We start from the raw sequence: 57,671 nt of genomic DNA, 5'->3' as shown, positions 1-57,671 counted from the left end.
CCATTTTGGGGACAGAACGCCATGAAAGCCGACGTATTGATAATCAATTACGCGGACGTGCTGGTCGTCAAGGGGATCCTGGTTCTTCTCAATTCTTCTTATCATTAGAAGATGACTTAATGCGTATCTTTGGTGCTGACAATATTACAGGTATCATGGATAAACTTGGTATGGAAGAGGATGAACCTATCGAGCATTCTTTGATTACTAAATCTATTGAACGTGCTCAAAAGAAAGTAGAGGATCATAACTATAATATTCGTAAATATGTACTTGAGTATGATGATGTTATGAATCAACAACGTGAAGTATTATACGAACAACGACGCCGTATTTTACGTAACGAATCCTTGCGTGAAACAATTAATGAAATGATTGACAAGCTTGTTACCGAATCTGTAGATGCTTATGCTGATGAAAAGCTCTATCCAGAAGAATGGGATTATGAAGGTCTCTATAAACATTTAAGTCAATATTTCTTAACAGAAGAGATTATGTCTTCTCAAGATATGGAAGAATATAGTCGTCAAGACTTATTAGAACGCTTATTAGAAATTGCTCATGAAGAGTATCAAGATCGCGTTGATATGCTTGGAGAGGCTATGTTTAGTCAACTTGAAAAGGCGATTATGTTGCGCGTTGTTGATAATAAATGGATGGAACATTTGGATAATATGGATATGTTACGAGAAGGTATTGGCCTTCGTGCATATGGTCAAAAGAATCCGTTGGTAGAATATAAGTTTGAAGCTTTTGATATGTTCCAAAACATGATTGCAGCTATTCAAGATGAGACAATCATGGCATTATACAAAATTCGTGCACAATTGATTCAAGAAATCGAAGAACCAGTTGATCACTTAGAAGGTGCACAATCCCATCATGAAGATGTGTTGGAGCCACAAAACATAGATTAAGATTTGTGAATGGCACGTTGCTCAAAGGGATTTCCACTGGGCAACGGCCATTTTTCTATTTTGTTAAGGTAATAGTTTATTGATGTAATAGACTAATTAACTAAAGGTGGTGAACATAAATTGTTAGAAGATCTAAAACCGATTATTTCTAATTTAGAAGAACGTATTTATGGGATGAGGGATTCACTTTAACATCGCTCAAAAGGAAGACCGAATATTTACACTTGATGTACAGATGAGTGATCCTACATTTTGGGATAATCCAGATAAAGCTCGTGAGATTTCTCAAGAGGCCACACAATTAAAAAATGCTGTAGAAAGCTATAAGCAACTTGTTAGTGATATTGAAGATGCTAATGTGATGCTTGAAATGGCTATAGATGAAGATGATCTCTCCATGGAGAGTGAAATCAAGGAATATGTTAAGCAAATAGAAGAAACCTTGGAAAAGCAAGAAGTACTTTTATTGTTAAGTGGTGAATATGATGCAAATAATGCTATTTTAACATTTCATGCCGGTGCTGGTGGGACTGAGGCACAAGATTGGTGTTCTATGTTAATTCGCATGTACTTGCGCTGGGCTGAAAAATCTGGCTTTTCCATCGAGTTAATGGATGAACAACCTGGTGATGAAGCAGGAATAAAATCTGCTACATTCCTTGTTAAAGGTGAAAATGCCTTTGGTTACTTGAAGTCTGAGAAAGGTGTACATCGTCTCGTTCGTATTTCACCATTTGATGCTGCGGCTCGACGTCACACATCATTTGCTGCTGTCGATGTAATGCCTGAAATCGATGATACTGTGGAAATTAATATCGATATGAAAGACGTTCAAGTTGATACATATCGTGCTAGTGGCGCTGGTGGTCAGCATATTAATAAAACCGATTCTGCTGTTCGCATGACACATAAGCCGACAGGTATTGTAGTACAATGCCAAACACAACGTTCTCAAATGCAGAATAGAGAACAAGCTTTACGTTTGTTACGGGCGAAACTATTTGAGTTAGAGCTCGAAAAGCAAGCTGAACTTAAAGAACAGATTGGAGGTACCTACCAAGCAATTGAGTGGGGAAGTCAAATTCGTTCCTATGTATTCCATCCATATAATCTTGTTAAGGATCATCGTACTAGTGTAGAAACTGGTAATGTTCAAGCTGTTATGGATGGCAACTTAGACCCATTTATCGAAGGTTTCTTAAAAAAAGAGGCTAACTTAACAATTTAGGAGATACTATGAAAAAGTTTTTACTATTCCTATTAGTGCTAATTATTGCTCTTGTAGTGGCATCCCAATTTTTATTACCATCTTTTATTGGCTCTCGTATTGAAAGTCAATTAAATGAAACATTGAAACCAACGGCTCAAACAGTAAATGTTGAGGCTCAACCTGCTTTCAAAATTTTATATGGTGAGGTGGATCGTGTTTATGGCACTTTGGAGAATATTAAACTGGGTAAATTGAATTTTGCTAGCTTCCGATATGATGCTAAACAAATTCTTGTTAATCCAATTTCTTTATTAGCTAGTCAACAAATTGATATCGTTAGTGTTGGGACTGCTAGTATTGATGGGACTATTAATAAAGCTGATTTAGCGACTTTCTTAAGTAATGAAGCAGGTAGTGATATTCAAGACGTACAAGTTGACATTAGTAAAGATAATATCAGCCTAATCGGTAAAATGAATGTAGGCATGGTGTTTAAAGGAGATGTTAAATTAGATGGGAATTTAGAATTAAAGGGCAATACATTATTGTTTTCACCTAAAAAGTTCACCATAAATGGTGCTACAATTCCTGGTATGACATCTAATGTGTTAGAAAGTACTCAAATTTATGACTTCAACAATTTTCCAATTCCTGTAAAAGCGGAAAGTTTGACTGTTGATAATGGTGAAATTCTCATTAAAGTTAAACCTGTACTCAACTAGAAAGGATTTGTCGTGAATCATCGGAACACACAAAAAAGTAAGTACTCATGGATTCTTATACTTTGTATTATTATAGGTCTTTTATCTTCCTTATACTTAGTATTTGAACGCCATCAGATTGAGAAATCTCAAAATCATATTGAAAATATTGTAGACTATGATGCAGTTTTACGAGCCAGCGCCTTTGAAAAGCGTAGTCAACAAGAAGCTTTTGATGCATTACGTAATGCTGGTGTGACTGCTTTTGCTATTTATGATCGCACGTTAGAAAAAGCAAAAGATGCGGGCCAAGTTAAAGTATTAAGCTCTGAAGAGATGGACTCTGTTCGTGTTAATGGCGCTGCGATTAAACCTGGGGCGACTTATGTGGCATTAATTTCAGGTAAAGAAGGTTATTATAAAGAAATTCGAGAGGATTTATACCACCGTATTGGCAAGGACAAGGTGAAAGAGCTTAATACAAGTATTGGTCCTGTTCTTGAATTGTATGGTGCAACAGCAGATAGCTATGCAAAGATGAATCTTGGTATTTCAAAGTTGCAAGCACAAGAGGTTGCAGATCGTGGTTTCAATGTTATCGTTCGTCCAACAAACTATAGAAACGTAACATCTGAAGATATTCAATATGTATTTAAACGACTTGAAGGCATTCCTCATGTAACAGGGATGATTTTTGCTGGTAAAGAAGCTCTAGGTGCACCTAATTTAACGGATGAAACATTAGCATTACTAAATAAAAACCATATTCCACTAGTTGGTATCGAAGCTGTAAATCAGTTGCAGTATGAGCCACAACAAGGTTTCTTGGAAATGGCGGCCAAAAATAATTATAGTGTAGGTCGTGTGTATACTATCGCTAAAGAGGAGTTAAAGAAAATTACCCCTGAAGAAGCGGCACAACGCTTTTACATTAGTGATATAGAACGAAATATTCGTTTTAACTTGTTTCCGATGTATGAAACAGGTATAAATAATGAAACTGTTTTACAGACTACAATCAACTATATTAATATAGCTACAGAGAAATTGGCTGTAAAAGGTTATGAATTTGGTCCAGCGGATATTTATCCTGCTTATACACCAAATCCATTATTAGTAGTTATTACAATGATCGGGGCTATCGCACTTTTTGTATATGTTCTACAAATGATGTTACCAATGTCTAAGCATACGCAACTTGTGGCCTTTTTTGGCATTTCTTTGGCATCCATTGTTGTATTTATTCTTACAAGTGGTACCTTAATTACTCAAATATGGGCTCTATCTAGTGCTATTATGGCTCCTGTAGGTGCTATGATACGCTTGATGGAAGAGTGGCGCCGTTATGATGGTGCACGTCCATTAGGTACCATTAAGTCTACTATTCTTGCCTTATTATACCTTGTAATTGCTGCATTATTTGCTGCTATTGGCGGTATGTATATCGCATCTTTATTGGGCAATACGAAATTCTTTATGGAGTTTGCTCTCTTTAGAGGTGTTAAGTTGACCTTTGTTCTGCCAATTATTTTAGTTATTATTGCGTACCTTCAACGATTCCCATTGTGGAACGGCCGCATGATTAATTCCAAAGAAGAAGCGAAAACATTTGTAGTGGAATTCTTAACTATGGATGTTAAATTATATGTATTCTTTATAATAGCAGCACTTGGTGGCGCAGTATGGGTATTTGTTGGCCGTAGTGGACACACTGCAGGTGTTCCTGTACCAGGCTTTGAACTTATGCTACGTCGTTTTCTTGAAAATGCAATGTATGCGAGACCGCGTGAAAAAGAGTTCATTATTGGTCATCCTGCTTTAATGCTAGCTACCTTTGCGTTCATGCGTAAGTGGCCTACAGTAATTCATTTCTTATTAACTCTAGCTGGTGTTATTGGCATTGCTTCAATGGTTGAAACCTTCTGTCATCTTAGAACGCCAGTGTTCATGTCCATCATGCGTGGTTATGATGGTTTGTTAATTGGCGCCCTTTTTGGAGTGCTTCTTATCATCGCAGTACGGTTTATGATGTACGTAACACAATGGTTCCAAGCTAGGGAGGTTGACCATGAGTAATATTGTTATCTCTGGTTATTATGGCTTTGGTAATGCTGGTGATGAGGCCATGCTTTGTGCTATTATCGATGCTATTCGTAAAGAAGAGGCTGATGCACATATTACTGTAATTTCTGGTAATCCTAAAGAGACTAGTAAAAAGCATAATATTAATGCTGTAGGTACATTCTCTGCATTGGGTATCTTAAAAGCAATTGCTCATTCGGATCTTGTTATTAGTGGTGGTGGTAGTTTATTACAAGATGCTACTAGTATTCGCAATACTTACTATTACTTAAGTATTATGGCACTAGCAAAGTTGCTTGGGAAAAAAGTAATGCTATACTCCCAAGGTATTGGTCCTTTAAATCGTTCATCAACACGTCGTGCCGTTGGATTTGTATTGCGTTTTGTAGATACTATTACAGTTAGAGATTCTATTTCAAAGGATGAACTAGTTTCTTTGGGAATTGAAGATGTAGAAGTTACTGCAGATGCGGTATTGGCCATGCAACCAGCAGATCTTTCAATTGGCTCTCATATTCTGAAAGGGTATATATCTAAAATATTTGAAGCAGATGAACAACGTAAACGAATTGGTGTGGCGGTTCGTAGTTGGAAAGAGGATACAGAGTATAGAGAATCCTTAGCTAATGTATTGAGCAGATTGCAAGAACAAGATAATGTGGAAATTATCTTTATTCCTATGTCACATCCTGAGGATACAAAAGAGGCTAAGATCATTGCCAGCTATATGCCGAATGGCGCTATTGTGCTAGAAGGTCCGTTCTCTACAGAGCAACAAGTGTCATTATCTGGAAATGTGGACCTCATGATTGGTATACGTCTTCACGCTTTAGTTTTTAGTTCTTTAATGGGAAAACCAGTTATTGGTATTTCCTATGATCCTAAAATTACAAGCTTTTTACATATGATTGGTCAAGAGCCTATTGGCACAATGACTCATTTGCGTGAAGAAGCCTTATATCAATGGTGTCATAAATTGTTGAATTCTCGTGAGGAGTATCAAGCATCTTATGACCGCATTGAATCATTGCGTGTAGATTCCCAACGCAATGCAGAAATTGCTATTTCATTACTTAAAGATTATTAATATATTGGATTTTATCCAGAAAGTGAGGTCTCTATGGCTACATTAACACAAGATGTTAAACAATTAGTTCAAGAGAAGGCAAAAGCTATTCGCGTTGGTATTGTACAGTCTGTAACGGCAGCGAAATCCGGTCACCCAGGTGGTTCATTATCCATCGCCGATGTGATGGCCTTGTTGTACTATGTTGAGATGAATGTAGATCCAGCAAATCCAAAAGCTCCTAATAGAGATCGTTTTGTCCTTTCTAAAGGTCATGCAGCGCCTGCACTATACGCTACATTGGCTGAAAAAGGTTATTTCCCTAAAGAAGAACTCTTGAACTTACGTAAAATTAATCATATGTTACAAGGCCATCCTGATATGAAACACACATTAGGTGTAGATATGTCTACAGGTTCTTTAGGACAAGGCATTTCTGCGGCTTGTGGTATGGCATTGGCAGGCAAAATTGATAATGCAGATTACCGTGTATACTCTATTCTTGGTGATGGTGAGCTTGAAGAAGGTCAAGTGTGGGAAGCTGCAATGTTTGCTGGCTTTTATAAACTGAATAATTTGACAGCTTTTGTCGATTTTAACGGTCTTCAAATTGATGGTGATATTACTAAAGTTCTTTCTCCATTACCAATTCCAGAAAAGTTCAAAGCTTTCAATTGGAATGTTATTGAAGTTAATGGTCATGACCTTGATGAGCTTCATAATGCTATTGAAACTGCGAAAGCTTTCACAGAAGGCCCAACATGTATTATCATGCATACTGTAAAGGGTAAAGGCGTTGAAGAGATGGAAGGTCAAGCAGGCTGGCATGGTAAAGCACCAAGTGAAGAGCAAGGTGTAGCCTTTGTTAATGAAATTATGGGGGTGCAATAATGGGTAAAGCAACACGTGAAGCATATGGTAATGCGCTAGCTCGCATTGGTAAAGAGAATACTAATATTATCGTACTAGATGCGGATTTATCCAAATCTACTAAAACAGACACATTTAAAGCTGTGTGCCCAGAACGTTTCTTTAACGTAGGTATTGCAGAGCAAAACTTGATTTCTGTTGGTGCTGGACTTGCAGCGGCAGGTAAGATACCATTTGTATCATCTTTCTCCATGTTTGCTACAGGACGTGCATTTGAACAAATTCGCAATGCTGTATGCTATCCTAAATTAAACGTGAAAGTATGTGCTACACATGCGGGCATTACTGTTGGTGAGGATGGTGCAACGCACCAAAGTTTAGAAGATATTTCCTGTATGCGTACATTGCCAAATATGACTGTAGTGGTACCTGCTGATGAGCGTGAAACAGAGGCTGTTATCGAATGGGCTGCATCTTATAACGGCCCAGTATACGTTCGTTTGGGGCGTGCTGGTGTAGATGATGTAACAACAGAAGGCTACTCATTTGTGCCAGGTAAATCTACTATTTTGGTAGATGGTTCTGATGCTACAATTATTGCTTGTGGTGCATTAGTTGGACCTGCTGTAGAGGCATCTAAAACTTTATCTGAATCTAATATATCTGCACGTGTTATTAATATGGCATCTATTAAACCTATTGATGCTGAAGCAATTATAAAAGCCGCTGCAGAAACTGGTGCTATCGTTACAGCTGAAGAACATAATATTATTGGTGGCCTTGGTTCTGCTGTATCTGAAGTAGTAGTATCTAATAAGCCTGTACCTATGGAATTCGTTGGTGTCCAAGATACATTTGGGGAGAGTGGAACACCAAAAGAACTAATGGCAAAGTATGGCTTAACTGCCAATGATATTGTAGAAGCCGTAAAACGTGTAATCGCTCGTAAATAATCAAAGGGGATCCCATGATTGAATTTAAGAATGTTAGTAAAGTCTATGATAATGGTTCTGTTGCATTAGACGATGTGTGTTTAACCATTAACGATGGTGAATTTGTTCTCGTTTGTGGTCACAGTGGTGCAGGGAAATCAACATTATTTAAGTTATTAACGCATGAGGTAGTGCCAGATGCTGGTACTGTCATTGTTGATGACTTTGATGTTACGCGTATGAAGCGCAGTAAAATTCCTAAATTGCGGAGAAAGCTTGGCGTTGTATTCCAAGACTTCCGATTATTGCCTAATAAAACGGTAGCAGAGAATATTGCTTTTGCTCTTGAAGTTATTGAAGAAAAACCAAAAATCATTAAAGAAAAGGTGAGTCATGTATTAGACCTTGTTGGTTTATCTGAGAAGGCTAATGACTTACCAGAGGATCTTTCTGGCGGGGAACAACAACGTGTTGCTATTGCGCGTGCAATTGTTAATCGCCCAACAGTATTAATTGCTGATGAACCTACTGGTAACCTTGATCCTGATACTAGTAAGGATATTGTTGAATTGTTTAAGCATATTAACAATTTCGGCACTACCGTTATTATGGTTACCCATAATATGGATCTTGTTTCATACTTGAATAAACGCGTTATTCGTTTAAAAGACGGCCGTGTTCAAAGTGATAATATGAGAGGTGCAGAAATTAATGAAGCCTAGAACGATAAAATACTATTTTAAAGAAGCACTGAAGTCTATGAAACGTAATGGACTTATGACATTAGCGTCCATTTCTACAGTGGCTTTATCCTTATTTATGCTCGGTGTATTCCTTTGTGGTGTCATTAATTTGAATAACATGGCATCCAGTCTAGAAAATCAAGTACAGTTAAGTATTTACTTAAAGGATGGTTTAACAACTGATCAAATTATGGCAGTAGGAAAGCAAATTAAGGCTATACCTAACTTAAAGCATTTAGAATTTGTTAATAAAGAGCAAGCTATGAAGGAGTTCAAAGAACGCCTTGGTGATCAGCAACAATTGGTGAATGCTTTAGGTGATGTAAATCCGTTGCCTAACTCGTATGTGTTAACCTTTGATAATCCTAGCGATGTAAAAGCAACTGCAAAATTAGCTACGACATTCCAAGGCGTAGAAAGTACACATTATGGTCAAGATATTGTAGAAGAGCTTTTCCGCATTACGCAAGTAATTCGTATTGGTGGGATTGTATTGATTGCTTTCCTAGCAGCTGCAACACTATTCATCATTTCAAATACAATTCGGTTGACTGTATTCGCACGTCGTAAAGAAATTGCAATCATGAAATATGTAGGTGCTACTAATGGATTTATTCGTTGGCCATTTTTGATTGAAGGCATGTTGTTAGGCTTAATTGGTGCTATCATTGCCGTTCTTTGCGTTGGTGAATTTTATCACTTCATCACATTGGAAGTTTCTGAATCATTAGCATTCTTCCCTTTAGTACCAATGTTCCCATTCTTCTATGATGTAGCCCTTTATATCTTAGGTGGCGGCATAGTAGTAGGTGCTATTGGTAGTACTATTTCTTTGAAACAATACATGAAGGTGTAATGTTTATGAATAATAGTATATTTAAATCTCGCTTCGTAGTGGCAATTTTGACTGGTATAGTGGTATTGGGAACACCATTATACATCGTTGCAGAGGACGAAGATTTAACAAATCAACTTGATTCAATTCAACAACAAGTTAATCAACAAAATGCTAAAAAGGCAGATGCTGAAACTGTAATAGTAAGTGTATCCGAACAGTTACGTCAAATCGAAGAACAATTACGTCAGGCTCAGCAACAATTGGATTCTATTCAACAACAACGTATATCTGTTGAAAATGATATTACAGTGAATGAAAAATTACTTGCTGAAGCACAAAAGCGACTAGAAGGGCGAGAAGCCGTATTTTATAAGCGTGTACGTGATATTTATATTAACGGTCGTTTAAGTTACTTAGATGTAGTTATTGGATCTAAAGATTTTACAGACTTTGCTAATCGTTTAGAAATTTTAAAACGAATTATTGATTCTGATATTAAATTAATTGAGGAAATCAAAAAAGAGCGCGCTGAAATAGCGGCTCGAAAGCAAGCACTAGAACAGTCTCGTGCAAAACTAGTTGAGATTGAAAAAGCAGCTGCGGCAAAACGAGCTGAAATAGAGCAAAAGAAGAAAGAACGTGAGGTAGTTCTTCAAAAGGCTCAAAATGATCGTGCTACAGCAATGCAAGCAGTAGAAGAATTAAATGCATCTTCTGCACAGATTACAGCGTTATTGAAAGCACGTCAAGCAGAGCGTGCCGCTGCTCGTGCAGCGGCAGCGGCTCAACAATCTTCACCAACTTACTCTTGGGTACAAGGGTCTGGTCAACTTGGGTGGCCTGTAAGTGGTGAAATTACCTCTCCATATGGCTATCGTACACATCCGATTTGGGGCACTACAATTTATCATTCTGGCATTGATATTGGTGTTGATGAAGGTACACCTGTTCATGCTGCAGATGGTGGTACTGTTGCTTGGTCGGGTTGGATGGGTGGCTATGGTTATGCCGTAGTTATCGATCATGGTAATGGCATGTCTACTCTTTATGGACATAATTCTGAACTTGCTGTCTCTGAAGGGCAAGATGTGGGTAAGGGTCAAGTTATTGCCTATGCTGGTAGCACAGGCAATAGTACAGGGCCACATGTACATTTTGAAGTTCGTATAAGTGGGGATCCTGTGGATCCTATGGGATATTTATAATATGAAATTTGATACACGTACGGTGTTATGGAGTCTATTGAAATATATAGGCTCTGGCATCGTTATTATGTGGCTTACATTTTGGTACCTTTCTGGTTCATTCTGGGGTCTGCCAAGATTATTTATAGCCTATTATACTGCGAGTCAAGTTTTTATGACACCTATGGCTAAAAGTACCCTTTATGATGGTATGCTAAAGGGGTTAATTGACTCTTTGGGAGAACCGCATAGTGTTTATTTAAATGCAGAAGAATATAAGTCCATGAAAATGCAAACATCTGCAACATATGCTGGTGTCGGTATGGTCCTTGGTACTGATGATAAAGGTCTATATGCTGTTAGCGTTATGGAAGACCAACCAGCTTTCAAAGCTGGAATTAAACCTGGAGACCACATTATTGCTATCGATGGACAAGCCACTACTGAAATTCCGGTAGAGGAAGCATCTTCTCGTATTCGTGGCGAAGCAGGTACTACTGTAGCTCTTGATATTGAGCGTAATGGTGAAAAGTTGCATTTTGATATCACTCGTGAATCCATTGTTTTGCCTACTGTTAAAAGTAAAATGCTAACTAGCACAGTTGGGTATATTCGTATTAGTCAGTTTGCAGAAAATACCGCAGAAGATTTTGCCACTCAATATAAAGAGCTTCAATCTCAAGGTATGAAGGCCCTTGTCTTGGACTTACGAGATAATCCAGGCGGTTTATTATCTACTACTGAAAAGATATCTAACTATATTATGCCTCTAGGTACACTCGTAACAGTACAAAATCGATCAGGTAAAAAGGATACATATAAGTCAGATGGACCTGATGTAGCTATGCCATTGGTTGTTTTAGTTAATAAGGGCTCTGCTAGTGCATCTGAAATCATAGCAGGCGCTGTTCAAGATCGTAAATTAGGCACTATCGTAGGTACTAATACATATGGTAAAGGTACCGTTCAGACTATTTTCCCTAGTTTAGATGATGAAGGAATTAAAGTAACTATTGCTAAGTACCACACACCAAGTGATCGTGTTATTGATGGAACAGGTATTAAACCTGATGTAGAAATCGATTTACCAAAAGGTGTACATCCATCTAGTACATTAGATGATATTCAAATTAAAAAAGCATTAGAGCTATTACAGCAATAATGCATAGGAGTTAAATTATGTTTATAGATAGAGCGCGCGTCTTTGTTAAAGCTGGTGACGGTGGGGATGGTATGTCCAGTTTTCGTCGAGAGAAATACGTGCCAAATGGCGGCCCTAGTGGTGGTGATGGTGGTAAAGGTGCGGATGTTGTTTTTAAAGCTGACAAGAATATTAATACGCTTGTAGATTTTAGATATAAACGTCAGTTTAAGGCACCAGCTGGCGGTAATGGTGAAAGCTCTAATAAGCACGGTCGAGGTTCCAATCCTCTTATCATTCCAGTTCCATTGGGGACAGTAATTAAAGATGAGGAAACAGGAAAAATCTTTTGCGACCTTGTCAACGATGGCGATACCTTTGTTATTGCCAAAGGTGGTCGTGGCGGACGTGGCAATGCTCGATTCCAAACTAGTGCTAACCGTGCACCAACCTTTGCAGAAAAGGGTGAACCTGGTGAAGAATTCTGGTTACAATTAGAGCTTAAAGTATTAGCTGATGTAGGTTTATTAGGTTATCCATCTGTTGGTAAATCTAGTATTTTGCGAAAAGTATCTAAAGCTCAATCAGAGGTGGCAGCATATCACTTTACTACACTAACACCAGTACTCGGGGTAGTTACAATTTCTGGAGATCGTAGCTTTGTTTTGGCCGATATTCCAGGCCTTATTGAAGGGGCTAGTGAAGGTGTAGGTTTAGGTCACAATTTTCTACGTCATGTTGAACGTACAAATATTTTAATTCATGTTTTAGATGTATCTGGTATGGAAGGCCGAGACCCTAAGGTCGACTTTGATGCGATTAATGAAGAGTTACGTAAATACTCTGAAAAATTGGCTAATAAGAAACAAATTGTAGCTCTCAATAAGATCGATATGGTCTTTGATGACACGACGATTACCGAAACAAAAAAATATTTTGAAGACAAAGGCTATGAGGTATTTCTCATTAACGCCTTAAGTGGTGAAGGTTTGTCAGAGCTTATGGAACGAGCTTATTACTATGTAGAAAACTACGAACCAGAGCCTGAAGCAAATGATGATACAGTTGTATACGAAGCAAAACAAGATGTAGAATTTGTCATTACTCGCGGTGATGATGCTGCTTTCTACATTACTGGTAAACGTATTGAACGATTAGTAGCTATGACAAATCTTGACGATGATCAATCTCTTCGTAGATTCCAACGCATTTGGCGCTTTATGGAGCTTGATGCAAAATTGAAGGAAAAAGGCTGTAAAGACGGTGATGAAGTTGTAATCGGCGATCAGCGCTTTACTTTCCAAGAGTAGGAGTAATAATGACAGGAAAACAAAAACGGTATTTACGTTCATTGGCGGCTACAATACCACCAGTTGTCCAAATTGGTAAAAATGGTTTAGAGGATAGTGTTATAGATAGTGCTCGTGCAGCGATTACAGCACGTGAACTTATTAAGGTTAAATTACATAATAATAGTCCTGAAGATAAGACAATTTTTCAAGACTTAGCAGATATGCTTGGCGCTGAATTAGTTCAAGTGATTGGCTTTAATGGTGTTTTATATAAAGCTAAAAAAGAACCTAAAATCATTTTGCCAAAATAATTTTATAATCTAGTAAATCATAAAAATTTGTATACATCGTAGTTAAGAATTTCAACCTTAGGAGGTTAGTCTATGCGCAGCGCTATCGTTAATGCAAAACGAATTGTAGTCAAAGTTGGTAGCAGTACGCTTTGTTACACTAACGGACATTTAAATTTGGAGCGTATTGAAAGATTAGTGCGCCAATTATCAGATTTGGCTAACCAAGGTAAAGAGATTATTCTTGTTTCCTCTGGTGCTACTGGTGCAGGTCTTGCCCCTTTAGGCTTTAAAGAAAAGCCTAGAGATCTCGTATTAAAACAAGCAGCTGCTGCAGTAGGTCAAGGTATTCTCATTCATATGTACGAGCGCATGTTCCGAGAATATGGTCGCACCGTAGGGCAAATTCTTTTAACGAAAGAGGATAGTACTGGACGACATAGTTATCTTAACTTGCGTAATACATTACATACTTTATTGCAACTTAACGTTATTCCTATTATTAATGAAAATGACGTGGTTGCTATCGAAGAATTTAAAATCGGTGATAACGATACATTATCTGCTACTGTTGCAGGTATTGTAGATGCAGATTTACTTATCATTTTGTCAGATATTGAAGGCTTATATACAGCTAACCCAGCCACCAATCCAGATGCTACTTTGATAGAAACTGTTTCTGAAATTAACGATGAAACCTATGCTATTGCAGGTGGTGCTGGTTCTAATATGGGAACGGGGGGTATGTATACAAAAATTAAAGCTGCTCATATGGCAACAAATTCTGGTGTACCAATGGTTATCACCTCAGGTGAAGTAGAGGATTCTGTTCGTCGTGTATGTAAGGGTGAACAAATTGGGACACTCTTTGAAGCCCATGATGCAAGTTTATCTGGTAAACATCATTGGTTGGCTTTTGGTAAACGATTAAAAGGATCCATTACGATTGATGACGGGTGTGCTCGGGCTGTTTTAGATAAGGGTGCTAGCATTCTGCCCGCTGGTATTATTGAAGTAGAGGGGACTTTTGGACCTGGTGATACAATTTCCATTTATCATGATCATAAGGAAATTGGTCGTGGACTTATTAATTATAGTATTGATGATATGAAGGCGATTAAAGGTCACAATACAAATGATATAGCCGAGATTCTGGGTATTAATACGACCTATGATGAGGCTGTACATCGTAATAATCTAGTTTTATTACACTGAGGAAATCCTATGAACCAGTATGAAAAAATTTGTAAAGATATGGGCCAGAGAGCTAAAACGGCATCTTTTGAATTAGCCCAACTCGACCAAGAAACTTTAGATTCTGCATTGTTAGCAATTGCTGATGCTGTAGAAGCACAAACAGATGAAATTATGGCGGCTAATGAGTTAGACCTAGAAAAATCTGTTGATTATAATTTACCTCGAACTATGATAGATCGATTGACTTTGACACCTAGTCGCATTGCTCAAATGGCAGAAGGGGTGCGTCAAGTGGCTGCTCTTGAAAGTCCTGTAGGTTCCATTATAGAAACAATCACTCGGCCTAATGGTTTGATTATTGAAAAGCGATCAGTACCTTTTGGTGTTATTGGTATCATCTTTGAAGCCCGTCCAAATGTAACCATAGATGCAGGTGTTCTTTGTTTAAAGACAGCAAATGCTACAATTTTACGAGGTGGTAAGGAGGCATTTCACACGAATCAAATCATCGTGTCTATCATGCGGGATACCTTAGAGTCGTTAGGTATTAATGGTGACTCTATTCAACTCGTTGAGGTGCTTGATCGAGATCTGGTTGGAGTACTTTTACAACAACGGGAATATATTGATGTAATCATTCCACGTGGGGGTGCTGGACTTATTCGTCGTGTTGTAGAAGATAGTAGCATTCCTGTTATTGAAACTGGCAGCGGTGTATGTCATACCTTTGTTGATGAATTTGCTGATTTAGAGATGGCTTTAGAAATTGCAGTCAATGCTAAAGTTCAACGTCCATCTGTATGTAACTCTATGGAAACCTTACTAGTTCATCATGCTGTGGCTTCTGATTTTTTACCACGTCTTGATACAGCACTACAAGAATACGGTGTTCGCATTCACGGAGATGAAGCTGTAGCTCAATATATGGAAAACACAATTCCTCTAGAAGAGGATTCTTTCAACACAGAATACAATGATATGGACTTAAATGTGCGTATCGTTGAAAATCTTGAAGAAGCTATTGAACATGTGAATCGGTATACTACACATCACTCTGAGGCTATTATCACAGATGAGCCTATGCGAGCCAAGATATTTATGAATTTAGTAGATTGTTCTACGGTGTATCATAATGCATCTACCCGCTTTACAGATGGCTTTGAATTTGGTTTTGGTGCTGAAATCGGTATTAGTACACAAAAGCTTCATGCTCGAGGTCCTATGGGTTTACAAGCTTTAACATCTTATAAATATTTTGTATTTGGGGAAGGCCAAGTACGGACGTGAAGAAACTATATTATTTTATAAGGGCATACTTCAGATATCTTCAAACACCTAAGGGCCGATATGAATGGATATCCTATGGAAAGGCATTGCTCTTATTCATCATTATTTGTGTCATTGTCATTAAGGGAGTGACCGTATTATGGTAGATAAACGTCGCATAGGTATAATTGGTGGAACATTTAATCCCATTCATTTAGGTCATCTCATGATTGCAGAAGTGGCTTGTGAGAGCTTTAATTTAGAAAAGGTTATCTTTGTACCTGCTCGTATTCCACCACATAAGCAACATGATGTGATTGATAGTCATCATCGCTATGCTATGACAGCGGCCGCAGTTTTGGATAATCCCAATTTTGAAATTTCTGATGTAGAGATGCGTCGAGAGGGCCCTTCGTATACCGTTGATACGATTCAATATTTTAAAAAACTATATGGTCCTACTGTTGAATTTTACTTTATTGCAGGGACTGATACTATTCGTGCATTACCGACTTGGAAATTTATAGATGAACTGATAGATGAGGTTCATTTTATTGGAGCTACTAGACCAGATGGATCGAGTGCTATTGATTCTACTTTGGATGAATTAGGAGCTAAAGCACGGGAAAAAATACATGTTATGGAAGTGCCTGAAATGAAATTGTCTGCTACGTATTTACGAGAGCGCTTACGGTCTGGAAAGACAGTTCGTTATATGTTGCCTAAATGTGTAGTGGATTATATAGAAGAAAACCATATATATGGGAAGGAATAAATGATGTTATCGTTTGATGAAATACAACAAAGGGTAAGTCAATGGATGGGAAAAAAACGTTTTAAGCATACCCTGGGTGTTGTTGAATCTGCAACTCAGTTGGCTAAACTTTATAATGTTGATGTAGAAAAAGCACGATTAGCGGCATTACTGCATGATTGTGCTAAAGAAATGCCTTTGAAAGAGATGCAAGATTTGGTGAAGGAGAATAATTACAAAGCTGATGAAGAATTATTAGCCAATGGTAATCTTTTACATGGATTAGCAGGTATGATTCGAGCTAAACTTGAGTTTTCTATAACCGATTCAGAAATTTTAGAAGCTATTCGTGTTCATACAACTGGTAAGGTGGGAATGTCTACATTAGATAAAGTTATATTCTTAGCAGATTATATTGAACCCAATCGTGATTTCCCAGGTGTTGATGAACTTCGAACGGTAGCTAAAAAAGATCTAAATAAGGCTGTATTGCTTGGTTTTGACAATACTATTAATCACCTTATTGAGCAACATCTTTCTATTTATCCTTTGACCATTCTTGGTCGTAATGATGTATTAAAATCTTGTAAATAATGGAGTTTTATATGGACGAACGTGAACGAGCAAGAGCTCGCCGACGTAGAAAAAGACGTCAACAAAAGTCATCTGTGAAGTGGCCCAGAGTTATTCTGGCTATTGTTGTAGTTTTTACTTTGCTCGGTGGGATAGGGTATGGCATATATAGTGGTGTATCTTATGCATATAGAGCAATTGTCGGAACTACTGAAGCTACTGAAGCCGTGATAGATAGTGAAAATAAACAGGACGCAAATACTGTATCAGTAGAGCAAAAAGGCTTAGATAAACCTTTATATATTTTGGTTATCGGCACTGATGACAATAATCCTAGTCAAGGTGATAGTCTATTCCTATTATCTGTAAACCTTGATCAAAAAACGATGGACGTTATCGGCATTCCAAGTAATAGTAAAATCGATAATCGTGATCAAACCGATGCGACTATGTTAAATAGTATTTATGAAAAAGGAGGCATTGAACTTACTAAAGCTGTTATTGAGGATATGTTCCATATTTCAATACCATACTACGTGGTAGTTAATCAAGATGCTTTCAAGAAAACTAATGATGTGTTAGGGAATCAACAAATTTATGTAGAGCAACCGATGGAACATGTTGATGCAGAAGGCAATAAGGATATTGATTTACGACGTGGTTATCAAACATTAGATAGTAATAATGCCTTAGCATATTTACGATATTCTGATCCTAAACACGATACCTTTACTCGTGTGCAACGACAAGAGCGATTCTTAAAGTTGTGGGTGGAACAAGAGCATAATGCATTTTTCTTAACAAATGCATGGCATATTTGGCGTATTTGGGAGCATTTTGATAGTAATATCTCCACTTTAGATGCTATTAAACTGGTATATAATGCGAGCAAAATTAATAAGGAAGAGATCCACTTCTATATTCTTCCTGGTGAAAAAGAGCTTATAGGTGAAACGACTTATTGGAAGGTAAACCCTACGGAAGCTCAGCGTTTAGTGGGTATTACAATGGGTAATTTACCAGCTAATGAAATGACGCAATTTATATCTGCACCAACAAATAGTATGTCGAAAGTTGCACCTGAATCGGAACATAATGGGGGCACTATTACAAAGCCCACAGAACCAGGTGAGGAGAGCGGTAGTAAGCGATAAGATAAGAGGCAATATAATGAAAAAGAAAGAAGATATTAAACAAATCGTATTAGAACTTGCACAAGCTGCATTTGATAAAAAGGGCAGAGATATTGAAATTCTTGATTTAGAAGGTATTTCAATGTTAGGTGATTATTTTTTGATTGCCAGTGCAAATAATAGTAAGCAATCTCAAAGCATTGCTGATGAAATGGAAGATAAAGCAGCCGAATTAGGTATAACCGTACAGCATAGAGAAGGTTATCGTGAAGGTGAATGGATCTTATTGGATTTTGGCGATATAATTTGTCATGTCTTTGGTGGTGATGAATTGCGTGAATTCTACGGTTTAGAAGAATTGTGGAATGACGCTGGTCGAGTTCCATTTGAAGGAGTATAATATGGCTACAGAATTGTTGGAAAATACAATTGCCACATTGAAAGTATTGCGTACTAGTGACCAAGGTGCTTTTCTAGATGGTCAAACAGGCAATACAAATGATGATATTTTGCTTCATAAAGATCAACAAACTTCACCAGTTACTATAGGAGATGCGGTAGAAGTATTTTTATATCGCGATCCAAAGGGGCGTTTAACTGCTTCTATGCGTTTACCAGCTATGAAGGTTGGCCAAATTGGTTATGTTGAGGTCATCAATACGACAAATTTTGGTTGCTTCGTTGAGGTTGGCACAGAACGTGGTATCTTTATGCCTCATGCGGAGATGCGTGGTCGCCCTCAGGTAGGGGAAAAGGTGTGGGTTCGTCTTTATACAGATAAATCTGGCCGTTTTGCGGTCTCCATGGATGTAGATGATGAAATGCGTCGTGCCTCTAAAGCTGCTACTGAAGCTACGGTTGGTCAACTTGTAAAAGGTGCTATCTATAACTTAACGAGTGAGGGGGCATTTTTTATCACTCCTGAGCGTTGGATTGCCTTTTTACATCGTTCTGAAATGACGAGAAAGTTAAAAGTAGGGGAAATGATTGAAGGTCGTATTACTTTCAAACGCGATGATGGTCGTGTCAATGTATCTATGCGCCCTACAAAGGAAAAAGCTCTTGTTTCAGATGGTGATATTATTATGGAATATCTTTTAAATCGCGGTGGAAAGATGCCATATAGTGATGAGTCTTCAGCGATGTTGATTAAAGATAAGTTCAATATTAGTAAGGCTGCGTTCAAACGTGCCTTAGGGCATTTAATGAAAGAGAAAAAAATTGTTCAGGAGGATGGTTGGACATTGCTTACCGACATAGGTCGCCAATGGACACCTCTTGTTAGTGATGAGTCCCAAGATGAGGAATAAAGACGATGAAAATTGTCATTGTAGGCGCTGGTAAGGTTGGTTATTCATTAGCACAACGTCTTATTCAAGACGATCATGATGTATATGTTATCGATCGCTCACCAGAACGCATTCATAATCTTGAAAATACATTAGATGTTAGCCTAGTTTTAGGAAATGGCAGTGATGTTCAATTATTGAATGAAATCGATATGTCTGATGTTGGTATGTTTATTGCTGTTACTGATTCAGATGAGGTTAATATGCTATCCTGTTCGGTAGCTAAAATAAAAGGTGTGCCTACAACTATTGCACGCGTTCGTGATAATAGTGTGGCGGAACATATGGATGAGGAGATACGAGCTCAATTAGGTGTTGATCTTTTCATCAATCCTGAAATGGTTACAGCTCAAGAGTTACTACAAATTTTAGAAACACCATCAGCTATAGATGTTGAGGAGTTCGGTCAGGGTGCTGTGCGCCTTATGGAATTCAAATTGAATAATGAATTTCCTCTATTAGAACAGCCACTAAAAGAAATTCGCTTTCCTGAAGGTGTTCTATTAGTTGGTATTTTGCGCTATGGTGAAATGATTATTCCGCATGGTGAAAGTCGCTTACAGGCTGATGATAGTGTATTTTTTCTAGGTTTGAAAGAGTCCGTTTCTGAAGTGGAGAAACTTTGGTTCCATAATTATAATACATTCTATAAACGGGCTGTAATCATTGGGGCAGGTCTCTTAGGTCGTAACTTAACTGTATTACTAGAAAAAGCTGGTTTTTCTGTGAAGGTTATTGAAAAAGACTTTGACCGTTGTGAGAAACTGGCAAATCAAGTGGATAAAGCCATGGTTATCAATGGGGATGGTACTGATTTTGATTTGCTCGAAGCTGAGGAAATTGCTGATAGCGATGTAATTATTGCTCTAACAGATGATGATAAACTTAACTTACTTGTAGCACTTGTAGGGAAGCATATGGGTATCCAAAAGACCGTTGTTCGTGTGGGTCGGCCGGAATATATTATGCTGATGGAGCAAGTAGGTATTGATGTTGTATTTTCTCCACGTTTATTAACAGCAAGTCAAATTTTGCGCTTTGTACGAAGTGGAGAAGGGGTTGTATCTATTTCCACCTTTGAAGGTGGTAAAGCCGAATCTATCGAGATTGAAATTACCAATGAATCACCTGTGGCAGGTAAACAATTAAAAGATATTCGTTTACCTGGGAAGGCCTTGGTAGGTGTAATTTTACGGGAAAATGAAGCTATCGTACCTCGTGGTAATACTCAAATTTTAGATGGTGATCATATCGTTCTCTTTACATTACCTGAATCGGTAAGCAAATTGCTTAAATATCTTACTTAGTAAGGAGGGGTTATGCGAATTCAAATCGTTATGTCCTTAGTGGGTCGACTACTCTATATATTTGGGGTTTTTACTTTAATCCCTTTTATATACAGTGTTGTATTTGAAACTGCATATTGGTCATTCCTTATAACCACAAGCCTTTCTTTAGTTTTGGGGACGCTTTTATCTTATTACGGTTGTGAAAGTCAAAGCTTTAGTATTCGTGATGGGTTCTTAGTTGTATCCTCTACTTGGATATTCACGGTTATTTTGGGGGCTTTACCTTTTTTGGGGAGTGGCATATTGACTAATGTTTTTGATGCTTTATTTGAAGCCACTTCGGGTATTACTGCAACTGGGGCCACTATTATTTATAGTGTTGATACGTTACCAAACACATTTGTATTGTGGCGTGGTCTTATGCACTGGGTTGGAGGAATGGGGATCATCGTCCTTATCTTATCATTTTTAAAGAATTTAGGAGCAGATGCAGCACATTTCTTTAATGCAGAGGCATCTGTACCAAAGCCTGGTGTTGTAATGCCGCGTATTCAATCAATGGCTACAAAGCTTTGGCAGTTGTATATTGCCTTTACTGCTCTTTGCTTTCTTATGCTGTGGGCTGGAGGCATTGAACCTTTTGATGCGTTAAACTATGCCTTTTCTATTATTGCCACGGGTGGATTTGCACCGACATCAGCAGGGGCTTTTATTTATGAACAAAGTAATTATATTTGTTTCGTATTTATATTCTTTATGTTTCTTGCTGGTGGCAATTTCTCTGTGTATTACAATGCACTTCAAAAAGGAATTCGCGTTTTAATTAATGATTTTGAAACACGTATGTACTGGCTTGTAGTGTTTATTGGTATTGCCATTGTATCAATATCTCTAGCATTACAATCTAGCTATTCTAGTCCTTTAGAGATTGTTAGAAATGCTGCCTTTAATTTAGTTTCGCTTCAAACTGGTAGTGGTTTTGCTATTAGTGATTATGATTTGTGGCCTGCTGCAGCACAGATGATGTTATTTATTTGTACATTTTTTGGTGGTTGTAGTGGTTCTACAACGGGCGGTGTAAAAATTATACGACTTATTATTTTGATTAAGAGTTCTATAATTTATCTGCGAAAATCAATTCATCCTGATATGGTTCAAGTAGTACGTATTAATGGTAAACCGATGCCTACTAAATGGATCCAGATGACACATCAATTTTTATTTTTATATTTAATGATTTATGTGGTATCTGTTTTTCTAATGACTTGTACTGGTCTTAATACATATGATTCTATGCAAGTGGTTACGGCCTTTCTTAGCAATGTAGGACTAGGGTTTGGTGGCTTTGGTCCTACTGATTCCTTTAATGTTATGCCGGATACTGCTAAATGTATTGCTATTGTAGACATGTTACTAGGTCGTTTGGAGTTATTTACGATTTTAGTTATGCTTCACCCTCAGTTTTGGGAAGGGTATTTTATTAAAAAAGAGGTTCCTAAACGATATCGTATTCTATAGGAGGGCGGGAACTATATGGAAGTTATAAAACGTCCTCTAGGGCTTTATAAAGCAAATTGTTATGTGCTTATCAAAGAGGGAAAATCTATAATTATTGATCCGGGCTTTCATTGTAACCACATTATTGATATGGTTGCAGATTCTGAACCCATAGCAGTTTTATTGACACATGGTCATTGTGATCATGTGTCAGCCTTGGATGAAGTGTGTACACATTATAATATTCCCGCTTATTTACATCCTTTAGATCAAGAGTTGTTACAGTTAATTCGACGGAGACCAAGTGTATATAAGAAAAAAATGTATACACATTGTAATGATTTAGTAGAGGGGCAATTAAATTTAGATCCTTTTGATATATTAGTTCATCATACACCTGGGCATAGTGCGGGATCGGTTTGTTTAGAAATTGAAGGGTATCTATTTACTGGTGATACCTTATTTAAGCAAAATGTGGGAAATACAGATACTTATAAAAGTGATCCAGCTGATTTGATTAAGAGTTTGAAATATCTTTTAACTTTGTCCAAGGATTTGATTGTTGAGCCAGGACATAGGGAATCTACCATATTAAAAAATGAGGAAGAATTTATTAAAAATATTGTAGTATAGTGTTGACAAAAGTCCTGATAACCGATATACTAAGCAAGTACTTTGGTTACGGCCCCGTGGTGTAGCGGTTAACATGTCGCCCTGTCACGGCGAAGATCGTCAGTTCAAATCTGATCGGGGTCGCCATTTATGCCTCGGTAGCTCAGTTGGTAGAGCAACGGACTGAAAATCCGTGTGTCGACAGTTCGATTCTGTCCTGAGGCACCATTTATATGCGGGAATAGCTCAGCGGTAGAGCACCGCCTTGCCAAGGCGGGGGTCGCGAGTTCGAATCTCGTTTCCCGCTCCAATTTTATATGGCGGCATAGCCAAGCGGTAAGGCAGAGGTCTGCAAAACCTTTATTCCCCAGTTCGATTCTGGGTGCCGCCTCCACAATCGTTACCCATGCCGGGGTGGCGGAACAGGCAGACGCAACGGACTTAAAATCCGTCGGTTGGAAACAACCGTACCGGTTCGATTCCGGTCCTCGGCACCAATTAAGACTAACTTAGGGTTAGTCTTTTTTCTTATATACAATTAAAACGATTTGTGAAAATTATTACTATAAGTTACGTATAAATATATAAGAGATAGATAAATCTATGAATAAGAAACCTAAGTTATTAATTAGTGAATGCCTATTTGGTGTACATTGTCGATATGATGGCAAAGACAATTATATAGAAACGATAGAGGCTCTAAAGGAATATTATGAATTAGTACCTGTATGTCCGGAAGTGTTAGGGGGACTTAGTACGCCTCGTGATCCTGCTGAGCGGCAGGGTGAACGTATATGTACTGTTAATGGAGCTGATGTTACCGATGAGTTTGTAAGAGGTGCTCAACTAACAGTTGATATTGCACAAAAATATGGTTGCAAGCAAGCTTTGATGAAGGCGAAAAGTCCTAGCTGTGGATATAAGCGCATTTATGATGGAACTTTTACTAGAACACTGAAAAATGGCCATGGATGTACTGTAGAGGCTCTACTTGAAAAGAATATAACAATTTATACTGAAAATGATATAGAGCTTTTACTTGCAGAAAAAAAGAGATGAGTTTAACTCATCTCTTTTTGATTATATCAAGTTATTTTACTAGTAAAATAACTCAATATAATAGAAAAATAATGGCTACAATATTAATTAAAGACTACTTGTTTGCATTAACAGGATCATTTGCTAATGGTTGTTCACCAAGTAATGTAGTTAAGTTATGTAGATTAAATCGATATTGAGCATTACTAAAATCTCGTGTTGCATCATATCGTTGACTTGAAGCATGCATGAGACCAACTAATGTATCGTATAGCAAATCATTAGTAAAGAATTGATGCTCGTGTTTTGCAAGTACCTCAGCAGTCTGTGGATAGGTTGAGCGATATTGTGGAGATAGGTATACCCAGAATGGAATATGTGTCATAACAAAATCAAATGTATCAGGGTTATGCGATTTGTCTAAACTTTCACCGTGATCGGAGAAATACACCATGGCTTGTAAGTTTAATTTGTCTTTGCCATAATTGTAAATTTGTTGTAATAACCAGTCTGTGTATAATTGGCTGTTAGCATATGCTTCTTGACCATCAGGATACGGACCTTGTTTCCACTTGCTAAATTCATGAGGGTAACGGTCATTGTAATAAATATGACTACCCATAATATGTATAACGATAAAGTTGTTTTTGGTAGGATCTACAGTTTCTAATAATGGCAATAGAGCTTCATCATATCGATCTGAGAATGCATAAGATTCATGGGCCCATTTTGTTGTGTCTGCAGTTTTAGCCATTAATGAAATAGCTGTATCATATTCACCGAATACACCTTGATTGCTAAACCAAGAAGTCGTGTATCCCGCTTTTTTAGCAATATCTAAGATATTGGCTGAATCAAGAAATGGTTTATCATCATATTGATTTCGTTCAGATAGTGCACGCTCCAAGGTTGGTACTGTTTGTACGTACGATGAATAGGCATTATCAAAGAAGACAAAGTCTTTATTGTCCGAACGCATATTGCCTTGCCATGGAGTATCGTCATATGGGAAGTTTGGATTATATACTTTCATATAATCTCGAGAACTAGATTCTCCAATGACTAGAATAATAGTACCAGGTGTTTTGTTCACCGCTGTTTCCTTTGTGTCTAAATTAAAGGAATCAAATACTAAGTGGTGATTATCATTATATTGTTGCATTTGTTTTACATAATCGCCTGCAGCAATCCAGTTCGCCACAATACAGGTTTGTGGGAACAAGAAGAATGGTACATATACTAAAAAAGCTACAAGGGATGCGATAAGCATAGCTGAGCGCATAGGGCGTGTAGTATTTAAGTTTACTACTGCTTTCATCCCTAAGTTAGACCAGTACAATAAATAAGTCCATAAGATAAGACCAATACTTATTGCTATAAGACCAGGTATTCCAGCTGCATTCTTTAAAAAACCAAATGCTTCTTCTGGATTGGTCATATATACGGCTAGCAGACTGGCTGGCGTTAAGCAATGCCAAGTAGTCATGTAATAGCCAATTTGTAAGAATGGTATTAAGCTCAGAATCATGGAAATGATAGCCATGATTAAGGATGTTGTTTTATGGAAGCGATTTGTTTGGTTCAGTAAAAACTGAATGCCTGATAATCCCATGAAAATTAATAAGCCAAATAAAAAATCATTAGCAAATTCATAGAAGTATAATGGCTTCACATAGGACCAATGGAATAAAAGAGGAAAGGTAAGTGCCCATAAGATTCCGACTAGGCCATACCCTAAAAAAGGCCTGTGGAAAACGGTACACCCCATAAAATATTGAAATAAAAAGGTACCTACAATTGTTGGTACAGCTAAAATCGTAATATCCTCTACATCAAGCCCTAAGGTTATGGGCTCATAAATTAAAAATAAGATGATATATAAAACAATACCTATAATACCAAAGCGAAAAATTGGATTTCGCCCAATTTGCCTCACACTCGATGACATAATAAATCCTCTCTAAAAGGAATACACAATAACGTATCTTTTTTTAATATAAAATAATTACAATAATAAAGATAGCAGATGAGTGTAAAAAAAACAATTATTTGAAAGTACTACTATAAATGCTTTATAATTATATAGTTAAAAACATTTTTTCTGAGGATTGGGTTTTATGGGAGATTATAACTACAAGTTGGACGTTTTTGAAGGTCCCCTTGATCTGCTCTTGCATCTCATTGAAAAACATAAAATAGAAATTACCGATATTCCTATCGTTGAAATAACGAGTCAATACTTGGCATATCTAGACAATTGGAACCATTTTGATATTCATTATAGTAGTGAATTTCTTGTTATGGCATCTACCTTATTACAGATTAAATCACGCATGTTATTACCTAAGGCTGAACCTGAGCCTGATGAAGCAGAGGATCCACGTGACGAGTTGGTAGCAAAATTAGTAGAATTTAAGAAAATTAAGGATATTACATCTCTATTAATGGAGCGTACCGCTGTATCTGCGAATATATTTAGTCGTCCTGAAGAAACGAGTGTGATTGGATTAGATAGTGTATATAATTTGGAACTTTCACAGTTATATCAAATTTTTTATCAAACTATAAAACGGGCTAAAGAGTTACCAGAAGAAGAGACGATTCGTGAGGTAAAGGTTGAAAAGGATACGTATAGTTTAGAGGACATGATTATATCCTTGTCTAGTCGTATACATCGTGGCGAATGTTTATATTTTAGGGAATTATTAGTAGCAATTGAAACGAAAAGTGGTATGGTAACCATCTTTATGGCTGTTTTAGAATTATTAAAACAACAAGTTATGGAAATGCGCTATGAAGATGATGATATTATATTCACTGCTACCTTAGAGAGGGCCGTGTAGAAAGGGGGCTATATGAGCTTACCAACGATGCATTTAGAAGCCGTTTTGTTTTCATCGGCAAAGCCTATATCGATAGATATGTTAGCAGAAGTGTTTGGGCTTTCCACAGAGGAGACACAAAAATATATAGAAGAATTACAACGAGAACTAGAAGAACAGAATCGAGGTATTCGAATACGTATATCTGGAGCCGGTGTTGAATTAGTCAGCGCTGTTGAATGTGCTGATTATGTTGGTCATATTCGTAAAAGAGAAGATAAATTATCTAATGCGGCCATGGAAACATTAGCTGTTATCGCTTATAAGCAGCCTATTACAAAGGCTGAAATCGAAGAGGTTCGCGGTGTAAATAGCGATAAAATTATAAAACAATTATTGACTCGATCTCTTATAGCTGAATTAGGTCATAAGGATACTGTAGGTAGACCGATTCTATATGGCACGACTGATGAATTTTTGAGAAGTGCTGGTGTAGAATCGATAGAAGCCTTACATCAAGAAGTTTCGGAAACAGAAGGATAGCATGGAACGATTACAAAAATATATTGCCAGTTGTGGTATTGCATCACGGCGTAAGGCAGAAGAACTAATTACAGAAGGTAAAGTACAGGTCAATGGTCGCAAGGTAACCGAATTAGGGGTCAAAATTAATCCACAAAAAGATAAGGTTAAGGTTAATGGCCAATTATTGGCCCAAGAGAAACCAGTATATTATTTGTTAAATAAGCCAAAGGGGGTCATTACATCTGTGTCTGACCCTCAAGGTCGAGAAACGGTTTTAGATTATATAAAAAATGAAACGAAACGAATTTACCCTATTGGTCGTCTCGATTTATATACAGAAGGTTTGTTACTGCTTACGAATGATGGAGAGTTGGCACAAAATCTAACGCACCCATCTAAAGGCGTGGAAAAGACTTATGAAGTTCGTATCAAAGGTCGTGTTCGCGATGATGATTTACAAATTATTGCAAATGGTGTAGAGCTTGAAGATGGTATAACTGCACCTGCAACAATTGTAGATTTAGGTTTTGATGATCATAATGGTGTACATGAAGTAGAAATTACAATTCATGAAGGTCGTAATCGTCAAGTTCGTCGTATGTTTGAACACTTTGGCTACCGTATTCATAATTTAAAACGTATTGCGTATGCTGGTCTTACTTTAGGTGGTGTGAAACGAGGCGCTTCTCGTCAACTAACAATTCGTGAAGTAAAAGCGCTAAAAGCATTGGGGACAGATAAGGCATGAAGCAAATCATAGTCATTGGCGGTGGTGCGGCAGGTCTAATGGCAGCTGTTATAGCAGGCCGTGAAGGAGCACGCGTCATCTTATTGGAAAAAATGAATATGGTTGGTAAGAAAATGGGCATTACCGGTAAAGGTCGCTGTAATATTACGAATAGTGCAGATATGGCCGAATTTATAAAAAATACGCCTGGTAATGGTAAGTTCTTGTACGGTGCTTATGAACGCTTTAGTAATGAAGATCTTCTGGACCTATTGCATAGCTGGGGGTTAAAAACTAAAGTAGAACGTGGGGGACGAGTGTTTCCTGAATCCGATTCTGCATTAGAAGTACGCAATATCTTTATGAAAATCCTAAAAAAGTATAATGTTCAAGTTCATTTAAATGAACCTGTTACATCGATTTCTGTACAGGAAAATCGTGTAGTTGGTGTTACAACGGATAAGGAACAATATGCTTGTGATGCTGCTATTATTTGTACTGGTGGTGCATCTTATCCATTGACAGGCTCTACTGGTGATGGTTACGTTTTAGCCGAAAAAGTGGGACATACTATTACTGATATTCGTCCATCCTTGGTTCCTATCGTTACAAACGAAACGTGGGTAAAGGAAATTATGGGGCTTAGTCTTCGTAATGTTGAGGTTTCCGTAATTTCTAAAAGTAAGGTACAAGCTAAACAATTTGGGGAAATGATGTTTACTCATTTTGGCCTTACGGGGCCTACAATTTTATCATTAAGTCACACGGTAGGTAAGTTGCTTCGTAAGAAAAATCCTCAAATTACTATTGAAATTAATCTTAAGCCTGCCTTGACTGCAGAAGTATTGGATAAGCGCTTGCAAAAGGATTTTGATTTATATTCTAAAAAACAATTGGCTAATGGGATGAAGGATTTACTACCTGTAAATCTTATTCCCATTGTTATAAAGCTTGCTGAGTTAAATCCGGCTAAACCAATTAATCAAATTACAAAGGAAGAGCGTTTGCGCTTATGCCATGTATTGCAACATATGACAGTAACTGTTAAGGAATTACGACCTGTAGCGGAAGCTATTGTTACAGCAGGTGGTATTTCATTAAAAGAATTTAATCCTAAAACTATGGAGTCTAAATTGATTGGTGGTTTATATGGTGCTGGTGAAGTACTAGACATAGATGCTTTTACAGGAGGCTATAATTTACAAGCTGCCTTTTCCACAGGCTATGTGGCGGCCATGCATGCCGTACACGGTGATGAAGAATAGAGGTTATTATGAACACTAAAAAAATTGCCATTGCTATTGATGGTCCTGCTGGGGCTGGTAAAAGTAGCATTTCTAAAGTAGTGGCCAATGAATTAGGGTATTTATATATCGATACAGGTTCCATGTATCGCGGTGTTACATGGGCAGTTCTTGATAGTCAAATTGATGTTAAGGATCAAGCTGCTGTAGAAGCTTTATTACCTTCTTTAAATTTGACTTTAGAGCCTACTGCAACAGCATGCAAGGTCTATATTAAAGGAAAAGATGTTACATCATTAATTCGCCAGCAGCAAATTAATGATAATGTATCGACTATAGCTTCTTATAAAGGGGTTCGACAATATTTGGTAGAACGCCAACAAGAGATGGCCGCCGTTGGGGGAGTTATATTAGATGGACGTGATATCGGTTCTGTCGTATTACCTAATGCAGAGCTAAAAATTTATTTAACCGCTTCTGTAGATGCGCGGGCAAAACGTAGATGGTTAGAAGTACAAGGTACATCAAACGAGCAAACACTAGACGAAATTAAAAAGAATGTTGTTAGTCGTGATGAAATGGATAAAAATCGTGAAGAGTCTCCACTTGTATGTGTTGAAGATGCAGTAGTTGTAGACTCTAGTAATATGAATTTTGATGAAACTGTGGCATATATATTGAATTTAGTACAGGAGACAATCAATCATGAATAAATTTTCTACCTGGTTATGGCGTACCGCTTTTTGGCTTCGCTATAAAGTAGGGTATGGATTGAAAGTATATGGTCGCGATAATTTTCCAATGGAAGGGCCTGTTATCGTGGTGCCTAATCATTTAAGTAATAACGATCCCCCTATCTGCGGCTATGCTTTGCCTAGACATGTACACTTTATGGCTAAACAAGAATTATTTGTGAATCCCATTTCACGTTTTTTTTGTACATGGCTTGGTGCATTTCCGTTAAATCGCGGTGCTATTGATAAAGTTGCTATTCGTCATGCCATGGGACTACTTAAAGATAATAAGGTTTTAGGCATATTTGCAGAAGGTAACCGTCAAAAAAGTGGTAAGCTTGGTAAATTTCATGATGGTGCAGCATCAATTGCTCTTAGAACAGCGGTTAGCATAGTGCCTGTTGCTATCATTGGCTCTCACAATATGGAACGTAATAAAGTGGCTTGTATTATTGGTAAACCGATTCCAGTTGAAAAAGCTAAAGCGACTCCAGAAGCGATTCAAAAAGTAAATGATAGTGTTAAAAGTGAAATCCAACGAATGATAGATTCTTATCATAACAATTGTATAGAGGAGACTTTATGGAAATAATTTTGGCTAAAAACCATGGTTTTTGCTATGGTGTAAAACGGGCTGTTGAAATGGCAAATGAAGCTGCAAATAACGATGGTAAAAGCTATACATTAGGTCCTATTATTCATAATCCTCAAGTTGTAGGTCGTCTTGAAGACAAAGGGGTAAGCCCTGTTCAAGAAGTGTCTGATATCGCTGAAGGCACAATGATTATTCGCTCTCATGGTGTAGGACCTGCTATTTACGAAGAGGCAGAAGAAAAAGGATTACATGTTGTGGATGCCACATGTCCACATGTAAAAAAAGCACAGCAAGATGCAAAGTCTGTTATAGATGAAGGTATGACTTTGGTGATTTTGGGAGAAAAAAACCATCCTGAGGTCAAAAGCATTAATTTATGGGCAAATAACGAAGGAATAATCATCGAAGATGAAGAATCCGCCCAAAAACTACAAATTGTGGAAAAAATGGGCGTTGTTGTACAAACAACCTTTTCACAATTCAAATTTAACAGTATAATAGACATATTAGAGAAAAAATCTAAGAATCTTAAGGTTTTCAAAACGATATGCAATGCAACGCAAGAACGACAGAATTCTGCCGTTGATTTAGCACGTAATGTAGATCTTATGATAGTGATAGGCGGTAAGAACAGCGGCAACACAAACCGATTGGCAGAGGTTTGTCGTGACGTTGGATGTACAACATATCACATTGAAACTTCTACTGAATTACAACTGGAATGGTTTGACCGAGTACAGACGGTAGGAGTAACAGCAGGAGCATCGACTCCCGACTGGATTATTAAGGAGGTCATTGAGACAATGAAAGATTTTGCAGAATTATTAGCAGCCGAAGGTCAAGAAGAATTTAAGAAAGGGAATGTTGTAGAAGGTACAGTAGTTCAAGTCGAAGATGAACGAGCTTATGTATCTTTTGGCTACAAAACTGAAGCCATTTTGAACAGAACTGAAATTTCTTATCCAGCACCAGAATCTGCCAAAGATGTGTTAAAAAATGGTGATGAAATTAAAGCAGTTATCATGAATCACATCAAAGAAGATAATCCTATTTATCTTTCCATGACTCGCTTGGCTAAAGATGAAGATTGGCAATATGTTATCGAAGCACAAGAAAAAGATGAAGCTATCGTATGTAAAGGTATTGATGCTATCCCAGCAGGTTTAGTAGTAACAGTTAAATCCCTTCGTGGTTTCATTCCATTGTCCCAAGGTGATGTTCATTTCGTGAAATCCTTGGACAACTTGGTTGGTACAGAATTTGAAGCTAAAGTACTTGAAATCGATGAAAAGAAAAACCGTTTGGTTCTTTCTCGTCGTGCAGTATTGGAAGTGGAACGTCAAGCTAAATTAGCTGAAGCATTGAAAAATATCAACGTTGGCGAAAACTATAAAGGTATCGTTCGTAAAATCATGCCTTATGGTGCATTCGTAGATATCGGCGGTATTGAAGGTTTACTTCACATTTCCGATATTTCTTGGCAAAAAATCAAAAAAGTGGAAGATGTTCTTTCTGTTGGCCAAGAAATCGAAGTTAAATTACAATCCTTCGACGCTGAAAGCAATAAATTATCCTTGTCCTTAAAAGCTTTATCTAAGAGCCCATGGGACGTTGCTGAAGAAACATTGCATGTTGGCGATGTTATTAACGGCAAAGTTGTTCGTTTAGTAGCTTACGGTGCATTCGTAGCTGTTAATGACGACATCCAAGGTTTACTTCACATTTCTCAAATTACAAAACAACGTAATGCGAAAGTTGAAGATTACTTGAATCGTGGTCAAGAAGTTGAAGTTAAAATCATTTCTCTTAACAAAGATGAAAAGAAATTGGGTTTGGCTTTGACTGAATTGATGGAATCAAAAGAAACTGCAGAAGACGCTGAATAATTCATTGTCTAATAAAAGGCTAGCCAAGGTTTCCTTGGTTAGCCTTTTTGCGTACTTTACTTAGAATATGATAAAATATAGTAATGTATTAGATTAGATAATGAGGTGAAACTATGGCAAAACCATTAGTGGCTGTTGTAGGCCGTCCAAATGTAGGTAAATCTACACTTTTTAATGCCATTGTTAATAAACGTATCTCTATCGTTGAAGATATTCCGGGGGTAACAAGGGACCGTATTTACTTCGATGCAGAGTGGTTAAATCGTGAGTTTACAATGATCGATACTGGTGGTATCGAGTTCATTACTGAAAATAGTCATGTTATTCCTAAGATGATGCGATTACAAGCTGAATTAGCTATTGAAGAAGCGGATGTAATTTTATTTGTCGTCGATGGTAAACAAGGTATTGTACCTGCTGATGAAGAAGTTGCAAATATTCTTAGAGCTAGTGGAAAACCTGTTGTACTCGTAGTTAATAAGATTGATAGTGTAAATCAAGAGCCGAATATTTATGAATTCTACAATCTTGGTTTGGGGGACCCCATTGGCATTTCCGCTAAAAATCTTATGAATTTAGGTGATTTGCTGGATGATACTGTTAAACATTTTCCACCAGTTGGCACTAATGTAGATGATGAAGATACTATTCATGTTGCCGTTATTGGTCGTCCAAATGTAGGTAAATCTTCTTTGACTAATGCATTATTAGGACAAGATCGTGTAATAGTATCTGATGTAGCAGGTACTACTCGAGACTCCATTGATACGTATTGGACTCATGGGGGCCAAAAATTTGTACTTATTGATACGGCGGGAATGCGTCGTAAGTCTAAAATCGAAGAAGCCGTTGAACGATATAGTATTGTCCGCTCTTTGCGATCAGTAGATCGTGCTGATATTGTAGTTCTTGTACTAGATGCTCAAGATGGTGTTACAGAACAAGATAAAAAAATTGCAGGTTATGCTTACGAAGCGGGTAAAGGTGTAGTCATTGTTGTGAATAAATGGGATCTTGTTGAAAAAGATGACAAAACAACATTGCGATTTACTGAAGATATTTATGATGAATTAGGTTTTTTACAGTTTGCACCTATCCTGTTTGCTTCTGCTTTAACTAAGCAACGTATTCACCGTTTAGCTGATATGTTGAAGTTTGTATCTGAACAACAATACCGCCGTGTATCTACTGGGACGTTAAATCAATTATTACAAGATGCACAAACCGTAAATCCTGTACCATCTCGCAATGGTAGAATTCCAAAAATCTATTATATGACGCAAGCTAGTGTTAAGCCGCCTACATTTATTTTATTTGTAAATGAACCAGAGCTAATTCACTTCTCTTATATGCGTTTCTTAGAGAATCGATTGCGTGAGTCCTTTGGTTTTGAAGGAACTCCGATTCGTTTAGTATTACGTGGCAAGAAACGGGATGATGAAGACTAATGGATATTATGATTATTGTATATGCTGTATTATCATATCTTATCGGATCAATTCCTAGTGGATTAATTATAGGTAAGCTTTTCTTTAATACAGACGTACGACAATATGGCTCTAAAAATATTGGCGCTACTAATACATATCGAGTTATCGGACTTAAAGCAGCCTTACCTGTATTTCTATGTGATGCTTTAAAAGGGGCCGCAGGAGTAGTGCTACTCTCACCCTATGGGCCTATGTTTATGATCTTAGGTGGTATTCTTGGGATGATGGGGCACAACTGGTCTGTTTTTCTGGGCTTTAAAGGTGGTCGTGGCGTTGCTACGGGTTTAGGTGTACTTATTGCTCTTTCACCAATAGTAGCATTGATTTGCTTTTTGGTATGGGGTGTTATCGTATATTTCACTAAACTTGTATCTTTAGGCTCTATCATTGCCGCTGCATTAGTACCAGTACTGATGTATTTCACTGGAGAATCCTTCTGGTTTGTTGGCTTTGGCGGATTAGCAGCTTTGTTTGTCATTGTACGTCACTGGGATAATATTAAGCGTCTACTTGCTGGAAACGAGTTAAAAGTAGAGCGCATTAAAAAGGATTAAAGAATGAATGTTGTTGTTATCGGCTCTGGTAGTTGGGGGACGGCCCTTGCTATTAAATCCGTTTTAGCTGGAAATACTACAACTATATATTGTCGTCGTCCAGAATTTGCAGATAAACTTGCAAAAGACTTAGAGAATAAAGACTATTTACCAGGTGTAAAACTTCCAGAAGAATTACAATATAGTTCTGATTTAGAGGCATGTATTAGTAATGCCGAAGTGGTATTAATGGTTACTCCTTCTGTACATGTACGTACCAGTTTAGAGGCTATTAAACCGTATGCTCATAAAAATCAAGCCTATATTCTATGTTCAAAAGGTGTAGAACGAACCAGTGGCAAACTTTTGACGACTGTGATGAAAGAGGTTCTTGCTACCATAGGGTGTCATTTAGCGGTTTTGTCTGGACCTAATCATGCAGAAGAGGTTGGTCGCAACTTACCTGCTGCATCTGTGCTGAGTACTGAAAGCCTAGAGGTAGCTACAACATTGCAAAAGGCATTATGTAGTCAAAATTTTAGAATTTATGCAAATACTGATATGATTGGTGTTGAACTAGCAGGAGCCACGAAAAACATCATTGCCCTTGCAGCTGGTATTGCAGATGGTTTAGCTTTAGGGGATAATTGTAAGGCTTTACTATTAACACGTGGCCTTCATGAGATGACTCGCTTTGGGGTGGCCTTAGGGGCCCAAAAAGAAACCTATGCTGGTCTTGCTGGTATGGGGGATTTGATTGCTACTTGTATGAGCCCACATGGTCGTAACCGTGCGGCTGGTCAAAAACTAGCCGAGGGTAAGACGATGGATTTTATTGTTAATCATACTAATATGGTTGTAGAAGGATTTTTCGCAACAGAAATTATTTATAAAATGGCTTGTAAACATCAAATTGAAATGCCTATAACGAAGGCTTTATATGAGGTTTTATACGAAAAAAAATCTCCATCCATAGCATTAGCTGAGTTGATGGGGCGTGATATTAAAATTGAAGTATCATAAATAAAAGATACTTTTAATTTGGTTATTTATATACTATAATTAATGAGTATAATCTTGTGAGGGTTGTATGCGAATTATTGGCGGAACTGCTAAGGGACATGCTATAAAAGCACCTAAAGGATTAGATACTAGGCCTACACTTGATCGTGTTCGTGAAAGTGTATTTAATGTATTAGCAAATAGAGGTATATTTGGTTCTGATATACTAGATATATTTTCTGGCACTGGTGCAGTAGCAATTGAAGCCTTAAGTCGTGGTGCAGCACATGCAGTAGCAGTGGACTTTAAAACGGGAAAACTAATTTTAGAGAATGCTAAACATTGTCGTGTGGATGATCGGTTAGAAATTATTCCGAGGAAACTTTCACAATTAAAAAATTATATAGTAGGGCGACAGTTCGATTATATATTTTCTGACCCGCCATATGAAAATGGATTTATACAAGATACCATAGATTTGGTTGTAAACTATGATTTGTTAAAACCTGAAGGTGTTTTATTATTAGAACATCATAAGGATGAGATTTTTACCTTACCAGAATCATGGGAATGTATAAAAGAACAGAAATTTGGTTATACGGTAGTTTCCTATTTTGTAAAGACAGCCGAAAGGAGCTAAACCTGTGCGTATAGGTGTATGTCCGGGTAGTTTTGACCCAGTTACTAATGGACATGTTGATATTTTTGAACGGGGCAGCCGATTGGTTGATAAATTAATCATTGCTGTCAGCTCAAATCCGAATAAAAATTCCTTATTTTCTATGGAAGAACGGGTTGAGATGATTCGAAATTCTGTCAAACATATTCCTAATGTTGAAATTGATTGTACAGGTGGCTTGCTCAATGAGTATGTTAAATCCAAGAATGCTACTATTATTATTCGAGGATTACGTGCATTGAGCGACTTTGAATATGAATTTCAGCGCGCATTATTTGCAAAATATTTGGATGATGACATTGAAACAGTATTTATTATGACAAATAACAAATACTCTTTTGTCAGCTCCACGGGTATTCGTGAACTAGCTAAATTTGGTGGTAAGCTAGATGGTCTTGTTCCGGATGATGTTAAGGAAAAACTTGAAGAACGCTTTAATACGGTCCATAATAAATAGGGGTGAATTGTATGAAAACAGAAAAATTATTAGAAGATTTAGAGGTTCTTATTGAATCTAGCAGCCGTATTCCTATGACTACAAAACGTATGGTTGAGGAAGACGAAATTATGCGTATTATTGATTCTATTCAGGAATCCTTACCTTTGGAACTTGAAGAATCTCGTCGTATTGTAGCAGATAAAGATAAAGTGTTAGCTGATGCTCAACGTCAGGCTGAAACTTTGATCGATCAAGCTAAAGACTACATTGCTAAATTGACAGCTGAAAGTGAACTTGTAAAACAAGCTCAAGAACAAGCTAATCAAATTATTAATGCAGCAAATCAATCCTCTGATGAGCTGAAAGCTAGCTCTATTCAATATGCTGGTGATGTTCTTAAATATGTTGAAAACAACTTGGAGAAAACATTGGAAAGCTTGCGTCAAAATCGTGAAAGTTTGAAACAAACTGAACAACGTACAGAAGAAAACCAATAGTTTAAACAAAGGCTAGATATCATATTATATCTAGCCTCTTTTTATATGTTAAATTCCATAGAAAACTTAAGATAAGTAATATCAAATTTCAGATCAATATGTAAAAAATAATGTGAGCAAAATAATAAGCCAAAAATAAAAGCGAAGGGATACCTTCGCTTTTATCATTCTCTATAGTTTTCTGGTTTTTTAGGCTCCACAATCATAGTTTGATGGGTATTAAAAATAACAAATCCCAAAGGAGATCCAGGTGGCTTTTTGATATTTTTAATGTATGTATAATCTACCGGGACCTTACTAGTATCACGAGCTTTACTAAAGTAGGCTGCATATTGTGCTACTTTCGATAAAATCATATCGTCTGGCTCAATATTGAGTCTCAAAATAAGGTGGGAACCTTGGATATCTTGTGTATGGAACCAAATGTCAGTTGGCTTTGCAAATCGGTGTGTTAAATATTCGTTTTGCTGATTGTTACGACCGATGAATATTTCACCTTCATCAATTGTTAAGTGAATGTAGTTAGATTTACCTAGTTTGTAAGATAATGGTTTTTTTGATTTTTTTATAATGCCTGCATCCATACATTCTTTGCGTATTTCTTCTAAACTTTCACGAGTGGTGGCTAAAGAGATACTGTACAGAATGGATTGTAAGTATGCTAGTTTTGTGGTGCTAGCATTGAGTTGGTACTCGCCGCTAACCATACGATTTTTTAATTTTGTATAAAGCTTATAATACCATTGTGCATTTTCCACAATCGTTAAGTTTGGCTTTAAAGGAATCGTTAAGATTTCGTTTTCTTCGGAAAGAAGATTTTGCAATTCAATAGAAGGCTCATATTGCACTTGAAGGTGTGCATTTATCATTAGAAGATCACCATATAATTTATAGGTTTCCATTTTCTTAGTATCTTCTAATTCATCTTTAATCTTTTGATGGCGACCTTCTTCCTTTTTGATGGCTGTTGTTAAGATTTTTTCTAACTCTTTATCAGCTGTATGAATTGCTTTTGTATTATGAATGGATTCCTCTAAAGCTTCAGAAATAGTGTTGTATTCTTTTAATACCTTATAGTTGTGTAATAAAATGCTTGCGTGAGCCTTTTTATTGTTATCGTTAACTAAAGTAAACAAACCGTTGCTATTTTCGAGTTTTACCTTGAGGTCGTTCAAGGCTTTAGAAAGCGTATCTAGTTGAAAAGTATCTAAATCGGTTATAATTTCTTCACCACTTAGATTGGAAATATATAAAACTTCATCCAATAAAGGTTTGCCAAAGCCGTTAAAGATAGCTCGAATAGATTGTTGCACGGAGCCATTACCAAAAGAGGTGAGTAGATTTTTGATTTCATTACAATCAAAGTCCATCAAGCTTACACGATTAGCATTTGGTGGTAAATTATACTGTAGCTTTGGACTAATAGATCGTTCACGGTTCATGAGTGGAGATACGTGAATTAAAGATTCTAAAATAATACCGTTTTGTACAAAAATACAGTTGGAATATTTGCCCATTAATTCAACATATATATATGTACTCGTAATGGAACCGTCCATTTCAAGTTTATCCGTTTGGATGCACATGATTCGGTCGCCATTGATTTGTTCCACCTTTACAATGCGGCTACCTTCAATATGCTTTCGTAAGAACATACAAAGTGAGCTTGGTTCTTTTGGCAAATCTTGCAGTGGTTGACTAAGATATATTGCTGGTGTAGCACCTACGGTAATGATTAAGTTTTGGTCTTCGTTGAGTGCTCGAATTTTAAATAATAATGTAGTTTTGTCTATTTGATATAGTTTTTGTATTTGCCCTGTTTGTAATCGCTCGTTTATTTCTTTAGCGAGTACAGACATGGTAAGTCCGTCTAAATTCATAGTACTCCTTTCAAATATATTTAGAAGTATAGTTTAGTATACCATAGTGTACATATAATTCTTAGTATTTAAACACGGATTATGTAATTCGTGGTACAATAATAAAAACTACTAAGGAGGATGACTTATGAAAAGCATGACCGGTTTTGGTTCTGGCACAGCAACCAAAGATGGCATTACCTGTACTGTAGAAATTAAGTCCGTAAATGCACGCTTCTTGGATCTATTTATTCGTAGTCCAAAACAAATGAATCCTTTTGAAAGTATTATTCGTGGAATGATACAAGATCGCATTACTCGTGGTAAGGTTGAGGTATCAGTTTCTATTCTAGATGCAGGAGAGCGACCTAAAACTTTCACTATTAATAGTGTATTGAGAAAGCAGATACAAGAGTTATTGGTACAAGAGGAGTTCTATGATAACCCCAAAAAGGTACCTTTACAAGCTGTAAATTCGATTTCTAACGAATGGATTCAACAACAAGATACACCAATTGCTGAAGAGGTACTTTCAGATATTGTAAAAGAAGCAACTACTCAAGCATTAGATGCTTTAATAGCAATGCGAACTGCGGAAGGTCAACATATCAATCAGGATCTATTAGATCGTATCGATACACTTGAAAAGATTATTACTAAAATTGACACTAATAAATCTGGTGCTGTAGAAGCATATCGCGAACACATAAAAACTAAAATTAAGGAATATTTAGTTTCTTTAGAAGCGAGTATTAGTGAGGATCGTTTTATACAAGAGATTGCTCTATTGGCTGATAAGACGGATATTACGGAAGAGATTGTCCGATTTACCTCTCATGTGGTACAATTAAAAAATACACTTGCAGATACAAACTCAATCGGTCGTAAGGTCGATTTTATTTTGCAAGAAATGAATCGTGAAGTAAATACAATCGGCTCCAAAGCAATGGATTCGATTATTACTGAGCTTGTGGTTCAACTTAAATGTGAGTTAGAGAAAATTAGAGAACAAGTACAGAATGTAGAGTAATAGGAGGTCTATGAATGAGTATTCAATTACTGAATATAGGCTTTGGTAATATGGTATCTGCTAACCGTGTTATGGCTATTATTAGTCCTGAATCCGCCCCTATAAAGCGGATGGTTCAAGATGCTAGAGACAAGGGATTGCTCATTGATGCCACATATGGTCGTAAGACACGTGCTGTATTAGTTATGGACAGTGGTCAAATTGTATTATCTGCAATTCAACCTGAAACCGTAGCACATCGACTTGTGCAACATGATGTGGATGTAGATACAGTGGAATCATAGGAGTGCATATGTCAGACAGAGGATTATTAATCGTTATATCCGGGCCATCTGGCGCAGGTAAGGGTACGATTTGTGCGAATATTCGTAAAGAAATGCCTAATTTAGTTTATTCCGTTTCTATGACAACCCGTGCTCCACGTGTGGGTGAAAAGGAAGGAATTAACTATTTCTTCCGCTCTAAAGATGAATTTGAGTCTTTACTTAGTGAAGACGCATTCTTAGAATATGCTAAGGTATATGATAATTACTATGGTACTCCAAAACAGCATGTAATGGATTTATTAGATGATGGGAAAAGTGTACTATTAGAAATCGATATTCAAGGCGCTATGCAGGTTAAGGAACGTTTTAGTGATGCTGTATTTATTTACATTGTACCGCCGTCACTATCTGAGTTATCTGAACGTTTACATAATCGTGGCACAGATGCTAAAGAAGTCATTGATAAACGATTGTCATTGGCTTGTTCAGAATTGGCCTTAGCTCATCGCTATGACTATATCGTCGTAAATGATGATTTAGCAGAGGCTTCTGAAAAGGTTGCTTCTATCTTGCGAGCTGAATCTTGTAAGATTAGTCGTAATAAAGAGCAAATTCAATATATTTATAAACAATATCAAGAGTCTAAGGAGAAGTGATAGTATGATGGTAAAACCTCCATTAAAAAAATTGGAAAGCCAAGTAGATAGCAAATATACATTGGTGACTTTAGCGGCTAAACGCGCTCGCGAATTAACAGATGGCGAACCTTGCTTAGCAGAATCTACACATGCGACTGACAAGCCTGTATCTTTGGCATTTTATGAAATTGCTGAAGGTGAAGTGACATATAAACGCACTAAAGAAGGCATTAAATAAAAAATCAATTCCTTGTATCATTGATACAAGGAATTTTTAAAAGGAGAAGAACATGCGCGGAAAACATATCATTGTCGCAGTATCTGCAGGTATTGCAGCGTATAAGGCAATTGAAGTGGTAAGCAGACTTCATAAAAAAGGGGCTGAAGTAAAGGTTGTAATGACACAAAATGCAACGCATATTGCGTCACCTTTAACATTTGGTGAAATTAGTGGACATCCTGTAGCTTTAGACATGTTTGAACAAGTTCATCAGTGGGATGTAGAACATATTGCACTGGCCACTTGGGCAGATGCATATGTAGTTGTGCCTGCAACAGCAAATGTGATCGGAAAAATTTATGCAGGCATTGCTGATGATATGTTAACTACAACAATTATGGCCACCACAGCACCTAAGTACCTTTGTCCTGCTATGAATACAGAAATGTATAATAATCCTATTACACAACGTAATTTGGAAGGATTGCGTTCCTTGGGCTATCATATTATGGAACCCGCAGAAGGTTGGCTTGCTTGTGGCATTACTGGTGTAGGGCGTTTACCAGAACCAGAAGCAATTGTGGAGTGGCTAGAATCTAAAATGTGTAGCACCAATGAGCTTGAAGGTACTACTATACTTGTTACAGCTGGCGGAACACAGGAGAGTATTGATCCAGTTCGATATATTGGAAATCGTTCTAGCGGTAAGATGGGATATGCCATTGCAGAACAGGCTGCACGCATGGGGGCTAAGGTGATTTTAGTAAGTGCTCCCACATCTTTACCTGTACCAAGTGGCGTAGACTTTGTTTCTGTAGATTCTGCAGTGTCTATGCAGGAGGCTGTTGAAGCTCGTTTTAATGATGTTAATGTAGTTATTATGGCTGCCGCTGTTTCTGACTTTAGAGTCCTTCATAAAGCAGAGCAAAAAATAAAAAAAATGGAGTCTATGACCATAGAACTTGTAAAAAATCCAGATATTCTACAAGGGTTGGGCTCTAAAAAAAGTCATCAAATTCTTGTTGGTTTTGCGGCAGAAACAGAACATGTAATCAAGTATGGTCAGGATAAAGTGGCTAAAAAAAATCTAGATATGCTTGTAGCCAATGATGTAAGCAAATCGAATGCAGGTTTTAATGTAGATACGAATGAAGGCTATTTTTTATATCCTGATAAAGAGCCTAAAGAAATGCCTAATATGAAAAAATCTGACCTTGCTCGACATATCCTTAGAGAAGTTATTGATTTAGTAGCAAACAGAGCTGACATAAATTAATTCTTGTGTGTGTTGTTTTAAAAAGGGTGTGTTTTTCTTACATGTTTGCTATACAAAAAGCATATTTAGACGGCTCATTAGGAAAAGGAAAATGGAGTAATAATATTATCGCCGGATTGGTCGTAGGGGTTGTGGCTCTGCCTTTAGCAATGGCCTTTGCTATTGCTAGTGGAGTTACACCGCAGGCGGGCATTTATACGGCAATCATTGCAGGTATATTTGTATCCTTGTTTGGTGGCTCCCCTGTTCAGATTGCGGGCCCTACAGGGGCATTTATCGTTCTATTGAGCAGTATCGTTGTCAATTATGGCTTTGAAGGCTTACAAATTGCGACCATGATGGCAGGGATTATTCTGGTTTTAATGAGTGTTGCAAAGTTAGGAACGGTGATTCGGTTTATTCCAACACCTGTTATTATGGGTTTTACTGCAGGTATTGGCGTTACGATTTGGGTAGGTCAATGGCCATATTTCTTTGGATTTCCACCGTTGCCTTATATGGCTCATTTCCATGAAAAATTATGGGCTATGATTCAGTCCTTACCATACTCTGACTTACCTACATTGGGGATTGCGATCTTAAGCTTAAGTCTACTGTTAGTTTTACCTAGAATCCCATATATTAATAAAGTTCCAGCTCCCATTGTAGCTATGATTGTTGCTACGGTTATTCAAGCCATCTACCAATTTCCTACGGTTTTAACCATTGGTAGTGCATTTGGTGGCATACCTCAAGGTTTGCCAGAATTTTCTGTACCAAAATTGAGTTTTGATAAAATCTTATCCTTAATCGGGCCGGCTTTTACAATTGCCATGCTAGGCGCTATTGAATCCTTATTGTCTGCAGTTGTTGCTGATGGTATGAGTGGAACCAAGCATGAATCTAATACTGAATTATTTGGACAAGGATTAGCTAATATATTTGCGCCATTGTTTGGTGGAATTGCATCAACCGGTGCTATTGCGCGAACTGCCACAAATATTCGTCAAGGTGGTAATTCTCCGGTGGCAGGTATTGTTCATGCCATTACATTAGGTGCCATTCTTTTATTTTTAGCCCCATATGCAGTGTATATTCCGTTGGCATCTATGGCAGCCATATTATTTGTAGTAGCCTACAATATGAGTGATGTACCACGTTTTATACGAATGCTTGTTCTCGCACCTCGTCCAGATCAAATAATATTATTGCTTACCTTTTTTCTGACTATTTTTACGGATTTAGTAGTAGCTGTAAATGTAGGTGTAGTACTTGCAGTGTTGCAGTTTATGCGTAAAATGGTTAATACAATTGATGTGCATGAAGCAAGTAGTGCCGAATTATCAGCTCAGATTAGGCATGAGATTACAATCCATCCAGAAATAATGGTATACACTGTAGATGGCCCATTATTCTTTGGCGCTATAAGTGCATTTGATAGAGCGTTAAACTCTATACATAAAGATCCTAAATATTTAATCATTCGTTTTGTAAAAGTACCATTTGTAGATTTAACGGGTTTACGTATTTTACGAGGTATTATTGAAGAACTTCAAAAAAGAGGCATAGAAGTTTTGCTTAGTGATGTGAGTTACGATATACGTAGAGAGATGTATAAATCTGATTTCTTGGATATTCTGGGCTGTCATCATATGTATCGTCAGTTTGAAAGTGCCCTTCATAAGGCCGAACATGATTTAGCTTTAAAAGAGGCAAGAGAGGTATAATAATGACTTGCTTTCTCACTGTAAATACACTATAATATTTTTGTAACTCATCAAGAGTAGTGGAGGGATAGGCCCTGTGAAGCTACAGCAACCATTCCAAGCGGAAAAGGTGCTAATTCCTATGACAAATGTCGTTAGATGGGAGGGTCTCTCATGAGTGCATGAGAGACTTTTTTTCGTATTAGGAGGATAAAATGGCTGAAAAACATATGTTTTTTACTTCTGAATCTGTTACTGAAGGCCATCCAGATAAAATAGCTGACCAAATTTCTGATGCTGTTTTGGATGCGATTATTGAAAAGGATCCAACTGCTCGTGTGGCTTGTGAAACTTTAGTTACTACTGGTTTAGTTCATGTAGTAGGTGAAATTTCTACTCATACATATGTTGATATTCCTCGCATCGTACGTGATACAATTCGTGAAATTGGTTATACTCGTGCAAAATTTGGTTTTGATTGTGATACTTGTGGTGTACTTGTATCCATCGATGAACAATCTGCGGATATCGCCATGGGCGTTGATGAAGCACTTGAATCAAAAGATGGCAATGGTGAAGTGCTTGATAAAATCGGTGCTGGTGACCAAGGTATGATGTTTGGCTATGCATCTAATGAAACACCTGAACTCATGCCTTTGCCAATTTCCTTGGCACATCGTTTATCTCGTCGACTTACAGAAGTTCGTAAGGATGGGACTTTAACTTACTTACGTCCAGACGGTAAAACTCAAGTTACTGTAGAATATGTTGATGGTAAACCTAAGCGCATTGATACAATTGTTATTTCTACGCAACATAGCCCTGAAGTGACCCAAGAACAAATTAAAGCCGATTTGAAGCGTTATGTAATTGACGCAGCGTTGCCTGCTGAATTCGTTGATGAAAATACTAAATACTTCATCAATCCAACTGGTCGTTTCGTAATTGGAGGCCCTCATGGTGATGCTGGTTTAACTGGCCGTAAAATTATTGTAGATACATACGGTGGTATGGCCCGTCATGGTGGCGGTGCATTCTCCGGTAAGGATCCATCTAAAGTGGACCGTTCTGCAGCATACGCAGCGCGTTATGTAGCTAAAAATGTTGTAGCAGCAGGTCTTGCTGATAAATGTGAAGTGCAAGTTGCTTATGCAATTGGGGTTGCTCATCCTGTATCTATTTTAGTTGATACTTTTGGTACAGGTCGCATAGAGGAAACAAAAATTCAAGAGCTTGTTAAAAAACATTTCGACCTTCGTCCAGCAGGAATCATTGAAATGCTTGATTTGTTAAAGCCTCATTATCGCAAAACTGCAGCGTATGGTCACTTTGGTAGAACTGATGTGGATTTACCTTGGGAACGTACAGATAAAGCACAAATTCTAAAAGAAGAAGCTGGCTTATAATACAAAAGGTCTTGGTAGAATTTCTACTGAGACCTTTTATAATAAACGAAAGGAAATAATGTATGCGCGTAGCACAAGTTATAATTAACAGACCAGCCAAACAACTTCATAAACCTTTGAGCTATTTAATGCCTGAAAAGTTTGGTAATGTTTTGCCTGGTACGCGCGTACTCATTCCTTTAGGACATAGTCGTGAAGAAGGCATTCTTATTGGTTACGACGAGTTAGTTGAGCCACCAGAGTTCACTTTACGAAATATTGTGCAAGTATTAGATAGTGAACCTTGGTTTACACCGGAAATGATGGATACGGCCCGTCGTCTAAATGAGTATTATTTATTCTCTTATGGCGATGCATTGCGATTGTTTACAGTGAATAAGACATTAAAATCTTACGAGGCACCAAAGGAAGAATGGTTAGTAGTTATGCCAGAATTTTCGGTGGCACAATTTAGTGAACGGAAAAAGAAACAACGAGAATTAGCAAAATACTTACTTGAAGTGGGCGGAGCATCTAAGGCATTACTGCTAGCTAAAGGCTATTCTCGTATGGTCATTAAACAAGTGAGTGAAGCTAAAGGTATTGTCGTTGAAGCTCGTTTTAAAGCCACAAAAACAACATTTGATGAGCTTTTAACAGAAGAAGTTAATATTCCTCTTACTGAAGCTCAACAAGCTGTATATGGACCAATACAAGCTGCAATGAATAGCCATGAACATAAAACCTTTTTACTTCATGGTGTCACTGGTAGTGGTAAGACTCAATTATATTTACGTGCTACAGCAAAATGTATTAGTCAGGATAAGACGGCTATTATTTTAGTACCTGAAATTATATTGACTGATCAAATTGTGAGACGATTTGTAGAAACTTTTGGTGACGAAGTCGTAGTATTTCATAGTAAATTGACGGTACAACAACGGAACAATAATTGGGAGCGTTTGCGCCGTAAGGATAGTCACATTATTATTGGCGCTCGTTCTGCCGTATTTGCGCCAGCTGAGGATATCGGGCTTATTGTGGTCGATGAAGAACATGATCCATCTTATAAACAAGAGGATATGGTTCGATATCATGCACGTAACGTGGCATTGTGGCGTGCTGAGGCACATGGTTGTCCCGTTATTTTAGGCTCTGCTACACCATCTGTTACTTCGTACTATAAAGCTAAGCAAGGGGAGTATCATTTACTAGAGTTGACAAATCGCATTTTTGAGCAACCTATGCCGAAGGTTACTATAGTAGATATGAAGGAAGAAATTCTTCATGGAAATTACTCCGTTTTTTCTGATGCCATGAGTCGCTTAATTCAACATACATTGGATGAGCATAATCAAATGATTATTCTGTTAAATAGACGCGGTTATAGTACTTTTGTTATGTGCCGGGATTGTGGGGAAACTATTATGTGTCCTCATTGTGATGTAGCTATGGTTTATCACCAAGCTGGTGAAGAATTGCGTTGTCATTATTGTGAACATCATGAACCAATTCCAACTGTTTGTCCCAAATGTAATAGTAAGAGGATTAAGTTTTTTGGTTCAGGCACACAAAAGGTAGAGGAAGAGTTACGTCGTCACTTTAAATCGGCCCGCATTGCTCGTCTTGATCAAGATGTGACAAAAAATAAGCAATTAGCAGAAGATATTTTACATGACTTTGGGGCTCATAAATATGATATTTTGTTGGGAACACAAATGGTATCTAAAGGTCATGACTTTAAAGATGTAACAGCTGTTGGTATTTTAACAGCCGATTCAGTTTTGAATATTCCTGTTTATACAGCTTCAGAACGAACTTTTGATTTACTTACTCAAACCTCTGGACGTGCCGGTAGGGGTGAAAAACCGGGTAGCGTTGTAATACAAACATATAATCCTTTAAATTATGCTATAATAAAGAGTAAGGCTCATGATTATATAGGCTTTTACAATGAAGAAATTAAAAATCGTAAAGCTTTAGGATATCCTCCATTTCGCGAAATGATTCATATGGTAGTGCGTCATCAAGATATGAAAACATTAGAGTCTATAGCAAATCGTATTGTCGATGACTTGGAGTCTTATAAAGGAAATCAGGATATTTTGATTAATGGTCCTTATGAAGCGCCTATAAAAAAAGTGCGCGATATGTATCGTTTAGCTATTATGATTCGCGGTACAGATTTAACAAATTTGAAAGAATATATATATAACTCATGGATTTTCACGCAAGAAGGACTGCTGATTGACGTGGATCCCGTGTAGTGTAGGAGTATCAATGGCTGTATTAGATGTTGTGAAAGCAGGTCATCCCGTTTTAAAACAAGTGGCGGAACCTGTAGAACATGTTAATAAAAAACTTAGAGTCCTTATCGATGATATGGCTGAAACTATGTATAAGACTGAAGGAGTTGGTCTTGCAGCACCTCAAGTGGCTGTAGCTAAACGTATTATCGTTGTAGATGACCAATCTGGTAGTGGTCTTATTGCGCTAATTAACCCTGAAATCACTCATGCTGAAGGTTCTCAAGTTGGACCTGAAGGATGCTTAAGTGTGCCAGGATATTTCGGAGATGTGGAACGATTTAATAAAGTCACCGTTAAAGGTATTGATCCACATAATAAGAAGGTAACTATAAAAGCTGAAGGTTTTTTGGCGCGTATTTTCCAACATGAAATTGATCACTTGGAAGGTCATTTGTTTATTGAAAAAGCAACTAACTTACGATTAATTACTGATCATCCAGAGGAGAAAGAAATTGTCTGATAATAAACAATTACGCATCGTTTTTATGGGGACACCAGACTTTTCTGTGCCTACCTTAGAGGCTTTGATTCAAGCTGGTCATTCTATTGTCGGTGTGTATTGCCAGCCTGATAAACAAAAAGGGCGTGGTAAACAAGTTCAAATGCCCCCTGTAAAAGTAGCTGCTTTAGAGCATGACTTGCCTGTATATCAACCAGTCACTTTGCGTGATGAACAAGTGAGAGCCGAATTAGAAGCATTACAACCAGATGTAGTGATTGTTATTGCGTATGGTAAAATTTTACCTCCTTGGCTTATTCAATTGCCGCAATATGGTTGTATTAATGTTCATGCCTCTATTTTACCTAGTTATAGAGGCGCTGCGCCAATTCACTATGCAATTCTTAATGGAGACTCTAAAACGGGTGTTACCATAATGCATATGGATGATGGACTTGATACAGGTGATATCATCGACATTGTGGAGACAGATATTTTACCCGGTGAAACGACAGGACAGTTATTTGAACGTATAGCTGTACTGGGGGGTGAAACTATAGTACCTGTATTAACTCGTTGGGTTAATGGAGAAATTGTGGCTACACCACAAGATGATACAATGGCTACACATACTACTAAGATTACAAAGGAAATGGGGCAGATCGACTGGTCTAAGCCGGCTAATGAAATTGCAAACCTCATTAGAGGACTTAATCCAGCACCTGGATGTTATACATATCTCGATGGAAAACGTTTAAAAGTATGGTCTGGAGAAGTGGTTCCCAGTGATACGACTCACTGTTTGATAGATGTTCATGGTAAACATGTACCAATTGCTATATCAGCTACAACTGTGCCTGGTACAATCGTATCTAAAATAGCCGGTTTAGGTGTATTTTGTGGTGATGGAAATATAATTCTATTAACAGAAGTCCAACCAGAAAATAAAAAACGCATTTCTGCAATTGATTTTATAAATGGTCATCAAATAAAGGAAGGTATCGTTTTTGGGGACTCAATATAAGCAGTACGAAACGTATCCGTTATACTTGATTTTATCAACTGTTACATGTGCTTTGCTCACAGCAGTACTAGCCTTTCTAATGTATATATTAGAACCAGGACTTTTACAATTGCATCCATTTGCATCAATTATAAGTAGTGTAGTTATATCTATACTTATTGCTATTATATGGATTTTGTGCTTATCTTTAATTGTTGCTAGCACAGGTATTATACGGTTACATCCTATTGTTTTAAGACTAGCCAATCAGTTTATTTATGGATTATTTCCATTAACTTTGGCGATTGGTAAGGTGAGAGGGGTTACTAAGGATCAACTCCGCCAGTCTATGATTGATTTAATCAATCATTTAGTAATGTTAGATATGTATACGGTAGATCCAGAACGTATATTATTATTAACTCCTCACTGTTTACAAGAAAGTTCGTGTGTTCATAAGGTTACACATGATGTATATAATTGTAAGCAGTGTGGGCGATGCCAGGTTGGTAATTTGTTGCAAGTGGCTAAGGACTATGGTTGTCAATTTATAGTTGTCACTGGAGGCACCTTAGCGCGGATGAAGGTAAAGGAAGCACGCCCAAAAGCTATTGTAGCAATAGCTTGCGAACGAGATTTAGCAAGTGGAATGGCTGATGTATTTCCCATCCCAGTTATTGGGGTATTAAATGAACGTCCTAATGGGCCATGTTGTAATACAACAGTCGATTCTGAACGTGTTCGAGCAGTAGTAGAACAATTGATTGGTAGGAATAGTAATGATAGAGGTAAAGACTAATCAACAACAAAATATTCGATTGCTCGCTGTAAAAGCATTGAGTGAAATTAATCGCAATGGTGCTTATGCAAATATAAAGTTGCAAGAGTATTTACAGAAATATCATCTATCCGATTTAGATCGAAGATTCTTTACTGAACTTGTGTATGGAGTCATTCGTAGAAAAAATTACTTGGATGCTATTATTGTTTTCTTTGCAAAGCGCCCCTTAAAGAAACTATCTTCTATGGTTGTGGAAATTCTTAGACTTGGTATTTATCAAATTATCTATATGGATAAGGTTCCTGAAAGTGCGTCTGTTAATGAATCTGTTAAACTCGCCAAAAAGCTAACTAGAGGTTTATCTGGTTTTGTAAATGCTGTTTTACGTTCGGTTTTACGTGAAAGTGATAGCATTTCTATAGGTGAACTAGCTAAGTCCGAAGCTGAAGAAATTTCCTTTATCTACAATCAACCATTATGGCTTGTCAACTTATGGATAAAAGAAATGGGAAAAGATAAGACCGTAGATCTTTGTGCTTGGTTTAATGAACAACCTCGTTTGACGGCTCGCATAAATACAGTGAAAGTATCTATTGAGGATTGTTTAAAAGAATTAGAAGATTTAGATTGGATTGTAGAACAGGATACATATATTCCTGAAGTAGTTTATATTGATGGACATCAAGGTCATTTAGAAAAAGCCAAACCTGTTTTAGATGGTCATATTACTTTTATGGATAAAGCATCTATGTTAGTAGCCCATGTGGTGGATCCTCAACCAGGAGAGCGTATCTTAGACTGTTGTGCTGCACCAGGTGGCAAGTCTATGCATATGGCAAGTCTTATGAACAATACAGGAGCTATTATGAGTTGTGATATTTACGACCATAAATTAGAACTGATTAATCAAAATGCTGAGCGATTAGGTGTATCTATTATTTCTACTAAGCTTCAAGATGGTCGTTATCTACCTGATAATTGGAAAGAACAATTTGATCGCGTCTTAGTTGATGCTCCTTGTTCTGGTCTAGGTATATTACAAAAGAAATTAGATATGCGTTGGCGTAAAACAGAGTCTTTACTTATTGAGTTGCCGCCGTTACAGCTTGAAATATTAGAAAAAGCTTCTGAAATGGTTAAGGTTAATGGATATTTAGTATATTCCACATGTACTATGAATAGTGGTGAAAATGAAGCTGTTCTAAATAAATTCTTGGCAATTCATAAGAACTTTATCATCGATCCTGTATCATATAAAGGGGCACCACAAGCTATAGATGGTATGATTACAACCTATCCACCGCGAGATCATATGGATGGTTTCTTTATGGCTCGCATGAAACGCTTATCATAATATAAGAAATGGAGCACCATGATAGAATTATTGGGTAAGTCTTTAGAAGAATTACAATCTATCTTTAAGACCCATAATATACAAAAGTTTCGAGCGAAACAGTTAATTGACTATATCTATCATAGATATATTTTTGATTTTGAAGACATGACACAATTTCCGAAAGACTTGCGTCAATGGCTAAATGATAATTGTGTTATTTCTTTACCTACATTAATTACAGAGTCTATTGCCCCTGATGGAAAGACTCGCAAAATTCTTGTAGAGATGACAGATCAAAGTCGTGTGGAAGCAGTTTTGATGGAGCAACACTATGGGTATTCTGTATGTGTTTCCTCTCAAGTGGGGTGTGCTATGGGATGTGTATTCTGTGCTTCTACACAAGGTGGCTTATACAGAGATTTAACAGTCGCTGAGATTATTGGACAAGTTGTCATATTTGGGGCTCTTACTAAAGAGGAAATACATTCTGTTGTCGTTATGGGCGCAGGGGAGCCGTTACAAAATTATGATAATGTATTACAAGCATTACAACTACTACATGATCCTATGATTTGTAATATTAGTTATCGTAAGATGACGATTTCCACTTGTGGTTGGGTTCCTAATATTTATAAATTAGCTGATGAAGGTTTGCCAATAACCTTAGCACTTTCATTACATGCTACAAATAATGAAGTTCGTCGTAGTATTATGCCCGTTGGGGCACGTTATGAATTGACGGAAGTCTTAGATGCGGTAAAATACTATTATAATACGACACAGCGTCGTGTTACCTTTGAGTATATTCTTATAGATTCTTTAAATGCATCTATGGATGAGGCTCATGCTTTGGGGAAAATCTGTAAAGATTTCCCAAATTGTCATGTTAACTTGATCCCAGTTAATGGCAATGAACATATTGAATTATATAAACCATCTATTACGAATATGAATACATTTAAAGACATCGTCAGTTCCTATGGTGTATCAGTAACGGTACGAAAGGAAATGGGCGATGCAATCCAAGCCGCATGTGGGCAGTTAAAGGCTGCTCATGGTCGGAAAAAGGAGAATCATGAATAATTTTGTTGGTTTAAGTAAAATTGGGCTTGTGCGCCAGCGTAACGAGGACCGTTTCTTCATTGATGGCCATATTTGTGCTGTTACTGATGGCATGGGTGGTTATAGCGGTGGTGAAATTGCAAGTACCTATGCTGTAGATGAAATAAAAGAATATTTGTCCTCCCTTGAAACGATAGGTCAACAAGACTTATGTGATGCTATTATTCACGCTAATCAACGTATTGTAAATCGCGTTGCTTGTGAAGAACGTCTTGCTGGTATGGGTACTACCGCTGTAGTTACAGCTATAAATGGTAATCAACTTTACTGGGCAAGTGTTGGTGATAGTCGTTTGTATGTATATAGAGATGGTCATTTACGACAAATTACTACGGATCATTCTATGGTACAAGAATTATTAACAGCTGGAGAGATTACAAAGGATGAAATGCTAAATCACCCTCAACGGAATTTATTAACTCGCGCAGTTGGTGTTGATGAAATCTTAGAGGTTGATAGTGGCGTAGAATCTATTCTTCCCGGTGATCGTATTTTACTTTGCACTGATGGATTAAGTGGCTATGTATCCGATGATGTAATTGCCTCTGCATTACAATCAACGGATGATGATATGTTGGTTATTGAATCATTGATGGAAGCTGTATATGAAGTCGGAGCAGGAGATAATGTGACCATTGTGGTGGGAACAATCTAATCTAGAAATGGAGAAATAATGAGTACTATGAATATAAAAGGCATACTTCTAGATAACCGCTACCGAATTGTTGATAAAATTGGCGTTGGTGGAATGGCTGATGTATACCTTGGAGAAGATACCTTACTAGGTAGACAAGTAGCAATAAAAGTATTGCATGCTAATTTTGCAAATGATGATGAATTTGTGACTCGATTTAAACGAGAAGCACAAGCGGCAGGTAAATTAAATCATCCAAATATTGTAAATATGTATGATGTAGGTTTTGATCAAAATCTACATTACATTGTCATGGAATATGTAGATGGTGAAACCTTAAAAAAATATATAACTCGTCATGGAAGACTGTCCATAGATGAGGCTGTTAAATTTACTATCGCCATAGCTGAAGGCTTAGAACACGCGCATACAATGGGCATTGTTCATTGTGATATAAAGCCACATAATGTTATTATTACCAATACGGGGCGCGTTAAAGTAACTGACTTTGGTATTGCTCGTGCAATAAATGCAACTAACACAGTTATGTATACGAATTCGATTTTGGGTTCAGCACACTATTTATCACCAGAGCAAGCTAGTGGTAAACCGGTAGACGGCAATACAGATATCTATTCTCTGGGTGTCGTATTGTATGAAATGCTTACAGGTCGTGTACCATTTGAAGGGGAAACGCCAATTGCGGTAGCATTAAAACATGTTCGTGAGAAGGTAGAACCTCCAACACGATATAATCCATCAATTCCTCCGCTTTTAGAAGCTGTTGTTATGAAAGCATTATCTAAAAATCCTGCTGATCGATTTGATTCTATCTCTGATATGATCAGTGATTTGCGATTATCTCAAGGTTTTACGATGGGCAAAACACAACGTCATGAACCATATGACTTTGCTACACAAATGATTCCTGCTGTTGATCCTGAAGCACTTGAAGATCTTAGTACGATTCAAGAAGAACGAAAAGAAGAGGGTAAAAAGAAGAGTATGTTAAGTAAAATTGCATCGATTCCACAAAAATACATCGTTCTAGGTGCTGCTGTCATTTTCTTAGTAGCATTTTTAGGTGCTTTCTTAAGCTACGGTAATTTCTGGAGTAATACAACAGTAGATGTACCTAATGTGGTAGGCAAACAAGTTTCTGTAGCAAAAAATATCTTAGAAGATAAACATTTGCGTGTGTCTACAAGTGAAGTCACAAATCCAGATGTGCCAGCTGGTCAAGTTATTTCTCAAACTCCTGGAGCTGGAGAGAAGGTTAAAGAGCAACGAACAATCCATCTTGTGGTTTCTAAAGGTGTAGGCGATATTACGGTGCCAGATTTAACTGATTTAACTGTGGATCAAGCCCGTCAACGACTTAAAGATTTAGGTTTAGTTGTGGGGAAAATAACACAGCAATCTGTAGATGGTAAAAAAGATGGTGTAATCATTGCTCAGAGTCCTTCCGGAGATTCTAAAGTGTCTAAAGGGACAACAATTGATCTCGTTGTAAATAAAGCGAAGGCTAAGAAAGTCAAAGTACCTAATCTTGTTGGTATGACATTAAAAGATGCTCGTGATACATTGAGTAATATTCAACTAGGTGTAAACCAAGTATCTGGATCTGTGGAAGAAAAATCTGTGGTTATAGAGCAAAGCATTAAAGCTGGCGATGAAATTGACGAAGGCTCCACATTAAATCTTACGACTGAGTTCAAAGATGATAAAAAGAAATCTGATAAAAAAGATGGAAACAGTGGTAATAAAACAACTGGTACTATAGATGTTACTGTACCAGCTGGTTCTAAAAATCAAGAACTTAAAATTGTCGTAAAAGATGATGAAGGTTCCGCAGTAATTTATGATGATACCAATAAACCTGGAGATCGTATTGTTCGAAAAGTGTCCGGTGTAGGTAATGTACGTATTGAGGTATACCTCAATGGTGCATTAGTGCAAGAAACTGCATTATAAGAGGTACTATGATTACAGGCATTGTTGTCAAAAATATGAATGGGTACTTTTATGTACAAGATGATACGGGCACCATTCATGAATGTAAGGTTCGTGGCAGACTTAAGAAAGGTCGTTATAGTTTACTTGTGGGTGATCGCGTTACGATTTCGGAGGATGGGTTCGTTGAATCCATCCATGGACGTCATAATTCGATGGTACGTCCAGCAGTAGCTAATATTGACCAAGTTGTATTAGTTGTGGCTACCCATGAACCAGATATTAATGAGCTATTACTTAATAAAATGCTCGTTATGATTGAACATGCGGATATACCTATCGTGCTATGTATCAATAAATGTGACCTGATGGATTCAGAGACGGAAACTATGGTTGATCTTTATAAATCAATTGGTTATAAGGTTTTGATGACATCCACATATAATATGACAGGCATCGATGATTTACGTCATGTGCTTCAACATAAGGTAACAGCTTTTGCAGGTCCATCTGGTGTTGGTAAGAGTAGTCTTTTAAACGCAGTAGACCCAAAATTCGCCTTCCGGACTGGGGAGGTAAGTGATAAGATTAAACGTGGCAAACATACTACTCGTCACGCTTCTTTATATAGTTTAGATGCAGATTCTTTTATCATGGATACACCTGGATTTAGTGCTATTGAATTTAATGATGTTTCTCTTGAAAGATTGCCTACATTATTCCCAGAATTTGGTGAATATGTTGATACTTGTAAATTTAGTCCTTGCTATCATGAACATGAACCCATTTGTGGGATTAAAGCTGCTCTAGAAGCTGGTCATATTCATCAAGGACGATATGATGCTTATATGTCTATACGTAATGATATAGAAAGTCAACGAAAGAGGTTTTAATATGATAAAAATTGCACCATCTATGCTTTCCGCAAATTTTGCGGTGTTAAGTGAGGAATTAAAATCTATTGAAGCAGCGGGGGCTGATTTATTACATATCGACATCATGGATGGACACTTTGTTCCTAATCTAACCTTTGGTGCTCCCATTGTGAAAGCCATTCGTCCATATACAAAATTACCATTTGATGTGCATTTGATGGTTACTAATCCTGGTGATTATGTAGAAGAATTTGCAAAAATTGGTGTAGAATATTTTACTTTTCATCAAGAAACTGTACCTCATATGCATCGTTTGATTCAACATATCAAGCAGTGTGGGATGAAGGCTGGTGTAGCATTGAATCCTAGTACACCTGTATCTCTACTAGAAGATGTAGCTGCAGATTTAGATATGATTTTAATTATGTCTGTGAATCCAGGATTTGGAGGACAATCTTTTATTAAGAATGCAATAAAAAAAGTTAAACAAGCTAAGATATTGTTAGAAGAAGTAGACAATTCAACGGCAGTCATTGAGGTAGACGGTGGTATTAACGATATTACTTGTGTACCGATTAAAAGAGCGGGGGCTACAGTTTTAGTTGCTGGTTCTGCAGTATTTGGTGCTGAAGATCGTGCAAGTATGATTGAATCCATTCGCAATAATTAAATAAATATTTTCATAATATTCTATAATTCAAATTTGAACATAAAATCGTACATCAATAAGAAAGAGAATGTATTTAAAATAAGGAGTGAGGAATACTTAAAGAATTCCTCACTCCTTGCTTGCTTTTGCCATGATTTTTTGTTAGAATTATTAGGTATGAAAAATATGCACGTCAGTGGACTTCGGTACTGTGCCTAATTTTGGGTGACCCGAAGGATGAAGCGGCGGAGGTTAATTAACAGGAGGTGCCACAATGGCAGTAGTATCAATGAAACAATTATTAGAGGCTGGTGTACACTTTGGTCATCAGACTAGAAGATGGAACCCTAAAATGGCGAAATTCATCTTCACTGAACGCAATGGTATTTATATCATTGATTTGTCTAAAACAGTTAAAAAAGTAGAAGAAGCTTACAATTTCTTGCGTGAAGTTGCTTCCCAAGGCGAAGTAATCTTGTTCGTAGGTACTAAAAAACAAGCTCAAGAAGCTATTAAAGAAGAAGCTATCCGTGCTAACATGTTCTTCGTTAACGAACGTTGGTTGGGCGGTATGTTGACTAACTTCAAAACAATTGAAACTCGTATTAAACGTTTAAAACAATTGGAAGCTATGGCAGAAGACGGTACTTTCGAAGTATTGCCTAAAAAAGAAGTTATCGGTCTTCGTCATGAAATGGATAAATTGGAAAAATACCTTGGCGGTATCAAAGATATGCCTAAAATGCCAGGTGCTCTTTTCGTAGTAGATCCTAAAAAAGAAAAAATCGCTATTGCAGAAGCTAAAAAATTGGGTATTCCTGTAGTTGCAACAGTTGACACTAACTGCGACCCAGACGAAGTTGATTTCCCAATTCCAGCAAATGATGACGCTATTCGCGCTGTTAAATTGTTGGCTGGTAAAATGGCTGACGCTGTTCTTGAAGGTCGTCAAGGCGAATCCTTTGAAGAAGCATTAGATAACATGGTAGCTGACTCTGCTGAAATGGTTCGAGACGGTAAAGCTTAATCGTTGTCGTATTAGCATTTGAAAGATAAATCTATAA

General features: G+C 37.3%; 57 protein-coding genes, 5 tRNA genes and 1 riboswitch (1 of these 63 cut by a window edge). Of the genes, 60 read left to right on the top strand and 2 right to left on the bottom strand.

Annotated features, from left to right (window positions below; genetic code table 11):
- From secA to E6X37_RS03030, 29 genes are all read left to right on the top strand, one after another.
- Positions 1-917: the 3' end of a preprotein translocase subunit SecA gene (secA, locus tag E6X37_RS03170; RefSeq protein WP_012864271.1), read on the top strand. 1,519 nt of this gene lie to the left of the window's left edge; only the last 917 of its 2,436 coding nucleotides appear in the window; the start codon falls outside the window, past its left edge; it ends in the stop codon at positions 915-917.
- A 120-nt stretch (positions 918-1,037) separates the two neighbouring features.
- A protein-coding gene (gene prfB / locus E6X37_RS03165; protein ID WP_012864272.1) for a peptide chain release factor 2 occupies positions 1,038-2,145 on the top strand; the annotation gives its coding sequence in 2 pieces (ribosomal slippage) (positions 1,038-1,094 and positions 1,096-2,145; 1,107 coding nt in all).
- 8 nt (positions 2,146-2,153) lie between these two features.
- Entirely contained in the window at positions 2,154-2,849 is a 696-nt protein-coding gene (locus E6X37_RS03160; protein ID WP_156697504.1) for an LmeA family phospholipid-binding protein, read from the top strand.
- A 12-nt stretch (positions 2,850-2,861) separates the two neighbouring features.
- Positions 2,862-4,904 carry a DUF5693 family protein gene (locus E6X37_RS03155; protein ID WP_101928220.1) on the top strand — a complete coding sequence of 681 codons (2,043 nt, stop codon included), beginning with the start codon at positions 2,862-2,864 and terminating at the stop codon, positions 4,902-4,904.
- Positions 4,897-5,997: a polysaccharide pyruvyl transferase CsaB gene (gene csaB, locus E6X37_RS03150; RefSeq protein ID WP_156697505.1), complete on the top strand. Its 1,101-nt coding sequence runs from the start codon at positions 4,897-4,899 to the stop codon at positions 5,995-5,997. The genes E6X37_RS03155 and csaB overlap by 8 nt, the downstream gene beginning before the upstream one ends.
- Before the next feature lie 33 nt (positions 5,998-6,030).
- The gene (locus E6X37_RS03145) at positions 6,031-6,867 is read left to right on the top strand and encodes a transketolase (RefSeq protein WP_174892302.1); all 837 of its coding nucleotides are present in this window, start codon (positions 6,031-6,033) and stop codon (positions 6,865-6,867) included.
- On the top strand, positions 6,867-7,799 hold the full coding sequence (locus E6X37_RS03140) for a transketolase family protein (protein WP_156697507.1): 933 nt from the start codon (positions 6,867-6,869) through the stop codon (positions 7,797-7,799). Before E6X37_RS03145 ends, E6X37_RS03140 begins: the two co-directional genes overlap by 1 nt.
- A gap of 14 nt (positions 7,800-7,813) precedes the next feature.
- A complete protein-coding gene (gene ftsE, locus E6X37_RS03135; protein WP_004693165.1) occupies positions 7,814-8,500 on the top strand; it encodes a cell division ATP-binding protein FtsE in 687 nt (228 codons plus the stop codon).
- Positions 8,490-9,377 carry a permease-like cell division protein FtsX gene (ftsX, locus tag E6X37_RS03130; RefSeq protein ID WP_012864279.1) on the top strand — a complete coding sequence of 296 codons (888 nt, stop codon included), beginning with the start codon at positions 8,490-8,492 and terminating at the stop codon, positions 9,375-9,377. The genes ftsE and ftsX overlap by 11 nt, the downstream gene beginning before the upstream one ends.
- Before the next feature lie 5 nt (positions 9,378-9,382).
- Positions 9,383-10,564 carry a murein hydrolase activator EnvC family protein gene (locus E6X37_RS03125; RefSeq protein WP_156697509.1) on the top strand — a complete coding sequence of 394 codons (1,182 nt, stop codon included), beginning with the start codon at positions 9,383-9,385 and terminating at the stop codon, positions 10,562-10,564.
- Between the two features lies 1 nt (position 10,565).
- Positions 10,566-11,705 carry a S41 family peptidase gene (locus tag E6X37_RS03120; RefSeq protein WP_156697510.1) on the top strand — a complete coding sequence of 380 codons (1,140 nt, stop codon included), beginning with the start codon at positions 10,566-10,568 and terminating at the stop codon, positions 11,703-11,705.
- Between the two features lie 17 nt (positions 11,706-11,722).
- Complete coding sequence (gene obgE / locus E6X37_RS03115; protein ID WP_156697511.1) at positions 11,723-12,994, top strand: GTPase ObgE; 1,272 nt, start codon at positions 11,723-11,725, stop codon at positions 12,992-12,994.
- Positions 12,995-13,002: 8 nt separating this feature from the next.
- The gene (gene yhbY / locus E6X37_RS03110; RefSeq protein ID WP_004693176.1) at positions 13,003-13,287 is read left to right on the top strand and encodes a ribosome assembly RNA-binding protein YhbY; all 285 of its coding nucleotides are present in this window, start codon (positions 13,003-13,005) and stop codon (positions 13,285-13,287) included.
- A 72-nt stretch (positions 13,288-13,359) separates the two neighbouring features.
- On the top strand, positions 13,360-14,481 hold the full coding sequence (gene proB, locus E6X37_RS03105) for a glutamate 5-kinase (RefSeq protein WP_004693178.1): 1,122 nt from the start codon (positions 13,360-13,362) through the stop codon (positions 14,479-14,481).
- A 9-nt stretch (positions 14,482-14,490) separates the two neighbouring features.
- Positions 14,491-15,750: a glutamate-5-semialdehyde dehydrogenase gene (locus E6X37_RS03100; protein ID WP_123137977.1), complete on the top strand. Its 1,260-nt coding sequence runs from the start codon at positions 14,491-14,493 to the stop codon at positions 15,748-15,750.
- A 139-nt stretch (positions 15,751-15,889) separates the two neighbouring features.
- Positions 15,890-16,504, top strand: a complete 615-nt coding sequence (gene nadD, locus E6X37_RS03095; RefSeq protein WP_118091460.1) for a nicotinate-nucleotide adenylyltransferase — start codon at positions 15,890-15,892, stop codon at positions 16,502-16,504.
- A 3-nt stretch (positions 16,505-16,507) separates the two neighbouring features.
- Entirely contained in the window at positions 16,508-17,077 is a 570-nt protein-coding gene (gene yqeK / locus E6X37_RS03090) for a bis(5'-nucleosyl)-tetraphosphatase (symmetrical) YqeK (RefSeq protein ID WP_123138064.1), read from the top strand.
- An 11-nt stretch (positions 17,078-17,088) separates the two neighbouring features.
- Entirely contained in the window at positions 17,089-18,210 is a 1,122-nt protein-coding gene (locus E6X37_RS03085; RefSeq protein WP_156697512.1) for an LCP family protein, read from the top strand.
- Between the two features lie 16 nt (positions 18,211-18,226).
- Positions 18,227-18,589 (top strand): ribosome silencing factor, encoded by a 363-nt coding sequence (gene rsfS, locus E6X37_RS03080; RefSeq protein ID WP_039964929.1) that lies wholly within the window; start codon positions 18,227-18,229, stop codon positions 18,587-18,589.
- A 1-nt stretch (position 18,590) separates the two neighbouring features.
- Complete coding sequence (locus E6X37_RS03075; RefSeq protein WP_039964931.1) at positions 18,591-19,499, top strand: CvfB family protein; 909 nt, start codon at positions 18,591-18,593, stop codon at positions 19,497-19,499.
- Between the two features lie 5 nt (positions 19,500-19,504).
- The gene (gene trkA, locus E6X37_RS03070) at positions 19,505-20,845 is read left to right on the top strand and encodes a Trk system potassium transporter TrkA (protein ID WP_118091457.1); all 1,341 of its coding nucleotides are present in this window, start codon (positions 19,505-19,507) and stop codon (positions 20,843-20,845) included.
- Positions 20,846-20,857: 12 nt separating this feature from the next.
- Positions 20,858-22,345, top strand: a complete 1,488-nt coding sequence (locus E6X37_RS03065; protein ID WP_156697513.1) for a TrkH family potassium uptake protein — start codon at positions 20,858-20,860, stop codon at positions 22,343-22,345.
- 15 nt (positions 22,346-22,360) lie between these two features.
- Entirely contained in the window at positions 22,361-22,957 is a 597-nt protein-coding gene (locus tag E6X37_RS03060) for an MBL fold metallo-hydrolase (RefSeq protein WP_156697514.1), read from the top strand.
- Between the two features lie 50 nt (positions 22,958-23,007).
- Positions 23,008-23,083 (top strand) — tRNA-Asp (locus E6X37_RS03055).
- A 5-nt stretch (positions 23,084-23,088) separates the two neighbouring features.
- A tRNA-Phe gene (locus E6X37_RS03050) sits at positions 23,089-23,164 on the top strand.
- Between the two features lie 7 nt (positions 23,165-23,171).
- A tRNA-Gly gene (locus E6X37_RS03045) sits at positions 23,172-23,246 on the top strand.
- A 9-nt stretch (positions 23,247-23,255) separates the two neighbouring features.
- Positions 23,256-23,330: transfer RNA gene (locus E6X37_RS03040), tRNA-Cys, on the top strand.
- A gap of 14 nt (positions 23,331-23,344) precedes the next feature.
- A tRNA-Leu gene (locus E6X37_RS03035) sits at positions 23,345-23,433 on the top strand.
- A 106-nt stretch (positions 23,434-23,539) separates the two neighbouring features.
- The gene (locus E6X37_RS03030) at positions 23,540-23,995 is read left to right on the top strand and encodes a 2-thiouracil desulfurase family protein (RefSeq protein ID WP_156697515.1); all 456 of its coding nucleotides are present in this window, start codon (positions 23,540-23,542) and stop codon (positions 23,993-23,995) included.
- A 94-nt stretch (positions 23,996-24,089) separates the two neighbouring features.
- On the opposite strand, the gene E6X37_RS03025 is transcribed toward E6X37_RS03030, so the two are convergent.
- Entirely contained in the window at positions 24,090-25,922 is a 1,833-nt protein-coding gene (locus tag E6X37_RS03025; protein ID WP_156697516.1) for a phosphoethanolamine transferase, read from the bottom strand.
- Between the two features lie 169 nt (positions 25,923-26,091).
- Between E6X37_RS03025 and E6X37_RS03020 the strand changes: the two genes are divergently transcribed.
- The 13 genes from E6X37_RS03020 to E6X37_RS02960 all read left to right on the top strand — a co-directional run bounded on the left by E6X37_RS03020 (position 26,092) and on the right by E6X37_RS02960 (position 37,147).
- The gene (locus E6X37_RS03020) at positions 26,092-26,817 is read left to right on the top strand and encodes a segregation and condensation protein A (protein WP_156697517.1); all 726 of its coding nucleotides are present in this window, start codon (positions 26,092-26,094) and stop codon (positions 26,815-26,817) included.
- A 12-nt stretch (positions 26,818-26,829) separates the two neighbouring features.
- Complete coding sequence (gene scpB, locus E6X37_RS03015; protein ID WP_119562923.1) at positions 26,830-27,339, top strand: SMC-Scp complex subunit ScpB; 510 nt, start codon at positions 26,830-26,832, stop codon at positions 27,337-27,339.
- 1 nt (position 27,340) lies between these two features.
- The gene (locus E6X37_RS03010; protein WP_004697430.1) at positions 27,341-28,069 is read left to right on the top strand and encodes a pseudouridine synthase; all 729 of its coding nucleotides are present in this window, start codon (positions 27,341-27,343) and stop codon (positions 28,067-28,069) included.
- Positions 28,066-29,313 carry a BaiN/RdsA family NAD(P)/FAD-dependent oxidoreductase gene (locus E6X37_RS03005; protein ID WP_156697518.1) on the top strand — a complete coding sequence of 416 codons (1,248 nt, stop codon included), beginning with the start codon at positions 28,066-28,068 and terminating at the stop codon, positions 29,311-29,313. Before E6X37_RS03010 ends, E6X37_RS03005 begins: the two co-directional genes overlap by 4 nt.
- 8 nt (positions 29,314-29,321) lie before the next feature.
- Positions 29,322-30,005 (top strand): (d)CMP kinase, encoded by a 684-nt coding sequence (gene cmk, locus E6X37_RS03000; RefSeq protein WP_004693214.1) that lies wholly within the window; start codon positions 29,322-29,324, stop codon positions 30,003-30,005.
- Positions 29,998-30,618, top strand: a complete 621-nt coding sequence (locus E6X37_RS02995) for a lysophospholipid acyltransferase family protein (RefSeq protein ID WP_004697382.1) — start codon at positions 29,998-30,000, stop codon at positions 30,616-30,618. Before cmk ends, E6X37_RS02995 begins: the two co-directional genes overlap by 8 nt.
- Positions 30,609-32,507: a bifunctional 4-hydroxy-3-methylbut-2-enyl diphosphate reductase/30S ribosomal protein S1 gene (locus E6X37_RS02990; protein WP_156697519.1), complete on the top strand. Its 1,899-nt coding sequence runs from the start codon at positions 30,609-30,611 to the stop codon at positions 32,505-32,507. The genes E6X37_RS02995 and E6X37_RS02990 overlap by 10 nt, the downstream gene beginning before the upstream one ends.
- A 113-nt stretch (positions 32,508-32,620) precedes the next feature.
- On the top strand, positions 32,621-33,955 hold the full coding sequence (gene der, locus E6X37_RS02985; protein WP_156697520.1) for a ribosome biogenesis GTPase Der: 1,335 nt from the start codon (positions 32,621-32,623) through the stop codon (positions 33,953-33,955).
- Positions 33,955-34,551 (top strand): glycerol-3-phosphate 1-O-acyltransferase PlsY, encoded by a 597-nt coding sequence (gene plsY / locus E6X37_RS02980; RefSeq protein ID WP_004696947.1) that lies wholly within the window; start codon positions 33,955-33,957, stop codon positions 34,549-34,551. Before der ends, plsY begins: the two co-directional genes overlap by 1 nt.
- A 3-nt stretch (positions 34,552-34,554) precedes the next feature.
- Positions 34,555-35,553, top strand: coding sequence for an NAD(P)H-dependent glycerol-3-phosphate dehydrogenase (locus E6X37_RS02975; RefSeq protein ID WP_156697521.1), 999 nt, complete (start codon positions 34,555-34,557; stop codon positions 35,551-35,553).
- A 67-nt stretch (positions 35,554-35,620) separates the two neighbouring features.
- Positions 35,621-36,172 carry a 16S rRNA (guanine(966)-N(2))-methyltransferase RsmD gene (gene rsmD, locus E6X37_RS02970; RefSeq protein WP_156697522.1) on the top strand — a complete coding sequence of 184 codons (552 nt, stop codon included), beginning with the start codon at positions 35,621-35,623 and terminating at the stop codon, positions 36,170-36,172.
- 4 nt (positions 36,173-36,176) lie between these two features.
- Positions 36,177-36,668 (top strand): pantetheine-phosphate adenylyltransferase, encoded by a 492-nt coding sequence (gene coaD / locus E6X37_RS02965; RefSeq protein WP_004693226.1) that lies wholly within the window; start codon positions 36,177-36,179, stop codon positions 36,666-36,668.
- A gap of 11 nt (positions 36,669-36,679) precedes the next feature.
- Positions 36,680-37,147 carry a hypothetical protein gene (locus E6X37_RS02960; RefSeq protein WP_004693228.1) on the top strand — a complete coding sequence of 156 codons (468 nt, stop codon included), beginning with the start codon at positions 36,680-36,682 and terminating at the stop codon, positions 37,145-37,147.
- Between the two features lie 164 nt (positions 37,148-37,311).
- Here E6X37_RS02960 and E6X37_RS02955 read toward each other — a convergent pair whose 3' ends face one another.
- The gene (locus E6X37_RS02955; RefSeq protein ID WP_156697523.1) at positions 37,312-39,027 is read right to left on the bottom strand and encodes an Rqc2 family fibronectin-binding protein; all 1,716 of its coding nucleotides are present in this window, start codon (positions 39,025-39,027) and stop codon (positions 37,312-37,314) included.
- Positions 39,028-39,154: 127 nt separating this feature from the next.
- Here E6X37_RS02955 and E6X37_RS02950 point away from each other — a divergent pair, with 127 nt between their 5' ends.
- The 18 genes from E6X37_RS02950 (at position 39,155) to rpsB (ending at position 57,634) form a co-directional block, all read left to right on the top strand.
- Positions 39,155-40,036: a YicC/YloC family endoribonuclease gene (locus tag E6X37_RS02950; protein ID WP_156697524.1), complete on the top strand. Its 882-nt coding sequence runs from the start codon at positions 39,155-39,157 to the stop codon at positions 40,034-40,036.
- A gap of 14 nt (positions 40,037-40,050) precedes the next feature.
- The gene (gene remA / locus E6X37_RS02945) at positions 40,051-40,320 is read left to right on the top strand and encodes an extracellular matrix/biofilm regulator RemA (protein ID WP_004695657.1); all 270 of its coding nucleotides are present in this window, start codon (positions 40,051-40,053) and stop codon (positions 40,318-40,320) included.
- Between the two features lie 8 nt (positions 40,321-40,328).
- Positions 40,329-40,958, top strand: a complete 630-nt coding sequence (gene gmk / locus E6X37_RS02940) for a guanylate kinase (protein ID WP_156697525.1) — start codon at positions 40,329-40,331, stop codon at positions 40,956-40,958.
- 4 nt (positions 40,959-40,962) lie between these two features.
- Positions 40,963-41,178: a DNA-directed RNA polymerase subunit omega gene (gene rpoZ / locus E6X37_RS02935; RefSeq protein ID WP_004695660.1), complete on the top strand. Its 216-nt coding sequence runs from the start codon at positions 40,963-40,965 to the stop codon at positions 41,176-41,178.
- Positions 41,179-41,230: 52 nt separating this feature from the next.
- Entirely contained in the window at positions 41,231-42,436 is a 1,206-nt protein-coding gene (gene coaBC / locus E6X37_RS02930; RefSeq protein WP_156697526.1) for a bifunctional phosphopantothenoylcysteine decarboxylase/phosphopantothenate--cysteine ligase CoaBC, read from the top strand.
- Between the two features lie 41 nt (positions 42,437-42,477).
- Positions 42,478-44,142, top strand: coding sequence for a SulP family inorganic anion transporter (locus E6X37_RS02925; RefSeq protein WP_156697527.1), 1,665 nt, complete (start codon positions 42,478-42,480; stop codon positions 44,140-44,142).
- 44 nt (positions 44,143-44,186) lie between these two features.
- A riboswitch (SAM riboswitch) is annotated at positions 44,187-44,287 on the top strand.
- A gap of 49 nt (positions 44,288-44,336) precedes the next feature.
- On the top strand, positions 44,337-45,527 hold the full coding sequence (metK, locus tag E6X37_RS02920; RefSeq protein WP_004695665.1) for a methionine adenosyltransferase: 1,191 nt from the start codon (positions 44,337-44,339) through the stop codon (positions 45,525-45,527).
- Between the two features lie 62 nt (positions 45,528-45,589).
- Positions 45,590-47,773, top strand: a complete 2,184-nt coding sequence (gene priA, locus E6X37_RS02915) for a replication restart helicase PriA (RefSeq protein WP_156697528.1) — start codon at positions 45,590-45,592, stop codon at positions 47,771-47,773.
- Between the two features lie 13 nt (positions 47,774-47,786).
- Positions 47,787-48,275: a peptide deformylase gene (gene def, locus E6X37_RS02910; RefSeq protein ID WP_012864309.1), complete on the top strand. Its 489-nt coding sequence runs from the start codon at positions 47,787-47,789 to the stop codon at positions 48,273-48,275.
- Positions 48,268-49,278 carry a methionyl-tRNA formyltransferase gene (gene fmt / locus E6X37_RS02905; RefSeq protein WP_156697530.1) on the top strand — a complete coding sequence of 337 codons (1,011 nt, stop codon included), beginning with the start codon at positions 48,268-48,270 and terminating at the stop codon, positions 49,276-49,278. Before def ends, fmt begins: the two co-directional genes overlap by 8 nt.
- The gene (locus E6X37_RS02900; RefSeq protein WP_156697531.1) at positions 49,262-50,056 is read left to right on the top strand and encodes a DUF116 domain-containing protein; all 795 of its coding nucleotides are present in this window, start codon (positions 49,262-49,264) and stop codon (positions 50,054-50,056) included. The genes fmt and E6X37_RS02900 overlap by 17 nt, the downstream gene beginning before the upstream one ends.
- Positions 50,037-51,392: a 16S rRNA (cytosine(967)-C(5))-methyltransferase RsmB gene (rsmB, locus tag E6X37_RS02895; RefSeq protein ID WP_156697532.1), complete on the top strand. Its 1,356-nt coding sequence runs from the start codon at positions 50,037-50,039 to the stop codon at positions 51,390-51,392. Before E6X37_RS02900 ends, rsmB begins: the two co-directional genes overlap by 20 nt.
- Before the next feature lie 18 nt (positions 51,393-51,410).
- Positions 51,411-52,457: a dual-specificity RNA methyltransferase RlmN gene (gene rlmN / locus E6X37_RS02890; RefSeq protein ID WP_156697533.1), complete on the top strand. Its 1,047-nt coding sequence runs from the start codon at positions 51,411-51,413 to the stop codon at positions 52,455-52,457.
- Positions 52,450-53,151 carry a Stp1/IreP family PP2C-type Ser/Thr phosphatase gene (locus tag E6X37_RS02885; protein ID WP_004697417.1) on the top strand — a complete coding sequence of 234 codons (702 nt, stop codon included), beginning with the start codon at positions 52,450-52,452 and terminating at the stop codon, positions 53,149-53,151. The genes rlmN and E6X37_RS02885 overlap by 8 nt, the downstream gene beginning before the upstream one ends.
- A 27-nt stretch (positions 53,152-53,178) precedes the next feature.
- Positions 53,179-55,104 carry a Stk1 family PASTA domain-containing Ser/Thr kinase gene (gene pknB / locus E6X37_RS02880; protein ID WP_042466902.1) on the top strand — a complete coding sequence of 642 codons (1,926 nt, stop codon included), beginning with the start codon at positions 53,179-53,181 and terminating at the stop codon, positions 55,102-55,104.
- Between the two features lie 8 nt (positions 55,105-55,112).
- A complete protein-coding gene (rsgA, locus tag E6X37_RS02875) occupies positions 55,113-55,976 on the top strand; it encodes a ribosome small subunit-dependent GTPase A (RefSeq protein ID WP_156697534.1) in 864 nt (287 codons plus the stop codon).
- 1 nt (position 55,977) lies between these two features.
- The gene (rpe, locus tag E6X37_RS02870) at positions 55,978-56,628 is read left to right on the top strand and encodes a ribulose-phosphate 3-epimerase (RefSeq protein WP_101928244.1); all 651 of its coding nucleotides are present in this window, start codon (positions 55,978-55,980) and stop codon (positions 56,626-56,628) included.
- Between the two features lie 253 nt (positions 56,629-56,881).
- The gene (gene rpsB, locus E6X37_RS02865; protein ID WP_004695687.1) at positions 56,882-57,634 is read left to right on the top strand and encodes a 30S ribosomal protein S2; all 753 of its coding nucleotides are present in this window, start codon (positions 56,882-56,884) and stop codon (positions 57,632-57,634) included.
- The last annotated feature ends 37 nt before the right edge of the window (positions 57,635-57,671 follow it).

It is taken from the genome of Veillonella parvula (assembly GCF_032550495.1).
Lineage (GTDB): Bacteria > Bacillota > Negativicutes > Veillonellales > Veillonellaceae > Veillonella > Veillonella parvula_G.
The sequence above is the reverse complement of the archived record's forward strand: the minus strand, read 5'-3'. Positions and strand labels throughout refer to the sequence as shown.

Bases quoted from the DNA above. Each gene is read 5' to 3' on its own strand.
- E6X37_RS03160 (WP_156697504.1), top strand. From the start codon at position 2,154: ATGAAAAAGTTTTTACTATTCCTATTAGTGCTAATTATTGCTCTTGTA.
- csaB (WP_156697505.1), top strand. From the start codon at position 4,897: ATGAGTAATATTGTTATCTCTGGTTATTATGGCTTTGGTAATGCTGGT.
- E6X37_RS03145 (WP_174892302.1), top strand. From the start codon at position 6,031: ATGGCTACATTAACACAAGATGTTAAACAATTAGTTCAAGAGAAGGCA.
- E6X37_RS03140 (WP_156697507.1), top strand. From the start codon at position 6,867: ATGGGTAAAGCAACACGTGAAGCATATGGTAATGCGCTAGCTCGCATT.
- ftsE (WP_004693165.1), top strand. From the start codon at position 7,814: ATGATTGAATTTAAGAATGTTAGTAAAGTCTATGATAATGGTTCTGTT.
- ftsX (WP_012864279.1), top strand. From the start codon at position 8,490: ATGAAGCCTAGAACGATAAAATACTATTTTAAAGAAGCACTGAAGTCT.
- E6X37_RS03125 (WP_156697509.1), top strand. From the start codon at position 9,383: ATGAATAATAGTATATTTAAATCTCGCTTCGTAGTGGCAATTTTGACT.
- E6X37_RS03120 (WP_156697510.1), top strand. From the start codon at position 10,566: ATGAAATTTGATACACGTACGGTGTTATGGAGTCTATTGAAATATATA.
- obgE (WP_156697511.1), top strand. From the start codon at position 11,723: ATGTTTATAGATAGAGCGCGCGTCTTTGTTAAAGCTGGTGACGGTGGG.
- yhbY (WP_004693176.1), top strand. From the start codon at position 13,003: ATGACAGGAAAACAAAAACGGTATTTACGTTCATTGGCGGCTACAATA.
- proB (WP_004693178.1), top strand. From the start codon at position 13,360: ATGCGCAGCGCTATCGTTAATGCAAAACGAATTGTAGTCAAAGTTGGT.
- E6X37_RS03100 (WP_123137977.1), top strand. From the start codon at position 14,491: ATGAACCAGTATGAAAAAATTTGTAAAGATATGGGCCAGAGAGCTAAA.
- nadD (WP_118091460.1), top strand. From the start codon at position 15,890: ATGGTAGATAAACGTCGCATAGGTATAATTGGTGGAACATTTAATCCC.
- yqeK (WP_123138064.1), top strand. From the start codon at position 16,508: ATGTTATCGTTTGATGAAATACAACAAAGGGTAAGTCAATGGATGGGA.
- E6X37_RS03085 (WP_156697512.1), top strand. From the start codon at position 17,089: ATGGACGAACGTGAACGAGCAAGAGCTCGCCGACGTAGAAAAAGACGT.
- rsfS (WP_039964929.1), top strand. From the start codon at position 18,227: ATGAAAAAGAAAGAAGATATTAAACAAATCGTATTAGAACTTGCACAA.
- E6X37_RS03075 (WP_039964931.1), top strand. From the start codon at position 18,591: ATGGCTACAGAATTGTTGGAAAATACAATTGCCACATTGAAAGTATTG.
- trkA (WP_118091457.1), top strand. From the start codon at position 19,505: ATGAAAATTGTCATTGTAGGCGCTGGTAAGGTTGGTTATTCATTAGCA.
- E6X37_RS03065 (WP_156697513.1), top strand. From the start codon at position 20,858: ATGCGAATTCAAATCGTTATGTCCTTAGTGGGTCGACTACTCTATATA.
- E6X37_RS03060 (WP_156697514.1), top strand. From the start codon at position 22,361: ATGGAAGTTATAAAACGTCCTCTAGGGCTTTATAAAGCAAATTGTTAT.
- E6X37_RS03030 (WP_156697515.1), top strand. From the start codon at position 23,540: ATGAATAAGAAACCTAAGTTATTAATTAGTGAATGCCTATTTGGTGTA.
- E6X37_RS03025 (WP_156697516.1), bottom strand. From the start codon at position 25,922: ATGTCATCGAGTGTGAGGCAAATTGGGCGAAATCCAATTTTTCGCTTT.
- E6X37_RS03020 (WP_156697517.1), top strand. From the start codon at position 26,092: ATGGGAGATTATAACTACAAGTTGGACGTTTTTGAAGGTCCCCTTGAT.
- scpB (WP_119562923.1), top strand. From the start codon at position 26,830: ATGAGCTTACCAACGATGCATTTAGAAGCCGTTTTGTTTTCATCGGCA.
- E6X37_RS03010 (WP_004697430.1), top strand. From the start codon at position 27,341: ATGGAACGATTACAAAAATATATTGCCAGTTGTGGTATTGCATCACGG.
- E6X37_RS03005 (WP_156697518.1), top strand. From the start codon at position 28,066: ATGAAGCAAATCATAGTCATTGGCGGTGGTGCGGCAGGTCTAATGGCA.
- cmk (WP_004693214.1), top strand. From the start codon at position 29,322: ATGAACACTAAAAAAATTGCCATTGCTATTGATGGTCCTGCTGGGGCT.
- E6X37_RS02995 (WP_004697382.1), top strand. From the start codon at position 29,998: ATGAATAAATTTTCTACCTGGTTATGGCGTACCGCTTTTTGGCTTCGC.
- E6X37_RS02990 (WP_156697519.1), top strand. From the start codon at position 30,609: ATGGAAATAATTTTGGCTAAAAACCATGGTTTTTGCTATGGTGTAAAA.
- der (WP_156697520.1), top strand. From the start codon at position 32,621: ATGGCAAAACCATTAGTGGCTGTTGTAGGCCGTCCAAATGTAGGTAAA.
- plsY (WP_004696947.1), top strand. From the start codon at position 33,955: ATGGATATTATGATTATTGTATATGCTGTATTATCATATCTTATCGGA.
- E6X37_RS02975 (WP_156697521.1), top strand. From the start codon at position 34,555: ATGAATGTTGTTGTTATCGGCTCTGGTAGTTGGGGGACGGCCCTTGCT.
- rsmD (WP_156697522.1), top strand. From the start codon at position 35,621: ATGCGAATTATTGGCGGAACTGCTAAGGGACATGCTATAAAAGCACCT.
- E6X37_RS02960 (WP_004693228.1), top strand. From the start codon at position 36,680: ATGAAAACAGAAAAATTATTAGAAGATTTAGAGGTTCTTATTGAATCT.
- E6X37_RS02955 (WP_156697523.1), bottom strand. From the start codon at position 39,027: ATGAATTTAGACGGACTTACCATGTCTGTACTCGCTAAAGAAATAAAC.
- E6X37_RS02950 (WP_156697524.1), top strand. From the start codon at position 39,155: ATGAAAAGCATGACCGGTTTTGGTTCTGGCACAGCAACCAAAGATGGC.
- remA (WP_004695657.1), top strand. From the start codon at position 40,051: ATGAGTATTCAATTACTGAATATAGGCTTTGGTAATATGGTATCTGCT.
- gmk (WP_156697525.1), top strand. From the start codon at position 40,329: ATGTCAGACAGAGGATTATTAATCGTTATATCCGGGCCATCTGGCGCA.
- rpoZ (WP_004695660.1), top strand. From the start codon at position 40,963: ATGATGGTAAAACCTCCATTAAAAAAATTGGAAAGCCAAGTAGATAGC.
- coaBC (WP_156697526.1), top strand. From the start codon at position 41,231: ATGCGCGGAAAACATATCATTGTCGCAGTATCTGCAGGTATTGCAGCG.
- E6X37_RS02925 (WP_156697527.1), top strand. From the start codon at position 42,478: ATGTTTGCTATACAAAAAGCATATTTAGACGGCTCATTAGGAAAAGGA.
- metK (WP_004695665.1), top strand. From the start codon at position 44,337: ATGGCTGAAAAACATATGTTTTTTACTTCTGAATCTGTTACTGAAGGC.
- priA (WP_156697528.1), top strand. From the start codon at position 45,590: ATGCGCGTAGCACAAGTTATAATTAACAGACCAGCCAAACAACTTCAT.
- def (WP_012864309.1), top strand. From the start codon at position 47,787: ATGGCTGTATTAGATGTTGTGAAAGCAGGTCATCCCGTTTTAAAACAA.
- rsmB (WP_156697532.1), top strand. From the start codon at position 50,037: ATGATAGAGGTAAAGACTAATCAACAACAAAATATTCGATTGCTCGCT.
- rlmN (WP_156697533.1), top strand. From the start codon at position 51,411: ATGATAGAATTATTGGGTAAGTCTTTAGAAGAATTACAATCTATCTTT.
- E6X37_RS02885 (WP_004697417.1), top strand. From the start codon at position 52,450: ATGAATAATTTTGTTGGTTTAAGTAAAATTGGGCTTGTGCGCCAGCGT.
- pknB (WP_042466902.1), top strand. From the start codon at position 53,179: ATGAATATAAAAGGCATACTTCTAGATAACCGCTACCGAATTGTTGAT.
- rsgA (WP_156697534.1), top strand. From the start codon at position 55,113: ATGATTACAGGCATTGTTGTCAAAAATATGAATGGGTACTTTTATGTA.
- rpe (WP_101928244.1), top strand. From the start codon at position 55,978: ATGATAAAAATTGCACCATCTATGCTTTCCGCAAATTTTGCGGTGTTA.
- rpsB (WP_004695687.1), top strand. From the start codon at position 56,882: ATGGCAGTAGTATCAATGAAACAATTATTAGAGGCTGGTGTACACTTT.